The following is a 55,014-nucleotide window of genomic DNA, read 5'->3' as shown; positions in this document are numbered from 1 at the left end:
GGTTTGGATAGGAAGCCCCCACTTCGATTAAGTGGTGGGTAGTTCACATAGGAAGCTTAAACGGAATATGTTTGAGTCAAATGACTGCTAAAGGAATCATCCTCTTATATGAGAATGATTCCTTTTTACTTTTATGAACATTTGTTTGTAGGTTTTGAGTTTAGTCAATCAATTGAATACTATAGGGTTTTCGTGTATACTTTTAAGTGGTGATATAATGGTAGACATTGATAAATATTTCAAGCCTGATTTATCCAAGGCAAGAAAGAGAACAAAAGAAGATACTGAATACGTTTCTTATGAATTAGATCCTAAATATCAAAAGATTGGTATTGGGAAAACCTATAAAATCCAAACATACGGTTGCCAAGGAAATGAAGCCGATAGTGAAACTATGGCAGGTATCCTTAACAGTATGGGTTATATAAGCACGGATAATGAAAAAGAAGCAGATGTTATATTAATAAATACGTGCGCGATAAGAGAAAATGCTGAAAACAGAATCTGGGGAGAACTCGGAAGGTTAAAACCACTAAAAAGAAAGAATCCAGACCTTTTATTAGGTTTATGCGGTTGTATGGCTCAAGAAGAGAAAGTGGTAAATCGTATATTGGAAAAATATGATCAAGTAGACTTAGTATTTGGGACACATAACATTCACATGCTTCCAAACTACATTATGCAAGCTCACTTCAGCAAAGAACGTGTGATTGAAGTATTTTCTGAAGAAGGAAGCATCGTAGAAAACTTACCAAAAGTACGAGAACATAAGTTTAAAGCTTGGGTAAATATCATGTATGGGTGTGACGAATTTTGTACATACTGTATTGTTCCTTATACAAGGGGAAAAGAAAGATCTAGAAACAAAGATGAGATTATTGCAGAGGTTAAAGAACTTGTTCAAGAGGGGTATCAAGAAATTACGCTTTTGGGACAAAACGTCAACGCATACGGCAAAGATTTTAAAGACATTGATTATACTTTTGGCAATCTATTAATGGATTTAGATAAACTCGGAATCCCAAGAATTCGCTTTACAACAAGCCATCCACGAGATATCGATATGAGAACCATCGAAGCATTTAAGATATGTAAGTCTGTAATGCCACACCTACATCTACCTGTTCAATCAGGAAGCAATAGTGTGTTAAAGAAGATGAATCGTCACTATACCAAAGAGCGTTACCTTGAAGTTATTAAGGCACTGAAAGAAGCACGCCCTGATATTTCATTAACAACAGACTTAATTGTTGCGTTTCCTTCTGAAACAGAAGAAGATTTTCTTCAAACACTAGAATTGGTTAAACAAGTTGGCTTTGAAGGTGCTTATACATTTATATTCTCAAAACGTGCTGGAACACCAGCTGCAAGTTTTGAAGATGTTATTCCTGAAACCGAAAAAAAAGAACGACTAAGAAGATTAAACAAAGTTGTTAACGATGGTTATCTAGAATCAAGCACTAAGTATGTGGGCAAAATCATCAAAGTATTAGTTGATGGGGTATCCAAGCATGATGAAAATATTTTGGCTGGATATTCAGAACATAATAAACTGGTTAACTTTAAAGGTGATAAATCTCTAATTGGTAAAATCGTTGATGTTAAAGTAACAATCGCAAGAACTTGGTTCTTAATAGGAGAAGCCCTTGAATAGAAAAGATGAACTAATAAAACTAGTAAGTGAGATTGAAGAGATTAAAACTTACCAAAAATTTGAACAAGCAATTAACTCAAACAAGGACTTGAAAAAACGTTTTGCCGAACTAAAATCAATTCAAAAACAACTGGTAAACGCGAAGGCAATCCAAAAATCAAATGCCATCAAACAGTTTGAAGATACATACAGTGAGTTAAGAAATGAATTCGAATCAGAACCTTTGATTGAGACGTATTTAGATTTACAAAATGAGATTAATCAACTTTTAATTGAAGTAAAAGAGATTATAGAAACCGAGATAAATAAGGCATTATCAAATGATATTTTCAAAAGCGAAAACTAGTGGAAAAACCCTAGTATTCGCTTTTTTTGATTAGTCGGGATACTTGCTAAATAAGAGGTTTTGATGTATGATTATAATAGATTAACACTAACGGAGGGATTATTATGACAATTTTGTCCATGAACAGCGAAGTTAAGATGGGGGATCAACAAGTTAAAGTTGATAGTGTAATTCAAACACTAATGTTTTTTCCTGCAGAAAAAGTTGTTCGATTTTTTGAATCAATCGGACTAACCGTTCCAAGAAGGGTACGTATGAATGCACTTCGAAAAGAACTGGATAGTTATGTGACATCTAGACAAATTGTTCAACAAACTCTATCCGACGAAGTGAACTATCGTTTGTCTTGGTATGACAATTTTAGTGAGTCACAACTCATTAATTTAATTCCACAGTTTAGATCTTCTGATTTAGAGAAAAAAACATTGGAATCGTTATGGCTTAGCTTGTTAACTTATCTAATTGATAGAAAAGTACCTTCTAAAGAACTGTTATCATTCGTCAATGAAACTAGAGCACATTATGCCAATGTCGGTCCATTATCAGAAGATTTACTTGTTTATCATGGAAAATTAAACTCAATATTTTTCGATGATGAAAACCAAATTGATGGATTATCTCCAGAATTATTCAGACCAGTTTTATTTAAGAGTTCTACTTTAGTTGAACTTCGTGAAATCGGGCTTAAGTACGGGGTGGATGTTCCAAGAAGACTAAAGAAGAATGAATTGGTTGATATCATTATCCGTGAGCTCAAAAATCAAAACCAATACAAGCCTGATATTGAAGAAAAAGTCAAAAAAATGGCAGTAATTCAACTTCAACGTTTCGCGATCGAAAATAATATTAAGGCATCCATTGAACTGAAAAAAGAAGAAATTATTGAGTATATTCTAGCGAACGCAAAAGAAACTAAAGAGAAATACTATGTACCAATTAATCCAGGCGTTTATGAAGAGATTAAACCAACTGAACGTGTTTATATGGATGATATTAAGCAACCAATGACAGAAATTGAGTTTGAAGAAGAAATTGAGGCATTTGTAGATGCAAGAGCTCCAAAAGAAGAAATCGAGTCAGTCGTTGGTGTCATTGCTAAAGAACCTCAAGAAAAAGTGGTTCCTAAAGAAGTGAAATTCATAGAAGAGAAAATTCCTGAACCAAAAATAGAGAAAGAGATTGTTAAAGTGATTGAAAAACAAGTTGTCACAGATCAAGTATCATCCGAAACCATTAAATTATTGGTTGATGAACTTAAAGCACTACGTATGGATATTAATCAATATCACCAATTAATGCTAGATAAAGCTTATGAGAAAGCTCATAAACCTATTTTAAAACCAACCATTTTATCTGCTTATGAAACAACGCTTGATTCTAAAGAATGGAGCAAAGTTCAAAAAGAAGAAACAAAAGCCATTGAAGAATCTGAAAATGGATTTGTTGAAGAAAAGCATGATAAAGAGGTTCCAGTAGAAGCTAAGAAAGACGAAGTACAAAAGAAAGAAAAGAAAAAACACCCAGTACGTCGTTTCATTTTATGGACACTATTTATTGTGATAGTATTGGCAGCCGTTTACTTAACCATTGGATTGCTTAGAACTTATGGTGTTATTAATATTGGTTCTTATAAATCAGGTAAATTGCTAGATAAGATTCTTGATCCAGGATTTGAATTTGCTGAACATACAAGACATTATTTGGAAAACAATCTAAAATACATGTTCAATTGGGAAGCATTTATGAATTGGGTAAGAAACATATTTTAATGGGCTTATATGAAGTAGAAAGGTGATTGTATGGCTAAAAAAGAAACAACATACACTCCTATGATGCAACAGTATCTTGAAATTAAAAAGGACTACGCGGATGCGATAGTCTTTTTTAGATTAGGGGATTTTTATGAAATGTTTTTTGAAGATGCAATAATCGCTTCAAAGACATTAGAAATTGCGTTAACAGGTAGAGATGCAGGTGCAGAGGAACGAGTGCCAATGTGTGGTGTACCTCATCACGCTGTTATCCCATATGCACAAAAATTGATTCAAAACGGGTTTAAAATCGCGATAGTTGAACAAGTGACTGAACCAGGAAATGGTCTAGTAAAACGTGAAGTTGTCAAGTTGATTACACCAGGTATGATTATGGACGAAGGGATTTTGAATGCACGCACATTTAATTACATCGGAGGTATTGTTCGCGATGAAGCCCACTTTAACCTTGCATATGCAGACCTATCCACAGGGGATTTAAGTGTACTTCTTGAGTTAGGCGAAGACGAACTTATACAAGAAATTGTGCGTTTGGATCTAAAAGAAGTAGTCTTAGAATCCCATGAAAACCGCTTGATGGCCAAATTAGATAAACTCGTATTGCTTTCAAGCACCGATCATATTCTAAAACACGCACTTAATGAGTCTCTAAACCCAAAAGCCCAAAAAGCATCGGGTTTATTATTGAACTATTTAAAAGAAACACAAAGAAACGATTTAGAACAGTTTAACGAGATTAAAGTACTTGAGAAAAATTCTTATTTGAAACTAGATAGTCATTCTCGCTTAAGTTTGGAACTTACAGACACCTATAGTCATCACAAAGGTAGCACGCTAATTGAGGTCTTAGACCACTGTGTGACTGCGCTTGGTTCAAGACTTATAAGAAAGTTCATGGACGAACCAAGTAAAGAACAAAACGTCATCGAAAAAAGGTTTGATGTCATTGAAGCGATGCAGTCGTCAATGGTATCGTTACATCAACTTAAAGAAGCCTTAAAAGGCGTATATGACTTAAGAAGAATCACAACCAGAATAGCAACCAAAAATGCCAATGGTAAAGACCTGGCACAACTGAGACAAACTCTATCAAGGGTGCCAGAGATAAAACATGCCCTTTCACAGTTTAATCACCCACTACTAGATACCTATAATGATGAAATCTATGACTTAAATGACTTATATACTCTACTAGAGTCTGCCATCGAAGCTGAACCACCTCTAACTTTAAAAGAAGGTGGTCTAATTAAACTGGGCTATGACGCTTATTTAGATGAACTTAAGAATGCCAGCAGCGATGGTAAGGCATGGATGGTTCAATTTGAATCAAAAGAAAAAGAAAGAACAGGAATTAAAAATCTAAAAATAGGATATAACCGTGTATTTGGTTATTATATCGAAGTTACAAAAGGTAGCTTAGATTTAGTTAAAGAAGAATTTGGTTACCAAAGAAAACAAACCCTATCAGGGGCAGAACGATTCATTACGGAAGAGTTAAAAGAAAAAGAAACATTTATCTTAAGTGCTGGTGAAAAAGAAGTCGCGCTTGAGTATGAACTGTTTTTGAGAATTAGAGATATGGTTTCAAAAGAGACTAAGAATCTTCAAATATTATCAGACCAAATTGCATTTATTGATGCAATGTCAAATCTAGCCTTAGTTTCTAAGAAAAACAGGTATGTTAGACCTACATTTACGAATACCCGTAGTGTCTCTATCAAAAATGGTAGACACCCTGTTGTTGAACAATCGATTAAAGGCGATTTTGTCCAAAATGACATCGTGATTGATGATAAAGGGATTTTACTGATCACTGGTCCTAACATGAGTGGTAAATCTACTTATATGAGAATGTTTGCCCAACATGTTGTCATGGCTCAAATGGGATCATTCATTCCAGCAGACAGTGCAGAATTACCATTATTCGATCAAATCTTCACACGAATTGGAGCTTCTGATGACTTAAGTTTAGGTCAATCCACATTTATGGTTGAAATGCTCGAAACCAATGATGCCATTAAGCATGCGACTGATCAATCATTATTAATATTTGATGAAATTGGTCGAGGAACTGCCACATACGATGGTATGGCCTTGGCTCAAGCAATCATCGAATATGTCCATGAAAAAATCAAGTGCATTACGTTGTTTTCAACACATTATCATGAACTTACCGTTTTAGAGACCTCTCTTAAACGTTTAAAAAACATTCACGTTATGGCAGCTGAAGAAAAAAGAACCATTGTTTTCTTACACAAAATCAAAGAAGGTCCAACTGATAAATCGTATGGGATTAATGTTGCTGAACTTGCAAAACTTCCGAAACCTCTCATTAGAAGAGCAGAAGAGATTCTTAATCATTTGGAAAAAGACAAAAAACAAACTGCGCTGCTTAACTTATTCAATTTCGATGAAGTCGATGACTTAACTTATGTTTCTTTGAAAGAAGAAACCGTTCTAAATGAGCTTAAAGATCTAAATATCAATGAACTTAGTCCAATTGAAGCACTGTTACTATTGAAGAAGCTTCAAGAAGATTTAAAATAACTAGGAGGGAATTTCTTTGGCAAAAATCATAAAACTAGATGACAGATTATCCAACATGATTGCTGCTGGAGAAGTTGTCACGAGACCTGCAAGCGCACTAAAAGAATTGCTTGAGAATGCGATTGATGCGAAATCAAGCCAAATTGAGATTCATTTAAAAGGCAATGGCCTTGATGAGATTAAAGTCATCGATAATGGCGTTGGAATGGATAAAGAAGACATTCATTTAGCTTTTTTACGCCATGCGACTTCAAAAATCAAAAACGAGTATGACTTATCTCATATCAAAAGTCTAGGATTTAGAGGTGAAGCCATTCCCGCTATCGCATCTGTATCCAAAATGACGATTGCATCAAAAACGATAGACTCACTCCCATATGAAGTGACCTATGAAGGTGGAAAGCTTTCTAGCGAGCACCCAAGTCCAATCAATATTGGAACCGCAGTAACAGTCAGCGAACTCTTCTACAATGTTCCTGCAAGATTGAAATACATCAAGAGCCCACAACTTGAACTATCCTATATGTTAGAGGTTTGTGATGAAATGATGTTATCAAACCCTAATATAGCTTTCCTTGTGACCCATGATGGGAAAACCCTTAGACAATCTTATGGAGATTCTAACTATGAACACCTTTTTTCATCTGTCTATGGAACAGAGGTTGCCCAAAATCTCATATCTTATGAATCAAAACAAGAGGATATAAAAATAACCTCATATTTGATTAAACCTGTGATCACTAGATCAAAGAAGAATGATATTGTGATATTGGTTAATAATCGTACAATCAAAAACTACTTGTTAATCAATAGTGTCATTGAAGGGTATCACACCCATTTAATGGTTTCAAGATATCCGATCGCACTCATCAGAATTGAACTAGATACTAGTCTAGTAGATGTCAATGTGCACCCACAAAAGCGCGAGATAAAGTTTTCCAACGAATACTTAATCGCCAACCTAATTAGAGACAACATTAGAAATGCATTTTCCAGTAAACCACTAACCATCCCAGATGTCTTAAAGAGTGAAGAAAAATACGTAAAAGTATCTGGATTTGAATACTTGATGGAAACGGTGAATGAACCCACATTACCACTATTTGAAGAGTCCTATGAACCTTCAAAACCGCAAACTCAAAAACTTGAAGAAATGGATTACATCGGTAGTTATGCTGGAACATACTTGTTATTTCAAAACACAAATGGCTTATATTTAATAGATCAACATGCTGCGGCAGAACGCATTCGGTATGAAAAAATCTATAAGCGATTAGGCGATTTAAAAATTGATAAAAAGCAATTATTAACACCTATTTCTTATCAATTCAAGCCTTCAGAAGCGACGATTTTAGGTCAAAATTTAAGTCTTATTGAATCATATGGATTAACTTTTGAGATGTTTGGAGACTACATTTTCTTACTTAGAACCCTCCCGAGTTGGCTTGAAGAAAAAGACCTTGACTACATGGTTTATGGCTTAATAGAGCAATTAAGAGACTATCAAAAGATTGATTTATCTAAACTTAGAGATCAACTTGCAAAAGACATTAGTTGCAAAGGTGCAATCAAAGCAAATAAAGCACTATCACTGGATGAAGTTAACCACTTATTCCTAGGATTACAGGATTGTGAAAACCCTTATTATTGTCCACATGGACGCCCTGTAGTCATTAAGTTTACTCAATACGAAATTGAGAAACTCTTTAAGAGGATTGTATGAGAAAAGTCGTTGTAATATGCGGTCCAACCGCTGTTGGCAAAACAAGTCTCTCAATCGAGTTAGCTAAAAAGTATCAAGCTGAAATCATTAGCGGGGATTCTGTTCAAGTATATAAGGGTCTTGACATCGGATCAGCTAAAATCAAGGAATCAGAAAAACAAGGGGTAGTTCATCACCTAATCGACGTGTATGAACCAAGTGATTTATATGATGTAGCAACCTTTCAAAAAGAAGTTAGGAAGAAAATCGATGAAATCGAAAAACCATTCCTTGTGGGTGGCACTGGTCTATACATTAAAGCAGCTCTTTATAACTATGAGTTTGATACCCCTAAAAGAGACATTGAAGAAGAAAAAAAATATGATTTGCTTTCGAATGATGAATTATTTGAAATGCTCGTTAAACTCGATTATGATGCGTCGTTATTGATTCATAAAAATAACCGAAGACGTGTCTTACGTGCAATCGCGATGGCGAATGATAAAAAAAGAAGTTCTCTACAACAAAAAGATGAACCTCTATATGATGCCCTAATTCTCTACTTGACTATGCCAAGAGAACAACTTTATAACCGTATAAATGAACGCGTAGATATAATGGTAGAAGAAGGCTTACTAGATGAAGTTAATTCACTCAAAGAAAAAGGACATACGTTCAATATCCTTGGGTATCGTGAATTAAATGATTACTTAGATGGACTCATTAATTATGAGGATGCTATCGATTTAATTAAACAAAACACCCGTCATTTAGCTAAAAGGCAAGAAACCTGGTTTAGAAACCAAATGAAGGCGTTAATTGTGGATGTAACAAATAAGGAAGATGCACTAATCAAGCTTGATGAAGCGATTAAGTCATTTTACAAGAGGTAATATGAATATCTATTTAATCGGTATGCCCGGAACTGGAAAAACAACCATTGGTAAATTATTGGCTAAGAAGCTATCTTATGAATTTGTTGACCTTGATCATCAAATTGAGAAGGAATCTTTAATGTTTATTGATGTAATTTTTGAACAATATGGTGAAAAAATCTTTAGAGAACTTGAGACAAAAGCATTGAAAGAAGTCTCAACAGGAACCAATAAAATCATTTCAACTGGTGGTGGGATCGTCACCATTAAGGAAAACAAAAACTACATGGATGGATTGGTGATATTCATTGATACAGAACTCGATATTATCGAAGAACGCATCCAAAATGACTTTCCGCGTCCATTATTAAAAACGAAAACGTTAAGCACACTTAAAGATGAAAGAATGCTTAAATATATTTTTTTTGCCGATGTTATTGTCTCGAACGATTCTGATCCTGATAAAACAGTCACAGAAATCCTGAAGGCACTGGAAAACCATCATGCTTAAAGGGGTAATCGTGAATGGCCCTAACTTAAACATGTTGGGCAAAAGAAACAAGGACCATTACGGGTCATTAACACTGGCTGATATTAACCATCTAATTACAGAGGCGTATCCAGCAATTCAATTTAGTTTTTACCAGTCTAATCACGAAGGACAACTCATCGATTTCTTACAAGGATTAGAAGGAATTGATTTCATCGTTATGAATCCTGGAGGATTAGCTCACTATTCAGTAGCACTTAGAGATGCATTCGAATTGGTTCATGCAAAAAAGGCAATTGTTCATTTATCGGACATAGAACAAAGAGAATCTTTTAGACATATAGATTTATTTAAAGAGATTTCAGATGTATACTATAAAGGCTTAAAAGCGTATAGCTATATCTTCGCAATCAAAGAATTGCTCGAAAAACATTTACAATCATCAAATGTATGATATAATAAGTAAGGTATTTTTTATGGAGGTAACAATATGATTAGCACAAGCGATTTTAAAACGGGATTAACCATTAGCTTTGATGGTAACATCTTTCAAATTATTGAATTTATGCACGTAAAACCTGGAAAAGGTGCGGCATTTGTTCGTTCTAAATTAAGAAATTTAAGAACTGGCGCAGTTATTGACTATACATTCAGTGCAAGTGAAAAAATGGAAAAAGCCCAAATTGACAAAACTAAGATGCAATATTTATACGCAGCAGGCGATACTTTTGTATTTATGAATATGGAAACATATGAACAAATCGAATTATCTCAAGTTCAAGTAGAAAATGAAATCAAATATATCTATGAAGGTATGGAAGTTGATGTCATGTTCTATGAAGAAAGAGAAGTATTAGGGATTATCTTACCAGACAAAGTCACTCTACAAGTAGTTGAGACTGTACCTGGTGTTAAAGGTGATACTAAGACCAATGCACTTAAAGACGCAATTCTTCAAACTGGTTTACTTGTGAAAGTACCAATGTTCATTGAAGAAGGCGAAAAAATTATCGTAAGTACACAAGACGGCTCATACGTTTCAAGAGAAAAGTAATTGAAAAAACTTAAGGGTGAAATTAGCCCTTTTTTTCTTGAAATGGGTAATGTTATGCTATAATAACAATGAATTGCGAGGAACCTATATGAGATTACAAAAAAGATTAGCTGAGGCAGGAATTGCTTCAAGAAGAGGTGCTGTTTCTGTTATTGAATCCGGCAGAGTAAAAGTGAATGGACAAATCATTACTGAACCAGGATTTCCAGTTAATCCCAAAGATATGGTAACCGTAGATGACAAAATGATTGAAAAAGAAATCCATGTTTATTATTTACTTAATAAACCTACCGGTTATGTAACAACCGTAAAGGATGACAAAAACAGAAAAACAGTTATGGATTTATTTGATGAAGTCGATCGTAGTCATCGTATTTTCCCTGTAGGAAGACTTGATTTTGATACAGCTGGATTACTACTTTTCACCAATGATGGTGATTTAGCCTATTACTTGACACGTCCAGAATTTGAAGTAAAGAAAACGTATCTTGCTAGGGTTGAAGGTATGCTTACAAAAGTAGCCATCAAAACTCTTAAAACTGGGGTAGTAATTGAGAATAATTACACCACTAGACCTGCCCAAGTTAGAGCAGTTGAATATGATAAAAGAAACATGACCACCTTGGTTGAAATCATCATTCATGAGGGGAAGAATCAACAAGTTAGACAGATGTTTGACAAAGTTGGATTCCCAGTAAAAAACTTAACAAGAGTCGGGTATGCTGATTTAACCTTAGAGGGTGTTGAACGTGGAAGCTATAGACCACTCAAAATTCATGAGGTCAAAAAACTCTACGGAGAAATTAAAAAATAGTATTAGATATAGAATTTGCACATATATAGTGATATAATTAAGGGGTGTGGAGGTTAATCATGCCGGGATTTAAAGTTGCAATCGATGGACCAGCTGGAAGCGGTAAATCAACCATTAGCAAAAGAGTTGCTAAACAATTAAATTTGACACATATCGACACTGGTGCGATGTACCGTGCGATTACTTATATGGCATTGGAAAAGAAAATAAATTTAGACGATGAAGAAAGTTATAAATTTATGGAAGATGTCAAAGTGAGATATGAAAAAGAAAGAATCTACGTTAATGACCTAGATGTAACAAGTCTTATTCGTTCAGACTTGGTGACCAGAAATGTATCTAAAGTTTCTTCATTCCCATATGTAAGGAAAATCTTAGTACATATTCAAAAACAAGCTGCTGAAAACATCGATGTAATTATGGATGGAAGAGACATTGGGACCGTTGTGTTGCCAAATGCAGATTTGAAAATTTTCTTAACAGCTGCGGTTAAGGAAAGGGCAAAACGACGTCAAAAGGACAAAGAAGAATTAGGTATCAAACAAGATATCGATTCATTAGAGTCTGAAATTATTGAACGCGATTTAAAGGATTCCACAAGAAAAGAATCCCCGCTCGTATGCGCAGATGATGCTATCGTGATTGATACGACCCACTACACAATAGAGGACACAACCAATCGTATCATAGAAGAAATATTGAAAAAGGAGAAATACCATGGAAGAACTACAAATGAAGGACGTTAATCTTGTATCACTGAAGGTAAATGACAGAGTTGAGGGAACAGTTTTCAAAGTTGAAGACAAAGTGATTACACTAACCCTTGAAAACCATGAAGAGGCTAGAATGTTCGTTGAGTTTTATGACGGGGTTATTACTTCATTCATCGGAACTGTTAAGGAAGGGGACAAAGTAACTGCGATCATCAAGAAAATTAATGATGACCCTAGTTTTATTTTGCTGTCAAGAATTCCATTACTGAAAGAAGAAAAGTATGCTCAAATTGAATTGGCATACAAAGAAAACAAGACAATTCTTGCTAAAATTAGCAAAGTTGATGACAAAGGCCTACATTTAAAGTACCTTGGTTTCGATATATTTTTACCATTTGGCCTTTTGGACCGCGAACTTGTTGATCAAAAAGCATCCCTTAAGGGTCAAAACCTAGAAGTAAACCTAATTGAAGTAAAAGGCTCTGTTAACAGACCACGATTGATTGCTTCAAGAAAACAAATTTTCGAAGCAAAACGTCAACAAGAATTAGAAACAAGACAACAAGCTAGAAAAGAAGAAATCGACAACATCAAAACAGGCGACGTATTAGTAGGCACAGTTGAAAGACTAGACCCACATGCTGCAACCGTTCGTTTTGAACATGTTGCAGGTTTATTGAGAATTTCTCAAATTTCTCATCAACGCATTGAAAACATCGCTGATGTATTAGAACTTGGACAACAAATCGAAGTTAAGATTATCAAAAAAGAAGGTATGAGACTAGACTTATCTCGTAAGGTTTTATTACCTACTCCATTTGAAGTCTTTGCTGAAAACCATAAAAAAGGCTCAACTGTTACTGGTGAAGTCGTTCAAAAGCTACCATTCGGTATTATCATTGAGTTTGAAGACGGCGTTAGAGGATTATTACACGCTAGCGAATACTCATGGAATCCAAATGATAACTTTGCAAACTTCGTAAAAATTGGTGACAAAGTAGAATCTGCTATTTTAAGCATCGATGTTAAAAAGAGCAAGATTAGCTTATCAAGAAAAGCCATGGTAGATAACCCATGGAAAGATGTAACTTTCAAAAAAGGTGAAGACGTAACTGCGAAAGTTGTTGAAATCATCACGGATAAAGGTATGAATGTTGAAGCCAAAGGCGTTATTGGATTCATCCCTGTATCAGAATTATCAGTGGACAGAGTTCATAAGATTGAAGATTTATTTGCAATTAATGATGAAGTCACTGCAAGAGTAATTGAAGTCAATCCGAAAGAATGGCATTTAAAGCTTTCAATTAGACAAGTAACTGAAGAACATATTCGTAGCGAGTACGAACCATTCCTAAATGATCAAGAAGAGGCTACAACAACCTTAGGTGATCTTTTCGGAAACGTACTTAAAGACAAAAAGACAAAATAAATGAGGTGATGGCTTTGCCATTTAAAGTAGCTATTGTAGGTCGTCCTAACGTTGGAAAATCGAGCCTGTTTAATCGCTTAATAGGTTCAAGATTGTCCATAACTAATGATGCTCCTGGTGTAACGCGTGACCGCATTTATGCCAAAACAGAATGGTTAACAAAAAGTTTCGCAGTGATTGATACTGGGGGCATCGAAATTAGCGATGCCCCTTTTTTAGAACAAATCAAACAACAAGCAGAAGTCGCGATTCAAGAAGCTGATCTGATTGTTTTTGTTGTTGACTCTAGACAAGGGTTAACAGATGATGATTTATACATCGCTAAACGTTTATATCCAACGGATAAAGATGTTATTGTTGCAGTTAACAAAGTCGATAACCTAGATTTAAAACAATCGATTTATGAATTCTATGCATTAGGATTTGGCGATCCAATCGCAATCTCCGCCAACCACGGTATTGGGGTTGGTGAATTAATGGATGCGATTGTTGCCAAAATGCCTGAGGATAACATTGAAGTTGAAGATGACTCAATAAAGTTGGCTGTTATTGGATACCCTAATGTTGGTAAATCTAGTTTGACCAATGCAATTCTTGGACAAGAAAGAACCATCGTCAGCGAAGTTGCAGGGACAACTAGAGATGCAGTTGATACACCATTTACAAAAGATGATGTCAAATACACAATCATTGATACTGCCGGTATTAAGAAACGTGGACAAGTATATGAAAGTACTGAAAAGTACTCAGTCCTAAGAGCACTTCAAGCCATCGAAAGATGCGATGTTGCACTAATAGTTGTCGATGGTTCTAGAGACATAATCGCTCAAGACATGCACGTTGCCGGTTATGTCCAAGACTATGCCAAAGCAAGTGTTGTCGTTGTTAATAAATGGGATATCGTCAATAAAGATGAAAAAACTATGAATAAGATGACTCAATCCATCTATGATACATTCAAATTCTTGAGCTATGCTGAAGTAGTTTTTGTCTCAGCAAAAGAATCTAAACGTATCGATACAATTTATCCAGCAATTAATAAGGCATTTGAAAACTACAACAAACGTATTCCAACCAATGTTATCAATGACATATTGGTAGATAGCGTTGCGATGAATCCACCTGCTATTTTTAATAGAGGAAAGGCAAAGTTCTCTTATGTTACACAAGTTTCGACTAAACCCCCAACATTTGTTATATTTGTGAATGACCCAGATTTCGTTCACTTCTCCTATCAACGATATTTAGAAAACCAATTTAGAAAAGCGTTTGATTTTACAGGAACACCAATCAAACTCATATTTAGAAAGAAGGACTAAAGATGAAGTTAGCTATTCTCGGTGGTGGCGCATGGGGTGCAACCCTAGGGCAACTTTTAATTGATAATGGTCATGATGTAATGATCTATGACATCAATCAATCGTTTGTTGACGTCATCAATGAAAAACACATACACCCTTTCTTTGATTTGCCTCTTCAAGAGTCACTGGTAGCAACCAATGACTTATCGGTGGCACTCAATTATTCAGATTATATCGTATTAGCAGTACCAACAAAGGTAATGCGTGGTTTGTTGACAACCATTAACAATTTGTTAGATAAACCTAAGTATTTCATTAACGTATCCAAAGGGATCGAACCTGACACACAAAAACGTGTCTCAGAAATAGTTTTTGAAGTTGTTTCTTCAAAAAATCTAAAAGGATTTGCAGTGTTGACTGGACCATCTCATGCAGAAGAAGTCATAAAACGTAAACTAACGTTGCTGACAGTCGCTTCAAGCGATGAAGAACTTGCTACTGAACTGCAAACGGTTTTCTCGAATGAAACGTATATGAGAGTCTACCGTTCAACCGATTTAATTGGATGCGAAGTAGGTGGCGCAGTTAAAAACGCAATCGCTGTTGTATCGGGGATTGCGACAGGTTTAGACATGGGTGAAAATGCAAGAGCAGCATTAATCACACGTGGTATCCTTGAAATGGTTCGCGTGATTGAATCCTATGGTGGAACAAAAGAAAGTGCATTTGGGTTAACTGGTATTGGTGACTTAATTGTTACAGCTACGAGTGAACACTCAAGAAACTTTAAAGCAGGTAAAGAAATTGGTAAAGGTAAGAGCCTTGATCAAATCTATGCTGAACAAAAACAAACGATTGAAGGAGTTAGATCAATTCTAGCTTTACATCAACTAGCGAAGCATAAAGGTTTATCACTTCCGATTATTGAGGTTGCCTATAAAGTAATTTATGAAGACATGTCCGTTGATAGCGCTATCACGCAATTATTAACGCGTACACTGAAAAGTGAGAAAATTGAGTAAAAAATGAGTGCCGAAAGGCACTTTTTCGCACTATTATCAATAAAATAGTTAACAAATTGCATAATTTTTATTGCATATCAAAAACAAGCGTGATATAATGGCGATATAAAGACAAGAGGAGGTTCAATATGAACAAAACAGAATTAATCGCTGTAGTAGCAGAAAAATCACAAGTAACAAAAAAAGTTGCTGAAGAAGTTTTAAATGCATTTGTTGAAAGTGTTGCTGAAAGTCTTGGCAAACATGGCGAAAAAGTAGTACTAACTGGTTTTGGAACATTTGAAGTTCGTAATCGTGCTCAAAGAGAAGGCCGTGACCCACGTTCTGGTGAAACGATTCATATCCCTGCACAAAAAACTCCTGCTTTCAAAGCTGGTAAAGTTTTAAAAGACGCTGTAAAATAATCAAGTGAAAGTCTCTTATAAGGGGACTTTTTTTCTTTTGTAGATAGACTAGTTTCTTTATTGTGGACTTTTTTTAGTCCACTTTTTTCTTATTTAATGAATTACTAATAAAACCAATAAACATGGGCTAAAGTAGCCCGTTTATTATGTTATAATAATTCTGGTGATACTATGACGGAAGCTTTCATGAAAGCATTAACTAATGATGTTTTTTATTTTTTTAATAATCCTGTAAACTTAAATCAACAAGATGAACGAGGACAAAGCTTATTGCATTATGCAGTCAGAACCAGCTCTGTTCAAGTGATCAGTTATTTACTAGACAATGATATCGATGTTAACTTAGTGGATTCTAATGGAGAATCTGCCCTTTTTGATTGTGCAAAAAAAGGTAAGATGACCATTGCAAAGCAACTGATTAAAAAATATGCTAACGTGAATATTCAAAATAAAAAAGGTGAAATGCCAATCCATTTAGCGGCTTTGAGAGCAGATACAGATATGATTAAGTTATTAATGGAAAGTGGCTCTAAAACGGATTTAAAGACCAATGAAGGACATTCTTTAGTTCATTATGCAATCAAAAGTGGAAGCATCACATTTTTTGAGTTTATTCTCAAGAACTTAACATGTAAATCTAAAGATCCTGATCAAAACAGAAACACATTACTTCATATTGCTTCTGAATTAGGTAATGTCGATGTCGTTTCTTACCTTTTAAAAGACAAGTATAATCCATATCTGAAAAATAACTCAAAAGAAACGCCACTCTTCTGTGCCATTAGAAGTGGTAAAGTGGATGTGTTGAATCTTCTGTTAGAAGAAGGGTCTTATGTGGATATCCAAAATAGATTTGGAGAAACCCCACTGGAGTATGCTCAAAAAATAGGGCATTTCGATATGGCAGATATTTTAGAAACCTATTCAAACAGCTCAGTCTATCAACGTCATATAAAGAAAAATCCCCTTAGGTACGCTGTACTCAAAGAGGATTATCTACTACTGAATGAAGTTTTACTCAAAGGGATTAAAGATCAAAAAGATGCTTATAATCTTTATGCAGTTGACTATGCGTCTAAAGAAAAACTCGTCGTATTCGTCAAAAAAATTAAAGAATCATAATCAGAACAGCCACAAAGTTGTATAAAGCATGAACCATGATGCTGGACCAAACGTTGTGGTTGTTTTTTATATAAATATAGCCTAGTGCTAATCCGCTCGCACTATAGGTAATCCAGTTTGTAACAAATCCCAAAACGGATGTTTCAGCGACAACATGGATTAACCCAAATAGCAATGATGAAACAACAATCGCGATCTTCGGATTTTTAATCAATGAAAATAATGATTTTCTAAAAATGAGTTCTTCGATTACCGGGGCAAATATTACGGTAACAGCTAGAATCAAAATCCCATACTGAGATTTAAATGATGACTCAATCGCCTGCTGATTCAAGGCTTGTTCTGGCAAGTATTTAAAGCCATTACTAATAATCGTTACGATAATGTTTGCAAAAAAAGCTACAAGAATCATTGTTAAGTAACCATAACCAAGATCTTTTGCAATGTTTTCTCTTGGGAAATGTTGTTTAAATTCTTCGACCAGTGATTTTTTCGTAATTGGGATTAGACTCGCAGCTAACATCACATAAATTATGAAGTTTAGTACTGCGTTTGCGTTGTTAGTAAAGTAAGTGGCTTCTTTAGGATAGTAATAGGTTCCATCTGACAAGTCTATTTCAAATGCTTCAAGAAAAGCACTGTTATCATCGCCTAAGAACCGTTTGATGGACATATGATAGCCATCTTTAATCGGCCATTTCGGATTAATATCCTCATAGATTGAAGTGATTTGATTTGCTTCATAAGACTCTGATAAAAATCGATTGCCTTTGTTCGCAAACACGACAAACGCCTCTGTTTCGTATAGTACTTCGATGTTCTCATAGTCAGCTTTATAAAGCTCATAAGATGCTTTGGATAAGTAACCAATGCTATATGTAGAAGCCTCAACGTTTTCAAACATACTTTGGGTCTCATTAATGGTTTTTGTTCCTAATGCTAAAGATAACATCCCGAGTTGAACTAATCCAGCTAGAACCATTGTAACCAAGAAATAGATTACAAGTAGTAAAGCTGCTTTTGGTTTCTCGTAGCGATTAACCATCACTACATTAACCGGTTTTTCTTCAACGAATAATTCATCAAAGTTTATAATTTTGTCTTCGTCGTCAATTTTCATATATGAATCCTCCTAAATAAACTATTACTATTATACTATAGTTCTTTGAATTTTTTTGATATATTCCAGAAATTGTGATAATATGTTATCGGATGTGATAATATGAAAAAAACCTATTTAGTCATAGGTCTAGACACATTTGGAATAGCCTTATGTGAAGAATTAACCAGCCTGGGTGCTGACGTAATCGCTTTAGATAGAAAAGAAGAAGCTATAAGTAGAGTTACTTCGTTTGTTGAGAATGCGGTAATTGGAGATTCAACTGATATCAACGTATTAAGAGAAATTGGTGCTCAGCATGCTGACCATGCGATTGTCTCAATCCCGGGTAACGTTGAAAATAGTATTTTAACAACCATGATTCTTGCGGATTTAAAAGTAGATAAAATCACTGTCAAAGTTGACAATGACTATCATGCAAAAGTAGCAGAAAAAGTTGGAGCAACCGAAGTAATATCCTCAGAGAAATCTGCAGGTAAACGTTTAGCGAGAAGACTATTGTCTGATAACGTATTAGACTACTATAATATTACAGATGATTATGGTGTCTATGAAATATTCATCAGCGAAACGTTTAAGAGTACTAAGGTCGTTGATCTTGATGTTAGAAATCGCTTTGATGTAAACATTCTACTAATAAAGAGAGGTAAGAATGTAATTTTACCTAAAGCCGATAGTGAACTTCGCAGTAAAGACATTGTCATCGTGCTTGGAAAACATGATCGTATTTCAAAATTCCAAAGTATCTTACACTAAATCAGTTTCTAACTGATTTTTTTCTTTTCAATTTGTGATATAATAAAAAACAAAAAGGGGCGTTCTTATGCGATTGTTAGTTGCCACACAAAACGAGTTTAAGAAAAAAGAAATCGAAGCGATTTTAAAGGATTCTTTTGATATCATCTCTTTAAAAGACCTTAAAGATTTTGATGATGTCAAAGAGACTGGAGACACATTCTTTGAAAATGCACTGTTAAAAGCCAGTTATTTCGCAAAGAAACATAACATGCTTACTTTAGCAGATGATACAGGACTATGCGTCACTTCCTTAAATGGTGCACCAGGGGTATTTTCTCAAAGATATTCAGGTTTAGGCGATGAAGCGAATATTGATCTACTTTTAGACGAATTAAATGGGTCTAAGTTTAGAGATGCTTACTTTATGACGGTCATTGTGATTTACAACCCTGAGGACCAAAGCTATCAAAGTTTCAAAGGCCGTTTAGATGGATTGATTACAACGTCAAGGCGAGGCACAAACGGATTTGGATATGATTCAGTATTCTATATTCCCGGAATGGATAAGACTTTAGCAGAACTGGATACGAAAACCAAAAATACGATATCTCATAGAGCACTTGCGCTAGATTTGGTTAAGGAGTCATTCAAGTGAAAATCCTAATCACATCTGATGCCCACGGTAGATTTGATCGTTTATCAATGATTCAAAATCTACACTCAGATAGAGACCTTCATCTAGATGCAGGTGATTTAGTGATTACTCAAAGAGAGTACGACCAATTGCATATTGAAGCCGTTAGTGGAAATGCTGATCGGTTTTTAGAATTGCCGATTCACATTGTAAAAACCATTGACCACAAACGCTTTTTGGTACTACATGGACATACTGAAAACGTTAAGTATGGTTTGGATAAATTGATTGATCTCGCTTTAAACCTCAAAGTGGATTACGTCATTTATGGTCACACACATGTTCAAAAAATAACAAATTATAAAAATATCATATTGATTAATCCAGGCGCAATATCCAACATTATTCCTGAATATGCGATTTATGAAGATGGTCAAATTGTTTTAAAAAAAGGAGTATAAAATGGAAACGTTAATTATTGAAAAAGCAAGTCAAATACTGAACAAAGAAGTGTGTATTGTTCATAGACTTTTAGGTGGGATGAGTAATTATACTTATGTCATCGAGGCAGATGGTGCAAAATACACATTCAGATTACCTGGTGAAAAGGCAGAAAACTTTGTCGATCGTGGTATTGAGCTTAAAAATATCGAACTGGTTGAACCACTGGGGATAACGAATCATACTGTTTATTTAGATTTGGTCTCTGGGATTAAAGTCGCACAGTATGTGGAAGGTGAAATTTTATCGACACTCGATAGACATAATCACTTAGAAGCTGTATCAAACACACTAAAAGTAATTCACAGATCTGGATTAAAAGCGTTGAATGATTACGATATGATTGGCAGACTAAAGAAGTATGAGAAGTTGAATCATACTCATAATGATAACTATTTTGTATTAAAAGACCATTGGTTAAAGTTATATGAACTTTATAAGAATGATCCTTTAGTACTTTGTCACGGAGATGCACAACCATCTAATTTCATTATTACTGACAAACGTGCCCTAGTAGTAGACTTTGAATTCACAGGAAATAACGATCCTTATTATGATATAGCATGTTTTGGAAACATGGATTTTAGTGATGCTAAAGCATTATTGGATGTTTATTTGGGTAGAAAACCAACCAAAGAAGAAATGAAGAAACTGATTTTCTACCGTATGTTTCAAACCTTACAATGGCATCAAGTAGCAACCTTCAAACATGAAATCGGTCTATCTGAAAAATTGCATATTCCGTTTGATGTGGTTGCTTTAAAATACTTAGAAAAAGCTACACAACTGGAAAAAGAATACCACGAGGTATAACAAATGAACATTAAAGCCCTATTGAAACTACCGAAAACTGAAGAGAGTTTTAAAGAAATAGAGGCTTTTCTAGCCGAAACACACGACTTAAATGAGATTCTCTTAGTAGAATCTTTTTATGCTGATATATTGATTGAATATGGCAACTCAGATACTGCTATACAACTATTGACGCATATTATGACATCTTTAAAAAACCGACAAGACGATCCTCTTTATGAAAAAGCACTAAGACAAACCGTCGATGCATATATTGAAAAGAAAGACTATGATAATGCGATTGAAGCCATTAATCAACGCAGAAAGACGTTGCCTATTCTTAAGCACTATTTGTATTATTTAGACTTAATCAAGCTCCATAAAGCACTTAATATGCCTTATTTTGAGTTAATTGATCAAGCACTAGAAGAAGTGTTGCCTGATGAAATTAAATCGAATTTCTTAATTGAAAAAGTCGATAAGTACATAGGCAATCATGAATTTGATTTAGCACTTTTAAGCATTAACTCACTTAAAAATACTAAACTTGACCCACAAACCAGATTTAGACTAGAAAAAATAGAGTTAGACATCTATGTTGAAAAAGCTGATGTCGTAATGCTTGAAAAACTTCTTGAAGGTAAAACGGATGCTAGCTTTGACTACTATTATTTAAAACTCTATGTTCTTTCTGATAAGTATCGTCAGGCTTCTTTGTACGAAGTTGAACATGAGCATCGTTTTGAACAATTAGACTATGAAACACAAAAAAAGATTTATGAATTATTAATCGATGTTTATAAGAGGCAAAATGATAAATTATCCTTAGAAAACTATTCAAAAAAACTGAAGTCTCTTAAAAAACAAGAACCTAAAATCGACACCCCTGTTAAACCTAAACAGATTAAAAAAGAAGAATTAGAATCAGAACCATTTAAAATAGAAATCAAAGAAAAAATCATTGAAGTCAATAAAGTTAAACAGTCTGAAGCATTTGATTACATCCGTTCACTATTAAATAAGGATATCGAAATCTATCAAATAAAAGGGTTAAGAGAGAAAATACGTCAATTATTGATGATTGCTGAAAAGAAATACCCATTTAAAGAAGCTGTAATATACGTTGATCCTAACAAACTATACCATTATAAAATGGGAAGACTATATGAAAAACCCCTGTTAAAAGAACATTTTTTTAAGAGTGTTTTGCATGTAGCCTTTGATAGACAGGAAGACATCATTGAATCACGTACCCTCGTAAGATGGCCAATTGATGTCCTCACTGGAAAACCTTATGAAGATCATATCAATCAACTTTATACTTATCATGATTCAACAGGGTCAATCGTATTTTATCAAACTGAAACAAAGAATGTATTTATTGAAGATGATTTCTTCAACATGCTATCTGTATTGGTATTTAACGTAATCAAAAAAGATATTGTTCTTCATTCTTTAGAACTTGAAAAAGACCTATTTAAAGCCATATATCAAAGTGATTTGACAGCCTATCGCGTAGTCGAAGACGACTTAATGCGATTTAATAAACAAGCACTTATACTATTTGATTTTCCAAAGTATGCGCCAATATCAGCATTTAATCAGCAACTACGAGGCGAAGATCAAATTCGATATAAAAACTTCTTATCCACCCTTACGGGGAAATCGACGATTAACTATCAGTATCAAGATAAGGATATTGAAGAAACATCCACGCTTATCATCGTCGATAATAAACGCATCATCCTAAGCAAGTTTAAAGATATTACCTCACAAAAGAACTACGAAGATAACTTACTAAAAACAGCTTTAATTGACCAAAAGAACAACGTGGCCAATCGATTTGCATTTGAGGAGAAATTGTCTTTTTTTACCAATCAAAAAACAACTTTCATATTAACAGAGTTAAATGGCCTTGAAAACATTCAAGCCCTATATGGATTATCCAAAGTCGATAGTTTCTTTAAACACTTTATTGAAGCACATCTTAACCACTTTAAACAAGATGTTTACCTGATTGATAACAACAAGTTACTAATCGTATTGCCGATTAATGATGTTAGAGCAGTTGAAAAAGCGATGAGGGACTACGGCGAAGCACTTATCGCCCATTCTGATGGCATTAATGAACACTTCAGTTTCAATTCAGGGGTCATTAGGTATCCGATTAATACAACAGAAACCAAATCTGAGAAACTATATAGCTTCTTGGGTCTAGCCCTGGAAAGAGCTAAAAGACGTGGCCAAAAATCGTTCTATCATTATTTTGATTTTGAAGATTACAAAGAAGAACATTTTGAACTCTCGATTATTGAACAAATGAACATGGGCATTATGAATGAGTCCTTAGAAATTCAATTCTCGCCAATTATTCATCTTAAATCCAATAAAGTGTTTGGATACTCAGTTTATCCCTGCGTTCCTAATTTAATGGTGGATTCTAACTATTACAGTCTAATTGCTAAAAAACGCTCAATCATCGAAAGATTTGACCGATATATTTTGAAAACCAGTGCTAAGTTTCTTCAAAAACTCGAAAAAGAAACCGGTAAGTACATTAGGCTCTCAATTGATATTGATGAAGAAACGGTTAGATCCAAAGAGTTTAATCCTTTTTTCATCGGATTGTTGAAACAGCATGATTTGCCTTATACATTATATGAGCTTAGAATTAAATCTGACCGTCTATCTGACCTAGATTTTCTAAGGTTGAAAGAACTGTCTGATTTAGGTATTCATATTGGTGTTGAGTCATTTAATTATATGATTAAAGACATTCACTTTGTGCATTTGACAGACCGTTTTAAACTCGATGACAGCAAAGTCTTTGATTATCTATTTGCTCAAAAAGAATATGCTGAGCATCATGGCATAGGACTGGTTTTCGACAGATTAGAAGATAAGGATTTACATAAGTTGAAGCAGTACTCACCAATCTATCAATTGGATTCAAGAAAGAAGATGAATGAGTTATCTATGATTAATAAAATCAAAGGAGTGGTAGTGTGAGCATTGAACTACTCGATAAAATCAAATCGATGAATGGGTTTGAGAAAGACACTCAAAATTACTACAAACTGATCGCTTGTATACAGGCACTGAAGCAATCCGAACACATCAATAATGCTTTTTTAGACCAGTTAACCGAAAAAAATACGCCCAAATTATTAATAAATATCTTTGGATTACTTCAAAACTTGTTTGTCTCAATTGACGCGTTATACGATATGACTCGAATTACGATGAGCCATAAATACTCAATTAACATCAACATGAACAAAAACCTGCATGAACTTAAGTATATTAGAAATGATATTGTCGGTCATCCAACCCACCGAACCTATCAAACTGGTGGAGTCGGGTTTTCAACCATGTCTTTAGATCAGACAAGTATGAAAATGATTGTCTACGAAACACACTTTTTCAACAAGAAAATGCATGAAGTTAGATACCGCAAAATAGATACATTGGATTTAATTGATGACTATCGTAGTGAAGCTAGTGTCATCATTAATGAAGTTTATTCGCATCTATCGAAAGATATCATCTTTAGTGAATTATCGAATATGTCATTACAATTTTATGAAACCCTACTATTAGACACCTTTGATTATGGATTACTACAAAAGATAAAGGATAACTATTCTAAGGACTTAAACATAAAAAAAGAGAGTCACAACAGAGTATTATGGCGTATATCCTTACTTGAAATGCTTGATAATTGGAAAGAAGTCGATCCAGAAAAAAAAGAGTTCGTTCGCTATATGAAACTCCAACAAGCAAATAAACTCTATGAAATGACTTCTATTATTGAGAATAAAGCGCCAATGTTATTAACTCAACCAACGCCTGAACTTCTAAAAGCATTTTTTAGATTCATCAAAGAAGATGAAAATAGGGCGACACACATTAAGACTTTAAAAGACTATGATCATCCTTATTATGAGTCAAATTTACTACATATGATTAGCTTAACTAAAAGTAATTCAAAAGCAAGAAAACTTCTAAACTGGCTTAAGAGTCAAACAAGCGAATATAAGGTATACACCATTGGTAATGCCCTTGAAAAATATAAAAACGTTCAGGCATGAACGTTTTTTTCTTTGTCTTTAGGTTCTTTTTTCTTCTTTTCTTTCACAGGTTCTGGATTTGTCCCGCTAATAATCACATGAGCGATGTACGACTTGATAGAAGCATCCACAGCAAGTGATAATGCAATCTCTGTTAAATCGAGCTCAGAGCTATGGTTTACCCATGGTCCAGCAGACTCAATGTCTTTGATGACAGTTTCAAGTTGTTTTTGGTATATTGCATATAGATTTTCTGTAAACCCATCTTTTTGTTGGAAGATTTGTTTGATATCAGAAATCGGTAAAACCCTCTTTAGGTTCGCTACCATGATTAGAAGAGCTATTGCATCTTTGTCATACTTTTTATCCTTAGGATTTTTAATGACGTTGTCTTTAACATAGTTGTTAATCATAGAACCAGTCAAAATCTCTTTATCTTGAGGTTTAACTGGTGGAAGTTGTTTTTTGATATAGGTCAACACTTGATCCATATACAACTCAATATCAGGTATCTTATCGTAGCTAGGTGTCTTAAACATTTCGAGTAATTCGAATAATGACTTTATTTCATTCATAGTATCACCAAAAATATTATAACATGATTACTAAAAAAACAATAAAAAAGTATCATTCTCTTGAAATAGTCTTTGTTATGTTGTATACTAGTATTGAAAACTAGATGATATAAATATAAAGGAGATGAGCTTGTGAGTAAAATTATAGTTATTGGTGATTCATTGTTAAAAGGTGTTATCTATGATGAAAAAGAAAAGAAACACATGTTATTAAAGAACTCTGGAATCAATCAATTGATTGAACATGGATATACACTAGAAAATTATGCCAAGTTTGGATTAACCATTGAAAAAGCAAAACGAATCATTGAACAAGACACGCTTGAAACCAACAGTAAAATCATTCTAGAAATTGGTGGAAATGACTGTGATTACAATTGGGATGAAGTTAGTCGAAATCCATATGGGATTCATCAAACCAAAACACCTCTAGATATCTTTGAAGTAGAACTAAGTGGCCTAATCGAGCGTTTGATAACTCAAGGTATTACGCCTGTATTGGTTAGCATCCCACCATTAGATCATAATTTATTTTATAACTTTATCTCTGAAAATCGTGACAAAGATAGCATTTTGAGTTTTCTCGGGACAAAGAGAAAAATCTATGAACATCAAAAAGCTTATAATGAAGTGATACTTAAACTCGCAAATGCCTATCAGGTTGAGGTTATTCCTCTAAGAGAAGCCGTCGAACAACAAGGCGATGTCGAAAGTTTATATTGCTTAGATGGTATGCATCTAAACGAAAAGGGTCAAGGTTTGATTTATGAAACATTCAAGTCTCATTTAGATAAAACAACCAATCGCAATTTCTAATAAAAAACCTCCTGTAATGAGCCATTACAGGAGGCTTTTGTTATAGTAAGTGAGAGAAGGCAACTAAAACCATTTGGTATAGTCTGTAGATTACGCCTCGTTTGTTTAAATCACTTTGGGTTAAGAGTACAGAGGCTTTCATGGACTCAACAAGGTACTGTTTCATATCGATGAGTGCATCTGATTTGTATAGCCACACAGAGTTTTCAAAGTGTAAGTATAAGCTTCTAAAGTCAAAGTTGGTCGTTCCGATAACTGCGACCTCATCATCAACATACAAGATTTTGGAATGGATGAATCCTTTTTTATATTTATGGATATACACATTTGGTAATCCGATTAACAGTTGATAATAGTGTTCGGAAACAACAGCAACATACTTTTTATCAGGAATGCCTGGAACAATTATATCGACTCTAACACCAGATAATGCAGCCAGTTTCAGCGCTGTCTGTAGTTCTTGGTCAATAATGAAATAGGGTGTTGTGATGATGATTTGCTTTTTGGCAAACTGAATCATTTGCATGTATGTATGTTTTGTAATAGGGTTTTTATCTAAAGGAGAATCAGCAAATGCGATTACATAGCCATTATCAAGAACAGAATGTTTGGTTTGATATAGACTAAAATCCACATTTTTTTGGTATATTCGATAAGTTTGTAAGAATATTTGAGTTAGAGTGTGAACTGCTTCACCTTCGAGCAATATTGCTGCATCTTGCCAATGACCGAATCGTTCTTTTAGATTCATATATTCATCCGCAATGTTCATGCCACCAGTAAGCCCATATTTGCCATCAACCACGACTATTTTTCTGTGGTCACGGTAATTCATCATCAGGTTAAGTCTAGGTTTCATCGGATTGAATTTAATGACATCTATATTATGCTTTCTCAAGTCTCTATCAAAACGATTGGGAAGATTAAGGGAACTACCAAAATCATCATAGATTAAGACAACCTTCACACCTAGTTTCGTCTTTTCTTTAAGCACTTCATAGATGTCATTCCATACTTGTCCAGTATTGACAATGAAATACTCCATAAAAATATAGTGTTCAGCTTTTCTTAGTATGTCTAATAAATGAATAAGCTTTTGATCTCCAGAAGCGATAAATGTTGCTTTCGTATTTTGATATAAAGGCCAGTGATCATTTAGAAGATGAACAACTTGTTTATTGATGAGTGGATCTGACATTGATAACAGTTCAGATTGATTAGGGAGTATTTCTTTTCTTACAGAGTCAATCTTAATGAATAGACTTCGAACTTTTCTTGAGAGTTTATGCTGTTTAAAGAGAATGTAGAAGAACCCACCAAATATTGGCGCAACCAATATTGGGATGATCCAACCTATTTTATAATTTGGAGATTCATCTGAGATTATGACAAAAAAAACAACCACGTAACTTAGAACTTCTAACGTGTAAAGCACAGGTTTTGCATATCTAGATGCGGATAATACTAAATATCCAAACACAAATAGTTGTATAAGGATTAAAATACCAACAATGGTTATTCTATGTGTTAAGAAGCGTATTAATTTTTCCACTATAATCACCTAGTCTAATTATAACCTAAATGGCGCTTGTAGGGTAAATCTTTTGTCTTTTATGTTTGGATTCACTATAATTAATATAGGAGGTAATTATGCATATCGATATTTGGCTAGACTTCAGCTGTCCTTTTTGTTACATCGGAAAGAAACGCTTTGAAGATGCCCTTAAAAAACTAAAAAAAGATTCTCATGTTACCATTTCTTATAAAAGCTATCTATTACAACCTTATATCACGGCAGAAGAAACTCAATCAAGCGCAGAGGTATTAGCAAGGCACAAAGACATTAGTGTAGAAGAAGCAACTAGTATTCAAAACAGACTGGCACAAATGGCCTTTGAAGATGGGATTAAAATGAATTTTGAAGATTTGATTCCAACAACTACCCTTTTTGCACATAAGATACTAAAAGAAATTCACGGTCAAGATCAACAAACTCTGTTCATTAATGCAATCTATCAATCCCATTTTGAACTTGGTGAGAACATTGGATCCTTAGAAGTATTAATTAAGTACGGTTTATTAGCTGGACTCACTAAGGAAAGAATTATTGAATGCTATCATTCTGTAGCACACAATGATGCAATCCAAGAAGACATCATCGAAGCAGAAAAAATCGGTGTTAATGGCGTTCCTTTCTTTGTAGCAAATCACAAATACGGACTACCTGGAGCGCAACCTACTTATGTATTTTTAGAGATGCTTGAAGACCTATATTATGAGGAAAGACCAAAGAATCACTCCAAGACAGAATATTGTGTTGGTGACAACTGTAATCGCAAATAATGAAAACACTTTTTTCGTACGAAAGAAGTGTTTTTTGATATAATAGACCTAAAGCGGAGGGATACAGTGAGAAATTTATCCATGTTAATTGATTTCTATGAGATAACAATGGCAAATAGCTATTTTGCTCATAATAAAAACGAAGAAGCAGTATTTGATTTATTCTTTAGATCGGTTCCAGATGAAGGTGGTTATGCCATTATGGCAGGTCTTGAACAAGCAATCCAGTATATTCAAGAATTGTCATTTACCGAGAAAGACATTACTTATTTAAGATCAAGAAATTTATTTGATGAAGGCTTTTTAGACTACTTGAGACACTTTAAATTTACTTGTGACGTGTATGCAGTTAAAGAAGGGACACCAATTTTTCCTAATGAACCAGTCTTAACTGTAAGAGGGCCAATCATTGAATGCCAATTGATTGAAACCATGTTATTACTAACGATTAACCATCAAAGCTTAATCGCAACCAAAACATCTAGAATTGTATCGGCAGCCAAAGGCAGAGCTGTATTAGAGTTTGGTTCTAGAAGAGCACAGGGCTATGATGCGGCAACCTTTGGTGCCCGTGCCGCTTACATTGCAGGTGCAGCCGGAAGTTCAAATACGATTACGGACAGAGACTTCTCCATCCCTGCATTAGGGACAATGGCGCATTCTTATGTTCAAAGCTTTGATTCTGAATATGAAGCATTCTTAGCCTATGCACATACTTATCCAAATGATACAGTGTTATTAGTGGATACTTACTCGACCCTTAATTCAGGGGTTCCAAATGCCATCAAAGTATATCAAGACTATTTAAAACCAAATGGGTATCCATTAAAAGGCATTCGTATCGACAGTGGAGACCTTGCCTATTTGTCAATTAAAGCTAGAGAAATGCTTGATCAAGCAGGTTTGACAGATACAAAAATCACGGTATCTAACTCACTAGATGAATACTCAATTAGTAATTTAGTTGAACAAGGTGCAGCGATTGATGCTTTTGGTGTAGGTGAACGTTTAATTACTTCTAAAAGTGATTCTGTATTTGGTGGTGTATATAAGCTTGCAGCACTAAACCATAATGGCAAACTCATTCCAAAGATGAAACTTTCAGACAACGTTGTCAAAACGACGAATCCAGGTTCTAAGAAACTATACCGTTTATTTGATAATGAATCGAAAATGGCTATCGCAGACGTGGTTACCTTAGAAGATGAAATCATCGATAATAAGAAACCATACTTACTATTTGATCCAAACTTCCCATGGAAGAAGAAAATGGTCTCAAACTTTACAGCGGTTTCATTACTAGAACCAATCTTTATTAAAGGTAAACTTGTCTATGATAAGCCAACACTAAAAGAGATTAAAGCCCACTATGAAGTCCAAATCAACACATTATGGGCAGAAGTTAAACGTTTTGAAAAACCACATCCATATTATGTGGACCTTTCAAGAAAGCTTTGGGATTTAAAACAAGACTTAATTGAACAGTATTCTAAAAAACAATAGAGAAAAAACATCATTTGGAGGGATAATCCCCAGATGATGTTTTTTTAATTATTCTCTAATTTTTTTGACTTCGGTATATGCCATGATGTAAGGGCCAACGCCTTTTGCATCATTCTCTACAATAGGTTCTGATAAATAATAAGGGATGCTGCCATCTCTTCTTAAATTATTGTCTGGTCCTAAACCAGCTACTAGGCAAATGCCACCCATGTTTAGATCACCATTTTTATTGGTGATATAGGTTTTTGTAATTCCGTCAAATATTTCCAGGCCCTTTTCGATATATGATTTAGGTAATGCCCCTAATCTCACGCCTTTTAAAATGGCATAAGCAATTAAGGAAGACCCAGAGGATTCTAAATAGTTTTGAGGTTCATTCGGATGGTTAATGACTTGATAGAAGAGCTTAGATTTTTGGTCTTGATAAGACAAAAGCCCATCAATCGCTTCTTTTAAGAGTGGAAAGAAGTAGGATTGTCTAGGTTCATATGACGGATCCAAATAGCCGATAACATCGGTGATAGCTACTACATACCAACCAGTAGCACGTAACCAAAAGTTTTGTGACAATCCAGTAGTTTTGTCTGCCCAAAATGCAGTTCTTGACGCATCATAACCATGATAGTATAACTGATGGTTTTCATCAAACAAATTGTTTCTTGCGACCTTAAATTGGTTTAAAATATCTTCGTAGTTTCTTTGATTGTTACGTAAAGATTCATAGCGCGTATAAAAAGGTTGAGCCATAAATAGTCCATCTAGCCATACTTGATGTGGGTAGATTAATTTATGCCAAAAACTGCCTTCTTTTGTTCTTGGTTGTCTTAAGACATGTCTATAGGTAAGTTCAATTGCTTTTGAGTATTTTTCTTTTTTGGTTCTTTCGAACAAATCAAATAAAACTCTAGATTCACAAATATCGTCTAGGTTATAGGTATGTTGTTCATAGCCTCTTAATGAGCCATCTTCAAATACATAGTAATCGACAAAATTCTCGACAAACTCATAATATTTTTCATCTTTTGTTTGGTCATATAAGGACAGAAGTGATGTCATCATACACCCATCCACATAGTTCCAAGCTGGTGTTTTACCATGCCTAATGGCTTCAATGTTCCAAAGCGGTTTATCTGGGGTGGAACCGGCCATTAATTTATCAATATAATCATCAATTAGTTTCATAATAAAGCCTCACTTTCATACCTATTATAGCCTAAAAAAACTAATTAAGAAAGGCTTAATGACGATATTTATCTTAATTAGAGAATCGTTTGTAGTAATAGACGATTTAGTTAGAATATTAATATAAATTAAACAATTTGATAATCGAAAAAGAATATTTCCCATATATAAATATATATGATTGAATCGACGTCACTAATTATGTATAATGAATATGTTATTTAAAGAGGGTATGGAAATGCAAAACGAAAAACAAGACCGAAAACATTTGATATTACATGATTCTAAGATCCTAAAAGGTCTAATAATACTGGCATTGCCACTTTTTTTCAGCAACATGCTCAAGTCACTTCATGATATTGTAGACTCCTATTTCCTTGCGAGAATGGATACCTCAGAAGAAGTGATTGCATCTACTTTAGCAGCGATTAACATTCACTGGCCAATTTATAACATATTTAACGCACTAGGGGTTGGATTAGGAATTGCTGGTATTGGAATCATAAGTCAATACATCGGTTCAGGTAAAGACAACCTAGCTAGGACTTATGGTGGTAAGTTGATTAGTTATAGTGTGGTTCTTGGATTAGTAGTTAACGCTTTATTATTCTTTGGCGCCCCTTTGATTGCAAGCTGGATGGGTGCGAAAGGCGATACACTTGAGTTTGCGATTGTTTATTTTAGATACCGATCTATCGAGTTTGTTTTCGTTTATGTGTTTTTAGCTTATCAAGCCATTAGACAAGCAAGTGGGGACACATTATCTCCAGTGATATTATCTGTGGTTGCTATCTTACTAAATATTGTATTAACCTGGTTTTTCATTGGTGTGTTAAATATGGGCATACATGGTGCAGGTTTATCTACTTTAATTAGCCAGATTGTGATTGTACCCTTTGCGATATATGACTTATTCTTTAGTAAAAAACATTCAAGACTTACGATTAAAGATCTTGGATTTGATTTACCTATCATTAAAGAAATTTCAAAATATGCAATGCCATCGGCTGCTGCACAAGCCTTCAGTTCATTAGGGTTTGCGGTGATTCAGTCGATGATTCTAAGTTATGGTGATGTGGTTTCATCAGGTTTTTCAACCGGGAATAGAATCTCGTCTTTACTACTAAACCCAGTTATGGCAATTGGCTCTGTAGCTACCGCATATATCGGCCAAAATATCGGAAATAATAACCCTACTAGGGCTAGAGAATCTTATAAACTGGCAAGAAACTTATCCGTAATCTTAATGCTTATTGGTGTCTTACTGATCATTCCGGTTTCAAAACCAATTGCTGAGTTCATCGTAGGTTCAAAAAACAAAGCGATTGTGGATGTAACCGTTGAATACTCTATTTGGATTTTGGGGACTCAGCCATTAATGTCTTTATTCCAAACCTACTTATCTGTCTTCAATGGTTCAGGCAATAATAAATATGCTTTTGCGATGACATTCACTCGATTATGGATCCTTAGGGTGCCACTAGTCTTATTCTTTATGTATGCTACCGAAGTTGGTTATGCGGGTATTTGGTATGCGATGGTTTTATCTAATATAATCATTTTATTTGTCGGTCACTATTTCTATACTAAGATTGATTTTGAGAGAAAGGTGCATTTAGATGACATTAGAAGCACTTAAACAAAGATTAAGTGAATCCTTTGATCTATTTGGTTTGATTGATAAGGAAACCTATCAGTCTGCACTTAAAAAGAAAGGAAAAGACTCTTTGGATATTCCTTATGACACGATTGCTGTTGTTGGGTTGTCCTATCCAAGAAGGACCATTAAACATTCCTTATCCCATTTAGTTCCTTCTTTTTATACATTTGGACAAGACTACCACGAGGTTTTGTCAAAACGTGTTAAACAAGTATTTAAAGACTCTCCTATCAACTATAGTTATGGAATAGATAATCACCCACATGATGAAAGACTAGCTGCAGTCTTAGCGGGGTTAGGGTTCTTTGGAAAGAATCAATTAATTATTAATGATACGTATGGCTCTTACATCTTCTTAGGGATGATCTTCATTGATATGAAGTTAAGTAATCCTTTTGTGTTAGAGGTTTTGGATGATTGTGGGGACTGTCATATCTGCATCGATGCATGTCCTACTGGCGCAATCAAGGAGTCTGGGTATGAGATGTCTAAATGTATTAGTCATTTTAACCAAACCAAACGTCCACTGACCGAGTTTGAAATGTCTAAAAACTATGCACTATTTGGCTGTGATATTTGCCAAATGGTTTGTCCGAAAAACATTAATAAAGGAAAAAAAATCCATCCAGAGTTTGAGTTGTCAGGGAAAGAAGCAGTATCGGTTATTGACCTATTCACACTTTCAGACAAAGCATTCAAGCTAAAGTATCGAAATATGGCATACCTTTGGAAGGGTAAAACACTTTTAATGAGAAATGCCCTATTAGTCTTAAACAAAACAAAAAATACATTATACAATGAACTGATTGAAGCTTCATTGATGAAATACGATATGCCGTGGTATCAAGACACGGCACAAAAGGTTTTAAAAAACCTAAAAGGAGTATAATATGGATTTAAACATCGTCTTATTTGAACCGGAAATCCCACAAAATACTGGCAATATCATGCGTACTTGTGTTGGTATCAATGCCAAACTGCACTTAATCAAACCACTTGGGTTTTCTCTTGATGAAAAGTATCTAAAAAGAAGTGCACTAGACTATATTGTTCATCTTGACTATACACTCTATGAGAACTATCACGACTTTCAATCCAAAAATCCAGGCAATTATTTTTTCTTAACCAGATATGGGCATAAAACCTATAGTGACTTCGATTTCACAAAACTTGAAGGTCCGGTTTATCTCATTTTTGGCAAGGAATCCACTGGTGTTGATAGAACCATACTAGCTGAGCATATTGATACGTGTTTTAGAATTCCAACCACTGACAAGATTAGAAGTCTTAATTTATCAAACTGTGTTGCATTGGTATCATTTGAAGTCTTAAGACAAACTGGGTTTGAAGGATTATTTAAAGAAGAACCAGCGACTTTAAAAGGAAAGGACTTCTTGGATCAGTTTAAATGACATTGATTACTGCATTTGAACCGTTTGATAATAGACCTACAAATCAGTCAGAAGAGATTTTGGAAAAGTTAAATCAACATTATTCTAAGATAGTTTTACCAGTATCTGTACGTGAGGCCACTAAAGCACTTGACGAAATTAACTTAGAGTCATATGACTGGATAATTATGTTGGGTGAGGCCAATAGAGAGTTTGTAACAGCGGAGAAATATGCCTATAACGAACTCAATATGCGCATTCCGGATAATAGAAATATCCAAATTAAGAATACGGTCATTATTGAAGATGGAATTATACTGAAAACCTCTTTGGCTTTAGAATCTATTCTAAAACCGGAAGAGATCTCTGTTGATCCAGGTAGGTATTTATGTAATTACGTTTATTACAAGGTTTTACTTAAAAACCCCAATACACTTTTCATTCACGTTCCGATTATGGAATCTGAACATACGCTAACGAAAGTAGAGGAGATCATTTATGCAATTGAAAAAGACTCAAACATTAGGTGAGGAAATCGCCAATGCGATTAGCCATGGAATTGGCGCGATACTAGGAATTATTGCCTTAGTATTGATGTTATTAAAATCAACAAATGGCTATGAGGTATTTGGTAGTCTAGTATTTGGATTATCGATTATTACGCTTTATTCCATGAGTACCCTTTATCACGCATTTAGAAACGATTCAAAAGTTAAACGCGTATTCAAACGTTTTGACCATATATCCATTTATGTGTTAATCGGTGGAACATTCGCGCCGATATTCATTATGGTTGTCGATAAACCGCTTGGTTGGTATTATTTAGTTGGTCAATGGGTTTTAATCCTTTTAGGGATCATCTTTAAAGCGATAAAAATTAATAAATTTAAAGTGCCACATTTAATGCTTTACTTGTTATTAGGATGGAGTGGTTTATCACTATTTGGACCATTATACACCTTTTCATCTAGCGCATTTTATTACATTTTAGCTGGTGGCATTGCCTATACGATTGGCGTAATATTCTATGCACTCTCTAGGGTATTTAAGTATAGTCACTTTGTATGGCATATATTCGTTTTTTTAGGAACTTTATTACATTTTATTGCAATTTATGGGTATTTGATGTAAAAAGTTAGATTCGTTAACTAGGTGAATAAATATTCATAATTTATGTTTATTCACTTGCAATAAAGTTAAATTTATATTAAGATTAATGTGAGAATAGAAGGAGAATGACTAATATGAAAGTAATGGCAGTCAATGCGGGCAGTTCATCCATTAAATTTCAATTACTCGATATGCCAAGTGAAACACAAATCACTTCGGGTATCGTGGAAAGAATTGGATCAGAAAATGCATTATTCACCATCAAATACAACGGTGAAAAACATGTAGTTGAAACAAGTATTTTGGATCATGGTGTTGGGGTAAACTTAATACTAGAAGGTCTAATCAAACATCACGTAATTAAAGACATCAACGAAATCGAAGGCGTTGGACATAGAGTTGTTCAAGGCGGAGAAGTGTTTAAAGATTCCGTACTAATCGATGAAAAAGTATTACAACAAATCGTTGATTTAGGCGAAATGGCACCTCTTCATAACCCAGCAAACGCAACAGGCATTAAAGCTTTTAAAGCGGTATTACCAAATGTACCTCAAGTAGCAGTATTTGACACAACATTCCATCAAACTATGGACAAAGACGCTTATTTATATGGAACACCTTATGAATGGTATACAAAATATGGCATTCGTAAATATGGTTTCCATGGAACAAGCCATCAATATGTATCTGAAAAAGCAAACCAACTAATGGGAACCACAGATACTAAAGTTGTCGTTTGTCACATTGGTAACGGTGCTTCATTATCAGCAGTTAAGGATGGTCATTGCGTCGATACATCAATGGGATTCACACCACTTGAAGGCTTCCCAATGGGGACAAGATCTGGTTCAATCGATCCAGCTATCACATCTTATATGGCTAATAAGTTAAATGCATCTGCTCAAGAAATCACAGACATCCTAAACAAGAAGTCTGGGTACCTTGGTATCTCAGGTATTTCTAATGATGCCAGAGACATCGAACAAGCCATCGTAGAAGGCAATGAACGTGCTAGACTTGCATTCGATGTTCAAGCTAAACAAATCGCTGATTACATCGGTTCTTACCACATCTACATGGGTGGATTAGACGCTATTTGCTTCACAGCAGGTATCGGTGAAAACTCCTCTGTATTAAGACAAATGATTATTGATCGCTTAGCAGTATTAGGGGTAAAACTAGACGCTGAACTCAATAAACTCAGAGGCGAAAGACTAATCTCAACAGCTGACTCTAAAGTCAAGGTTTTCATCATTCCAACCGATGAAGAAGTCATGATTGCAAGAGACACTATCAGAATTTCACACAAATAACCCATATAAACGGATGATGACTTCATCCGTTTTTTTCTAGTTTGTGGGTTAGATATTCTATTCGCGTGGTATAATTGAATCGGTGATATAAAATGGAAAATAGACTTAGACCAGGAACAATAATAGATTTAGAAATTAAAAGACTAGGGATCAATGGAGAAGGTATTGGATATCACGAGAAAAAGGCAGTATTTGTAGACTTTGCCTTACCATTAGAAACCATAACTGCGGAAATATTAGAAGATAATAACACTTACTATAAAGCTAAACTTGTCGATATTAAAACAAGAAATCCAAAACGTGTTGATCCGTTTTGCCCAGTTTACCATGAATGTGGTGGATGCCAACTTCAACACTTAGATTATAAAGAAACACTCGTATTGAAGAGGGATTTAATCATTCAGGCTTTAAAACGTTACTACAAAAACCCGTTTGACTTAAGATCGATTAAACAAGCGGTAGCATCTCCAGACAAGACTCATTATCGTAACAAAGCTTCTTTACCTTTACAATACAAACAAGGTAAAAACATCATTGGTATGTATAAACCAAACTCAAATCATTTAGTAGAAATCAATGATTGTCCAGTTCAAGAAGAAGACATCAATAAGTTTTACACATTAATCCTAAATCAAATGGATAAGCGTAAAATGCTTGCCTATAACAACACTTCAAAAACAGGAACTGTTCGCTTTATTATCATCAGAAAAGCACTTGCTACGGGTGAAGTACAAGTAACGTTTATCTTAAAAGAAAAAGACGAAGAAGTCACTAAGTTAGGGGCATATTTAGTAGAAAAAATTAAAGAAATCGTATCTGTATATGCAGTCATTAATGATGACTTGAAATCAAGAGAATTCTTCACCAAAGATACACACCTTATTGCAGGTAAAGAAACAATTAATGAAGTCTTAAATGATGTTGTATTCTCACTTAAACCAGATGCTTTCTTCCAATTAAACCCTAGACAAGCCAATCAACTCTACAATAAGATTACTGAGTTAGGAAACTTCAAGAAAACTGATGTGGTTGTTGATGCCTATAGCGGTATCGCTCCAATTGCACAGTATATCGCACCACATGTGAAACGCGTATACGCTATTGAATCTGTTGATGCATCCTACCAAAGTGCAAAAGAAACCATCATTCAAAACGTCAATAAGAACATCGACTTACTTAAAGGAGATGTAGCAGTTTTACTCAAGCAAAAGAAGGTTTCTCCAGATATCATTGTCTTTGACCCACCTAGAACAGGTTTAGGAGAAAGTCTATGTGAGTTCTTAATCAAACAAAAGACGAAAAAGATTATCTATGTATCTTGTAACCCATCTACACTCGCTAAGGATTTAAACATGTTATCAAAAGTGTACAACATCGAATCAATCACACCATTTGACATGTTCCCTTTCACTGCACAAGTTGAGAGCGTAACATTGCTTTCATTGAAATAAACTAGATAAAACCACAAATTTATTTAAAAATCAAAGTTGTGGTTTTTTTTATCTCGAAAAAAATGTAAAGTGTGCTTGACATTACAAAAAGTTAGATTTATAATGAGAATGTAAAGTTCGTTTTACATTGGAGTGATAACTTGAAGAACATATTAGAAGAACTTCGCAAAGATAAGATGATTAGCCAAGAAGATTTAGCGAATGCGTTAAGTGTGTCTAGACAAACCATCATATCACTGGAGAAGGGTAAGTATAACCCTTCAATATTATTGGCATTTAAGATTGCTAGATATTTTGATAAAGCAATCGAAGAAATTTTCATGGTTGAAGAAGGAGAGATTTAAATGAGATCATTTAGTGTAAAGAAGTATTTAAATTTAATGTTGATTATTGGTATAATATCATTACTGCTTTTTAGCATCGATTTTATCAGACCGTTTCTAACAGATTATCTGAAAGGATTCTTTATGTCTTTTGGGTTATCGTTAATACTTGTTTCTTTAGTAATGGGTAAGAATAAAAAGTATTTAGCGAAAAGTGAGTTAGAAGCTAAAGATGAACGTATGGTTATGATTAGAGAAAAAACATATACCGCTGGGTATTATTTCCACATGATTCTAACTGTTTTTGGAATCATTGGTTTTGGGTTCTTTGAAGAAACGATGGTCGTTTCTACAATTCTTGCAGGCTTATTTTTGATAGAAACCATTTTCAATTCGATCATTGGTTCCGTATACATGAAAAAATATTAAAAGGAGATACTTATGAGTGCATTGTTAGAAGTAAAAGATTTGGTGAAGACATTTAGTCTATCCAAGAAACAACAACGTCTTCAAAAGACGAAAGATAAACGTAAAACAGCTGTTGATCATTTATCATTTAGAGCTTATAAAGGCGAGATTTATGGGCTATTAGGGCCAAATGGTGCTGGTAAGACAACAACACTAAGAATCATTTCTGCTTTAATTAAACCGGATGAAGGGGAAGCGATTGTGGATGGTGTATCTGTATCAAAAGATCCAGATATGGTACACAGTAAAATAGGCTTCTTAACCAGTGAATTGAAACTAGAGGACTTTTTCACCCCGAATTATCTATATGATTACTTCAGTGAACTTCACCATGTGGATAAAGAAGTTGCGAAAGTGAGAAAAGAAGCACTATTCAAAAAGTTTGGGATTGACGAATTTAGAGAAGTTAAGGTTTCAGAATTATCGACTGGTATGAAGCAAAAGGTTTCTTTAGTCATCTCAATTGTTCATAACCCTAACATCATCATCTTTGATGAACCTACCAACGGGTTAGATATTATCACTGCGAAGATTGTTACAGATTTTTTATTGGATTTAAAGAAAGAAGGCAAAACCTTGATTCTTTCAACACATATTTTCTCACTTGTTGAAAAACTATGTGATAGAGTTGGTATCATCATTGACGGAAAAATGGCTTATGAAGGCTATGTCAATGATATTATGAAAAATAGCTCATTAGAAGATTTATTCTTCAATTTATATGAGGCATCTAGAGGTGATTTAAATGAGTAAGAATGTTTTTACCATGATTAAAAAAGAACTGACAAGGTTCTTTACAGATAAACGTATGTTGGTTTCATTAATCCTTCCTGGGTTATTGATCTATGTACTATATTCCTTTATGGGGAATATGACTTCACAAATGTTTGAAGTGGATGAAAATCATGTTTACAGTGTTTATGTTACCAATGAGCCGACGGAACTAGAATCCATTCGAAATAATCCACTGTTCAATGTTAGTTTGATTACAGAAACCTATTCAAAAGATGAATTGATGGAGAAACTTGAACAAAAAGAAATTGATTTAGTCATTTTCTACGAAGAAGACTTTTACACGAAGATGGTAAATTATACCGTTGGCAATGGATTAGCACCAGAAGTAGAAATCTACTATAACTCGACTAAATCTGAATCCGGATTGTTATTCGACCACTATGTGAGAGAATTATCCATCCTAGAGTCAACGTTATCTAATAAATTCGATATTAATCGTTCAAGTGAGAAATACGATATGGCCTCAGAAGATGATGTGTCCATTCAAATCATTACCTCGTTACTCCCTTTCCTACTATTAACGTTCTTATTCTCAGGCGCTATGAGCGTAGCGAGTGAGTCCATCGCTGGTGAAAAAGAAAGAGGCACTTTCGCCACACTTCTAATTACCCCAACTAAAAAAAGCGAAATCGCTATTGGTAAGATTGTCTCTCTAAGTATCATTACACTTGTGAGTGCAGCGTCAAGTTTTACAGGATTAATGCTTTCCTTACCTAAATTGATGGAAGGCGCTGATTTCTCAATCAATATGTATGGCGCTGGTACATATATCCTACTATTCGCAGTCATTATCTCAACTGTCTTGATATATGTTGTGTTACTTGCACTCGTATCTGCCTATGCGAAATCCATCAAAGAAGCAGGAACCTATGCAGTACCATTAATGATTCTAAACATGTTAGTCGGGATTTCATCCATGATTGGAGCAAGCACTTCTAAACCAGTCTTATATGCAATTCCAGTATATAACTCTGTTCAAAGCATTATTAGCATACTCAGCTTAGAAGTAGATATGCTTAATCTCGCGATAACGATTGTGGTTAATCTACTCGTAGTCCTATTAGGGGTTATTGGATTAACAAGAATGTTTAATTCAGAGAAAATCATGTTTAACAAATAAAGAAATCAACCATCCTCATTAATCGAGTGATGGTTCCTCTTAAGACTATACAAAAAAAACTGCAAATTTTGCAGTTTTTATTTTGAGTACTTGTGAGCAATTGAGCTTGCAGCAGCAGAAGCAATCGCGCCAACAATATCATCTAAGAATGTATTGCAGCGACCTTCTTCTTTACCAGCATTGTCAATTTCGCCAATGATACCAGGTTTTAATTTATCAACATAACCGAAGTTAGTTAATCCAATAGAACCATAAACGTTAACAATAGATAAAGCTAAGATTTCATCAATTCCAAATAGGCCATAATCGCCTAGTAACATACTTAATAGTGGTTCAGATAATTTCTTTTCTTCAGCTAATACGTCAAGTTCAATCCCAACTAGAACGGCGTGTTGAACTTCTCTTTTTAATACAACACGATCAATGTGTTCTAAGCATATCTCTAAAGTGAGTTCTGGGACATAAGGTTTTTGTAAATCGTAAGTTAATCTTGCCATATCAATTAACTCGATACCTCTTTGACTTAAGCGTTCTTTAATGATGTCGTATTTTTTTGTATCATTTAAACGATTGTATTCTTTTTTACTTAATAAATGATCAGACATATATGTTTCATCTCCTTTTCTTGTAGTGTGTGATGGAAATTAATTATAACACTTTAAATTAAAAAGTCAACAATTTAATCTATCAAAAACAAGGATATTTTTTTTGGCTGTTTCGTTTGGCTTTTGGTATAATGTAGGTAAGTAAGAAAAGAGGATTTAATGTGAAAATACTGAAAAAAATCGTCATTGTACTGTTTAGTCTTGTAGTTTTAGTCGGGATTTTATTAGGGTATCTTACAATTGTTGAATATCGACCTAAACAACAAAGCACTACTAGTGTAAAAAATAATCAAACAGAAGTGTTAAAATTAAACGAAACTTATAAGAGCTTAACCTTTAACATTGGTTACGCTTCATTGGGTAAAGATGAAGACTTTGTAATGGATGGGGGTTCTAAGGGGAGAACCGACAGTAAATCCGTTATGCAAGGGTATTTAGAAGGCATTCAAAACATTCTTTTAGGTTCGAATTCAGATTTCTACTTACTTCAAGAAGTCGATCAAAAATCTAGAAGAAGCTATAACGAAAACCAAGTATTGAGCAATGCAGAAGCGCTAGGAGATTCATACGCTTACACATTTGCCTATAACTTTAAAGCTCAATTTGTACCATTTCCAGTATCATTTACCGATTATATTGGGTATGTTGAAAGCGGACTTCAAACATTCAGTAAGTTCAAAATGGATGAAGCAGTAAGACACCAGTTTCCAGGTGAATTCTCATGGCCACTTAGAATAGCTAACTTGAAACGTGCGATGGTTGTACATGAATATAGTATTGAAGGGTCAGACAAGAAGTTTATATTAGTTAACTTACATATGTCAGCTTACGATGGGGATGGAACCCTTCGTGAACAAGAAATGGCCTATTTAAAGGCCTTTCTAAATGAACAAAAGACATTAGGTAACTATGTAATGGTTGGTGGAGACTTTAATCAAACATTCCCCGAAGCAATTGGAATCTATCCGCCTACTCAAGATATTTGGGTAGCTTATGATATGGAAACAGATTTTTTACCCGAAGGATACAGTTTTGAATTGGATTTGACACACCCTAGTTGCCGCCTTTTGAATCAACCATATGATCCATTAGATTCAAATACACAGTATTATATCATTGACGGTTTTATTGTTTCTGATAATATTTCAGTTACGGATGTAGTAAATCTAAATCACGGATTCTTGTATTCAGATCATAATCCGATTGAGATTACATTTAAATTAAACTAAGAAAAAAACCGCAATTGCGGTTTTTCTCATTGTTAAGCCGTTATACTAATAGTTTTGCTAAAGCGATTGAGGCATATTTAGTCATTATGCCGTCTGCCCTTGAAGTCACGACAATCGGAGCACTAGCGCCATAGACAACGCTTGCGCTTTTTGAATTGGATAAGAACATCAAGCTTTTATATAATATATTGCCAGCATCAATGGTTGGTACTAATAGAAAATCTACATCACCTGCTATGGGAGATGTGACGCCCTTATGGACTGCAGCTTCCTTACTTAAAGCATTGTCAAGGGCAAACGGGCCATCCACAATGCAATTAGCGATTATGCCATCTTCATTCATTTTCTTAAGTAAGATTGCATCTATAGTTGCGGGCATTTTAGGGTTTTCTTTTTCAATTGCTGCAAGTATACCAACATTGGGTTTCATAATGCCTAATCTATGTAAGACATCAACGCCATTAAGGATGATGTCTTTTTTTATTAACACATCTGGATACATGTTCATTGCCGCGTCACTAATCATGAACAGTTTTGGATAATGGCTATTTTCTATCAACGATATATGTGACAAACGTTTCTCTGTTTTAAGTCCATAGGTTTTATCAAGTACGGCTTTTAAAAGGATAGAAGTATCCACAAGGCCTTTCATCAAAATATGTGCGTATCCACTATGTACAAGCTTAGCAGCTTCGATACACGCTTGAGCTTTGTCTTTAATATCCATGATTTCATAGGGATGAAATACTTTGGATTCTAAAAGAAGTTCACGTATCTCTTGTTCATCCCCGATTAACGTTACATTAAGGGTTAATGTTTCAAAGGCTAGTTTAACAGCGTCTAAGACATAAGGATCCTGAGCAACAGCTACAACCAATCTTTGTTTTGGACAAGCTTTGGATCGATGAATGATTTCATCGATAGAGTTTAGGTAGTTATTCATATAGTTTCACCTGTTCTTCATGGTTTAATATACGTAATGCGCCTTCATTTAAAGCACTCATCTCATCTTCACCTGGATAAACATGAACGGTTGAAATCCAACTAACACTTTCAGTGATATAACGAGTGATATAAGGGTTGTGTGCCAATCCTCCTGTTAATACAATCGCATCTACTCTACCTTTTAAGACAGTGGAGATTGCGCCAATTTCTTTGGAAATTTGATAGCACATCGCATCCATTATCAGTTTTGCATAGGAATCATTATTATCGATCATTTTTAAGACCTCTTTAGCATTACTCGTTCCTAGGTAGGAAACCAAGCCGCCTGCCCCATAATTTTTACGCTTAATGTCTTTTAATGAGTACTCGTTTGAAAAACACATCGTATAAAGTGGCCCAAGTGGGACTGTTCCACTACGTTCGGGACTCATTGGGCCATCACCGTCAAGTGCATTATTAACGTCGATGACTCGACCTTTTCCATGTGCAGCAACACTAACTCCACCGCCAAGATGTGCGATGATTAGGTTCAAGTCTTGATATGGACGTCCTAATTTTTCTGATACGACTCTAGCAACTGCCTTATGGTTTAGTGCATGAAAGATGGAAGTCCTTTCAATTTCTTTCATCCCAGATATTCTAGCTATATCATTCATTTCATCGACAACAACTGGATCCACGATGAATGCTGGAATGTTTAGGGGGTCAGATATTCTTTTTGCCATCAAAGCGCCTAAGTTAGAAGCATGTTCGCCTCTTTTTGCCTCCAACAGATCTTCAATAACGCGATCATTGATCAGATAGGTGCCACTTTCAATTGATTTCAACATGCCACCGCGTCCGACAACTGCTCTAAGACTAGATAGATTTAAACCATATGATTCGATTGCATCATTAAGCATGGACATCCGATAATCCAATTGATCAATGATTTTGTTATACTTGATGAGCTCCTTTGAATCGTGTTGAATACTGGTAGTAGAGAGCATCTCTTTATCTTTAAACAAAGCGACCTTAGTTGATGTAGAACCTGGATTGATTACAAGAATTAAGTTTTTTTCCATAAAATACCCACCTTCATACTTCCATTATATCGAATTAATCGGTTAACTTATTATTTTATTTGAAAATAAAAAGGAGAATGTTTTAAACATACTCCTTAATAGAATTAAAGTGATTCGATTTTCTTTAAAAATTCTTCAATAGGTTGATTGCCCAAAAGTTCTAATGAATCATTAATGATGATTTTTGGAACGCCAGAAACGTTAAACTTATTGGATAAATCATAGAAGGTTTGGGCTTCAATCATTTGTCCTTTTACGTTTGGATTAAGCATTGCGATACGATGAGCGGTTTGAACTGCACCTGGGCAATGTGGACAAGATAGGGTAACGAACACCTTTATATCGACCGGTTTGTTGATTTTTTCGATACGTTTTAAAACGTCATTACTTAATTCATATGTCACACCAGACATTTCCATAATAGCGGATAAGAATGAGTTGATTTCATGTCCAGCAGGAATACCGTTAAACTTAACCCCACGGTAGTTTAAATCAGCATCTAGGAAAACAAAGCTTGGAGTCATCTCAATATTATAAGTGACTAGATCGTCTGAAGCATCACTCACTTCTTGAGTGATCAAAGTAATTTTATCCGATAACTCTGCGGTTTCGGTTAATAGTTGCTTGGTTTCTTGACATGTATCACAATCGCCATCTACAAATAGTTTTATTGTAATAGGATTAATCATTCCGTCAAGAATGGATTTAATTTGTGCACTAACTTCTGCGTTAAATAATTTATTCATAATATCTCCTTATTTATTGATATATTTAGCAGCTTCTAAAGCGGCTTTAGCCCCTTCAGCAGCAGCAATAATCACTTGTTTGTGTGGGTTTATGGTTGCATCTCCTGCAGCATATAAACCCTCAATGTTGGTTTTTTGGTATTCATCTACAATAATCTCACCTGAAGGTGATAAACTAACAAGGTCCTTTATCAAGGACGTATTAGGTATAGACCCAATTTCTACAAATAACCCATCTGTTTTAAATAGGTGTTCTTGATTAGTTTTCTTATCTAATATCGTAAGTGTTTCAAGGTTCTTATTGCCATTAATAGACATAATTTGTGTTTCAAGCATGACTGAGACGTTATCAAAACTGAGCAATTTATCGATACTCTTTTGATCAGCTCTAAACTGGCTTCTATGAATAATGGTTACTTTCTTAGCGAGTCTAGCTAAGTCGATAGCAGCGTCCACTGCGCTGTTTCCACCACCAGCAACCACAACCTCTTTTTGTTTAAAGAATGGTGCATCGCATGTCACACAGTATGAAACGCCTTTGCTAGATAATATGTCTTCTCCAGGAACACCAAGTTTTCTAGGTGACCCTCCTAAAGCGTATAAGACCGTTTTTGTTTTGAATACTTGGCCATTAGTCAAAGAAATTGTAAAATGTTCATCTTTGGTAATCTCATTAATATAAACACCGGACAGTATTGGAATCTCTAGGGCTTTTACATGATCAAGAAACTTATTGATTAGCGTTTCGGCATCTACAAGTCCGAAACCTAAGTAGTTGTCAACGTCGGATGTGTTTTTGAGTTGTCCACCAATTTCATTGCCAATAATCAATGTTTTTAGACCTTTTCTCTGAGCATATAGCGCAGCATTTAATCCAGCTGGGCCTGCACCAAGAGCGATAAAGTCATATAAGATATCATTAGCGATTGGTTTGGTTTGTTCAATCGAAAAGTTAAACATCAAATCATTCCTTTCTCCACCTATCATTATAAGGGGACAGAAGTTGAATTGCAAAAACTATGCTTTGTCTTTAAGAATTTTACTTACCATAGAAGGTGATAGCTCAAACTTCTTGGCAATCTCTTTCAACGTACAACCAGTATCTTGATACAATTTCTTAATACAGGTGTTTCTTAAACTGATATCTGAATGGATCTTTGACTCGTCACACCCATTAGTTTCAATATATGATGAGATGACTTCTTCAAAAGACGCCTTTCTGACCTCAAAGTCTAACTCTGTGGTTTCATTCGAGAAGAAGTCAATTACTTTATAAGAATCATCCTTCATACCGATAAAGTGACATAAAGACTGCTCACCAAGTTCTTCATTGATGTTTTCTAAAGCTAGACTGACTTCTTTTGGACTGTATAGTGGAATGCTTTGATACCTTCTTGGAAATAGTGTAGTCTGATTTTGATAGTATTTGGCATAAGATATTAATATACTCTGCATAATTTTTGAAATTGATTGATATTTCACATGGATAATGAGTTCAAACTTATCATCTAAACAACAAGAAAAACCGTAACAGTTAAACTGAAAGAGGGCTTTTGCCTCTTTTAAGATCTCAATGAAAGCCTTTCGGTCTTTGACATTTCTAAACAGTTGTACGGGACTTTTTTGAATGATATGGTATAAAGTTGTTTGGTAATTACTTCTAGCGATTCTTGGCATTTATCTCACCTATTTTCGTTATACCATACTAAAAAAGGAAAGAGAAGAAAATCGCGTCTAATCGTTCAAAAAAGATTATAAAAAAACGATTGATATAACCCGGATATTAAACTATAATAATTACATGAAAGGAAGTGTATTATTATGGAAACAGTATTAATTATTATTGGCATAGTGCTTGTTTTACTCGCTATTTTGTTTGTGTCCTCATATGTTAAGGTCCGTCCAGATAAAGCAGTAATCATCACTGGTCCGAAAGGATCAAGAGTTGTCACAGGGAAGGCAACCATCAGAATTCCGTTCTTCCAAAGAATTGACCTTTTGCCACTTGACCTTATTCAAGTAGACATCCGTACAAGTTCAGCAGTGCCAACAAACGAATTTATCAATATTTTCGTCGATGGGGTTGCAAACATCAAAATTCAATCTGATGAAGCTTCTATTCGTCTGGCTGGTGAAATCTTTTTAACGCGTTCACTGGATGATGTTAAGCAAATTGCGAAAGAAGTCCTAGAAGGTAACATGCGTGAAATCATCGGACAAATGAAATTACGTGAGTTAGTTCAAAACAGAGATAAGTTTGCAGAACAAGTTAAACTATCAGCTCTAGCAGACATGAAGAAAATGGGGTTAGACATCGTCAACATTACCATTCAAAACTTCGCGGATAAAAACGGCGTTATTGATGACCTTGGGGTAGACAATATTGCTCAAATCCGTAAGGATGCAAGTATCGCAAGAGCTAACTCTGAAAAAGAAGTTGAAATTGCTACTTCAAAGGCTAAGGAACTTGCCAACGATGCAAGAATTAAAGCTGAACTAGAAATTGAGCAACAAAACAACTTACTTGCCTTAAGACAAGCAGAACTTAAACAAAAAGCAGATATTGCTAAGGCGACAGCAGATGCTTCTTATGAAATTCAATATGCCAATGAAGCAAAAACCATCAATATTTCTAAGCAAAATGCGGAAATTGCTCGTAGAGAAAAGGAAATTGAACTAAGAACTAAAGAAGTAGAAGTCGAAGAAAAAACCCTTGAAGCGAACATCAAGAAAGCTGCTGAAGCAGACAGATACGCTCAAGAACAAAGAGCGGATGCTGATCTTTATGTAAGAACCAAAGAAGCAGAAGCAAAACTTGCTGAAGAAGAAAGACGTGCACAAGCAATCAAACTTGCTGCTGAAGCAGACAGATTTGCTCAAGAACAACGCGCAATCGGTATTCAAGCTGTAGGTATTGCTGAAGCTGAAGCTATCGAAAAGAAAGCACTAGCGATGAAGAAGATGGAAAGTGCAGCCGTTCTAGAATTAGTCTTGAACTCAAATGTGTTACCAAATATTGTAAAAGCGGCTTCAGAACCTCTTTCTAAAGTCGACAAGATCACAATGTATGGTGATGGAAACAATACAAAACTTGTGGGAGATATTGTCAACACTTCAACGAAAGTATTAGAATCCATCAAAGAATCTACAGGCATTGATTTAGCATCATTACTTGCTGGATATGCAACTGGAAAAGTTGTAAAAGAAAAAGAATAAAGCTTAAACGAGTTTGTTAATTCAAACTCGTTTTATTATTTTAAATACAAAAAGATTATTAATTATTTAATAGATTAGTGTTATAATATTTTTGGAGGATAAATAAATGAAAAAAATAATGTTTTTAGTTGTTTTTATGTCTTTATTGGTTGGATTAGTAGGTTGTGGAAAGGCTGAAAAAACTTTCACAGGAGCAGGTGTGACAATTACACTGACAGAAGCGTTCGTCGAAAAAGAAGTGGTTCAAGCACCTTTGTACTTAGAATCTCCTACACAAATATTTATGGCATTAAGAGAAACCAAAAGTTCATTGGCTGGTTATGGGATTTCGACACTTGATGATTATATTGAGGCAGTATTAAATAACCATGGGAAAAATTCAACAGTTAAATCCAAAGAAGAAGGCGATTTAGTTTATAAGTATGCTTATTATGAATCAGAGGTCAATGATCAAACGTTTGGTTATATGTTATTGACTTTTGAAGGTAAAGATCATTTTTATTCAATGAATTTTGGTTGTTTAGCTAACAAGTTAGAAGATTTTAAAGAAAAGTTCTTCGACTATGCTAAAACGATCAAAGTAGAGTAAAAACGTTTTCATTTTTTAATGTCTTGAAATTAGACCCATTGTATTTATAATAGAACTTGCGATGAACAAGAGTAGTAAGTAACACTGTTTTTCAAAGAGAGCTAATGGTTGGTGTAAATTAGCAGAAACAATTACTGAACGTGCTTGGGAGCTTTTAAATCGAAGTTTGAGGTTTGAACGTATGCCTGCGTTAAAGGTATAAGTGCTAGGTATTTTACCTAGAACTAAGGTGGTACCACGGGTAATCTCGTCCTTAGCTATTATAGCTAGGGACTTTTTTTATTTAAGGTACATTTCAAACATGAGGTTTAAACGTAAGTAGGCGTTAACTATTATTAAGCCCTTTTTTAGTATTGGGAAAAACAAGGTGGTACCGCGGTTAATTCGCCCTTGGCATTTAATAATGCCAGGGGCTTTTTATATATAAAAGGAGAAAAAATATGAAAAAGATCGTAGCAGTAGTTATGTTAGTTATGAGTTTAGTCGTTTTACAAGGATGTGGTCAATCAAACTTGCATACATTTACATTGGATGAATCCTATGATGGGTTCATTACATTAGGGACATCAGCAGATTATGCACCTTATGAGTGGATTAAGAAAGTAGATGGCAAATCCGAATTGGTTGGAATCGACATTGAAATCGCGAAAGAAATTGCGCATGCCATGAAGAAGAACTTAAAGGTTGTAAACAAAGGCTTTGATTTTCTTTTAGAAGATTTAAAGCAAGGTAAGGTGGATTTTGTCTTGGCGGGTATGACACCAACAGATAAGCGTAAAGAAGAAGTAGACTTCTCAAAAGTATACTATGAAGCCATCCAAGTCATCTTAATCAATGAGAAAAACAAAGACACGTTGATTGATTTTGAATCCCTAAACCAAGCATCTGTTAGAATCGGGGCACAATTAGGGTCTATTCAACAAGAACTTGCTGAGGATTTTACAAACGCACAAAAACAATACATTCAAGCCATTCCAGACTTAATGATGCGTTTAGGCGATAACCAAATTGATGCTGTCATTGTTGAAAAACCTGTTGCTGATGGGTATGTAGCAAATCAAAAAGGTTTAGTCATTGCTGATATTGTAATCGGAGATCCAGATGGCGGTTCAGCAGTCGCAGTTAAAAAAGGAGACCAAGCGTTCCTAGATGTCATCAACTCAGTCATTGATTCATTAATCACCTCTGGTAAACTAGAAGAAATCGTTGTTGAAATGATTTCATTAAACAAATAATGGATTTTTCGTTTGTTTTTGAAGCATATTACTTAGAAATACTGTTTAAAGGGTTGTTGATGACGCTCCTTTTAGCAGTTATCTCCGTCGTACTTGGATCATTGCTTGGGTTAATACCAGCATTCTTTAGATTATCTAAACATAAAGTGCTAAGATTTCTTGGCTCAGCTTATGTAGAAATCATCAGAGGTACCCCGTTGCTTGTTCAAGTATTGTTAATATATTCATTTGTCAAATTAAAAGTGACTATGGTTATGGGGATTGATCTATCCAGTTTCATTCCAGGGATGCTTGCATTACTCATTAATTCAAGTGCGTATGTCTCTGAAGTGATTAGAGGGGGCATTCTCTCTGTCGACAAAGGCCAAAAAGAAGCTGCATTGAGTTTAGGATTAAAAGAGTCCACCGTCATGTATAAAATCATTCTGCCTCAAGCAGTTAAAAATATCATTCCAGCTCTAGGTAATGAATTTGTGACAATGATTAAAGAAACATCCATATTCATGTACTTAGGGATTGCTGAACTTATGTACAGCGCAATGATGATTAGAAGTGAGACATATCGAGTAAAAGAAACCTATATTGTGGTGGCATTAATGTATTTCTTACTAACTTTCCCAACATCCAAATGGATGGGTTATATTGAAAGGAGACTGAAAGCGAATGAACAAAAATAAAACCATCGATGTCATCCATCTATCCAAATCATTCAAAGATGGCACAAAAGCGCTTGATGACTGTTCAGTCTCTTTTCTATATGGTAAAGTCAGCGTGATTATTGGGCCTTCTGGTTCAGGTAAATCGACTTTATTACGTTCGTTAAATCTGCTAGAAACACCTACAAAAGGCGAAATCTTATTTGATGGAAAATCGATTCTTAGTGAGTCAAATGATTTGAGACACCACCGTGAATCGACTGGAATGGTATTTCAAAGCTTTAATTTGTTCCCACATTTGAAAGTCATCGATAACATCAACCTTGCTCAACAAAGCGTCAAGAAAAAAACCTTGAAAGAAGCTACCGAAAACTCTCTAATGCTTTTATCGCAAGTTGGATTGCTGCACAAAAAAGACAATTATCCTAATCAACTATCTGGTGGTGAAAAACAAAGAATCGCGATTGCAAGGGCGCTTGCATTAAACCCAGAAGTTATGTTATTTGATGAACCGACTTCTGCACTAGATCCAGAAATGATCAAAGAGGTACTGATGGTTATGAAAAAACTGGCGGAAAGTGGAATGACGATGATCGTAGTCACCCATGAGATGGGATTCGCTAGACACTTTGCGGACCATATCGTTGTCATGGATAAAGGTAGAATCATCGAAGAAGGCACTTCTGAACAAGTATTTACTAACCCAAAACATCCAAGAACGATTGCATTCTTAGATAGCGTATTAAACAAATAACGAAGTTTCATGTATAATGGATTTTGGTGATATGATGAAAATACTATTTGCTCCAGCAAAAACATTTAACTTAAAACTAGATGAAAAGCCTCTAAACTATAGATTTGTGAAAGAATCGAATTCACTTCAAGAAATGCTTAAGTCATATAAAGAAGAAGAACTCATAAAACATTATTCGATTAGCGATAAGCTCTTGTCAGAAGTGAAAAACTATATTCATGGGTTTGATAAAGAACAAGGGTTTGAAGCAATCTCTATGTTTAAAGGCGAAGCATATAAAGCCTTGAAGGTTGAGTCTCTTTCGAATGAAAATAGAAGTTTTCTTCAAGAAAATGTATATATTGTTGATGCACTATATGGTTTATTAAAGCCTAACGACGTCATTAGGCCGTATCGATTAGATTTTTTATTCAAGGGATTTGACCTAAGATCATTTTGGAAGGATAAAATCAATAAAGCTTTATTAAAAGAAACAAATACTGTATTGAGTTTGGCTTCAAAAGAGTTCTCCAGTTTAATAGATCGAGAACACATAAACCTTTATGAAGTTACCTTCTATAATCTTATAAATGGATCCTATAAAGCAGTCAGTATGTATAATAAACATCACCGGGGGGAACTGCTTAGATTCATTATTGAACACGAGATTAAAGACATTCAAGCGTTGCCTAAATCTTTTTTTGGGTATCGTCTAGAAATGAAACTAAACCAAATTGAGTACTACAAAGATTAATGCATATTTGCGTTAATCTTTTTTGCTTATGTCGGGTATAACGCAAAAGAAGTGAACCAAAGTGATTAATTTGGTATAATCACACTAATCGGTACATAGGAGGATAATCATGTTACCTTTAGTCTATCAAATGCAGTTGAAAAAGAAGTTTGTCTTCTCATTTGTCCTTTATTCAGGACTGTTTCTATTTATTTACTTTCTATTAGATAACCTCAATGGGGGATTTTCTAAAATGAAAGCAGATTATGGTATATATTTAGTCATAATTAATATCAGTTTAAATGTTGTTATGAGTTTGTTTTCTGCTCATATGTTTAATCTATCCAGTGCTTTAGTCTCTTTAACAAAAAAAGAAGGAAAGGGCACATTTATGACCATGTTCTCAGTGCTCTTCGGTGTCCTAACTTATGGCTGTACATCATGCGTTATTGCTTTTTTTGCAGTAATCGGGATTACATTTTCTGTTGCTGTCCTACCTTTAGCGGGACTGCCATACAAACTGGTTTCTCTAGCATTATTAATTATTGGCTATTTTTGGCTCCTAAAAGAGATAAAAACAACGCAATGTAAAATCAAATAGTGATATAATGAATTTATACAGGGGGGGATATCATGCAATTAATTCATCATGTTGATATCAATTTCTTGACTGCTTTCATTCTATCATTAGTATCCATAATTGCTTTTATTAGGTTAAATCACAGAGACAAATTATCAAAAGCATATTTAGTGATGTCAGCGATTATCATTATTCAGTTAATCCTAGAAGCATTCTCAGTTATTTTAGATAAACAAACCACTTTTAACATGATTTGGTTGAGATTTTCAATCAGTTTTGTCATTTTTATCATTGGACCATTTTTAGCTATGATGTGGTTTAAGCTAATCAAGAAAATGTTTGTTCCAAAAATGACTGTTAAACCAATAACAAAGCTTATAGTTTACCTTCCACAAATCATAAATGTCATTTTAGTAATATCGACTATTTTTTTCGACACGGTCTTTTATATAGATGAATTTGGCGTCTATCATCGAGGCGATTTATTCTTTTTAACGATGATACTAACGTATTACTACATTGTACTTACATTCGTTTTGATACTGTCTAATCGGAAAAAAGTGGTCAAAGAAGACTTGCTGTTATTGGCTGTAGCTACGGCATTGCCAGTGCTTGGAGGTATCCTTCAAGGGCTATTCTATGGGTTATTATTAATATGGCCAAGTGTAGGATTTTCTTTAATCATTTTATATCTCTTTTTACAACAAAGAGTCATTCATCATGATTATTTGACAAATGCTTGGTCGAGAGAATCCTTTTTCCAATTCATTAGTTTTAACATGGAGTCGTCTAAAAAACCATTCGGAGTGATATATTTCGATTTGGATAACTTAAAAACAATCAATGACCAGTACGGGCATGAACAAGGGGATTTCGCTCTTAAGAAAACCGTTGAGATTGTTAAGAAGAGCCTTCCAGAAAGCAATGTCGTTGCCCGCCTAGGTGGGGATGAATTTATAGGAATATTCAGTGCTACTACTCAAAAAGAAGTGGTTAACGTGGTCACTAGAATCAGGTATAATATAAACCAATATAACGAAGAAAAGCGACATAATTACCCGATAAGCATTTCTATTGGCTATGGATTGTTTGATCAACCACATGATCAGTTTGAGGCTTTCATCACTAAGTTAGATCAGGATATGTATGCGGATAAAAAATCAAAAGAAGACGAATTGAACAGCCTCTTGTCAAGTAGACACGGTAAATAATATAAAATTAGATGGCCATATACCTATATTCTAAAGGTGTATGGCTTTTTAATTTACGTTGTATTCTTTCTTGATTATAGAACTTAATGTAATCTTTAATTGCTTTTGTGAGTTTTTCTGATGAATCAAACGTTTCTAAATAATACATTTCAGATTTGATGATGCCCCATAAGTTCTCGATTGGTCCATTATCAATACACTTACCTACTCTAGACATACTTTGCACCATATTGTGTTTATCTAATAGATTTTTAAATGATCTGCTCGTGTATTGAAATCCCCTGTCACTATGAAACATTGGTTGAGCACCAGGATTCTTTTT

The 55,014-nt window shown here is 34.7% G+C and carries 56 protein-coding genes and 1 other annotated feature; of the genes, 45 read left to right on the top strand and 11 right to left on the bottom strand.

What is annotated here, in order from left to right; translation table 11 throughout:
- The first annotated feature begins 217 nt into the window (after positions 1-217).
- From miaB to JN09_RS05500, 16 genes are all read left to right on the top strand, one after another.
- Entirely contained in the window at positions 218-1,654 is a 1,437-nt protein-coding gene (miaB, locus tag JN09_RS05575) for a tRNA (N6-isopentenyl adenosine(37)-C2)-methylthiotransferase MiaB (RefSeq protein ID WP_204433605.1), read from the top strand.
- The gene (locus JN09_RS05570; protein ID WP_204433600.1) at positions 1,647-2,000 is read left to right on the top strand and encodes a YlbF family regulator; all 354 of its coding nucleotides are present in this window, start codon (positions 1,647-1,649) and stop codon (positions 1,998-2,000) included. Before miaB ends, JN09_RS05570 begins: the two co-directional genes overlap by 8 nt.
- A gap of 104 nt (positions 2,001-2,104) precedes the next feature.
- The gene (locus JN09_RS05565; protein WP_204433598.1) at positions 2,105-3,769 is read left to right on the top strand and encodes a hypothetical protein; all 1,665 of its coding nucleotides are present in this window, start codon (positions 2,105-2,107) and stop codon (positions 3,767-3,769) included.
- Positions 3,770-3,799: 30 nt separating this feature from the next.
- A complete protein-coding gene (gene mutS, locus JN09_RS05560) occupies positions 3,800-6,319 on the top strand; it encodes a DNA mismatch repair protein MutS (RefSeq protein WP_204433596.1) in 2,520 nt (839 codons plus the stop codon).
- A 16-nt stretch (positions 6,320-6,335) separates the two neighbouring features.
- Positions 6,336-8,042 (top strand): DNA mismatch repair endonuclease MutL, encoded by a 1,707-nt coding sequence (gene mutL, locus JN09_RS05555; RefSeq protein ID WP_204433590.1) that lies wholly within the window; start codon positions 6,336-6,338, stop codon positions 8,040-8,042.
- Positions 8,039-8,914, top strand: a complete 876-nt coding sequence (miaA, locus tag JN09_RS05550) for a tRNA (adenosine(37)-N6)-dimethylallyltransferase MiaA (protein WP_204433587.1) — start codon at positions 8,039-8,041, stop codon at positions 8,912-8,914. The genes mutL and miaA overlap by 4 nt, the downstream gene beginning before the upstream one ends.
- A gap of 1 nt (position 8,915) precedes the next feature.
- Entirely contained in the window at positions 8,916-9,407 is a 492-nt protein-coding gene (locus JN09_RS05545) for a shikimate kinase (RefSeq protein ID WP_204433585.1), read from the top strand.
- Positions 9,400-9,840 carry a type II 3-dehydroquinate dehydratase gene (locus JN09_RS05540; protein ID WP_204433584.1) on the top strand — a complete coding sequence of 147 codons (441 nt, stop codon included), beginning with the start codon at positions 9,400-9,402 and terminating at the stop codon, positions 9,838-9,840. The genes JN09_RS05545 and JN09_RS05540 overlap by 8 nt, the downstream gene beginning before the upstream one ends.
- Before the next feature lie 36 nt (positions 9,841-9,876).
- Positions 9,877-10,440: an elongation factor P gene (gene efp, locus JN09_RS05535; RefSeq protein WP_204433582.1), complete on the top strand. Its 564-nt coding sequence runs from the start codon at positions 9,877-9,879 to the stop codon at positions 10,438-10,440.
- Between the two features lie 88 nt (positions 10,441-10,528).
- A complete protein-coding gene (locus tag JN09_RS05530; protein WP_204433580.1) occupies positions 10,529-11,254 on the top strand; it encodes a pseudouridine synthase in 726 nt (241 codons plus the stop codon).
- 56 nt (positions 11,255-11,310) lie between these two features.
- The gene (gene cmk / locus JN09_RS05525; protein ID WP_373422800.1) at positions 11,311-12,000 is read left to right on the top strand and encodes a (d)CMP kinase; all 690 of its coding nucleotides are present in this window, start codon (positions 11,311-11,313) and stop codon (positions 11,998-12,000) included.
- Positions 11,972-13,396 (top strand): S1 RNA-binding domain-containing protein, encoded by a 1,425-nt coding sequence (locus tag JN09_RS05520; protein ID WP_204433572.1) that lies wholly within the window; start codon positions 11,972-11,974, stop codon positions 13,394-13,396. Before cmk ends, JN09_RS05520 begins: the two co-directional genes overlap by 29 nt.
- Positions 13,397-13,404: 8 nt before the next feature.
- Entirely contained in the window at positions 13,405-14,715 is a 1,311-nt protein-coding gene (der, locus tag JN09_RS05515; protein ID WP_204433570.1) for a ribosome biogenesis GTPase Der, read from the top strand.
- Between the two features lie 2 nt (positions 14,716-14,717).
- Positions 14,718-15,719 carry an NAD(P)H-dependent glycerol-3-phosphate dehydrogenase gene (locus JN09_RS05510; protein WP_204433568.1) on the top strand — a complete coding sequence of 334 codons (1,002 nt, stop codon included), beginning with the start codon at positions 14,718-14,720 and terminating at the stop codon, positions 15,717-15,719.
- A 128-nt stretch (positions 15,720-15,847) separates the two neighbouring features.
- Positions 15,848-16,123 (top strand): HU family DNA-binding protein, encoded by a 276-nt coding sequence (locus JN09_RS05505; protein WP_204433567.1) that lies wholly within the window; start codon positions 15,848-15,850, stop codon positions 16,121-16,123.
- Positions 16,124-16,309: 186 nt separating this feature from the next.
- Positions 16,310-17,245: an ankyrin repeat domain-containing protein gene (locus JN09_RS05500; RefSeq protein ID WP_204433566.1), complete on the top strand. Its 936-nt coding sequence runs from the start codon at positions 16,310-16,312 to the stop codon at positions 17,243-17,245.
- On the opposite strand, the gene JN09_RS05495 is transcribed toward JN09_RS05500, so the two are convergent.
- Positions 17,232-18,365, bottom strand: coding sequence for a CPBP family intramembrane glutamic endopeptidase (locus JN09_RS05495; RefSeq protein ID WP_204433565.1), 1,134 nt, complete (start codon positions 18,363-18,365; stop codon positions 17,232-17,234). The two genes, JN09_RS05500 and JN09_RS05495, sit on opposite strands and share 14 nt — an antisense overlap.
- A gap of 102 nt (positions 18,366-18,467) precedes the next feature.
- Between JN09_RS05495 and JN09_RS05490 the strand changes: the two genes are divergently transcribed.
- The 6 genes from JN09_RS05490 to JN09_RS05465 all read left to right on the top strand — a co-directional run bounded on the left by JN09_RS05490 (position 18,468) and on the right by JN09_RS05465 (position 25,121).
- The gene (locus JN09_RS05490; protein ID WP_204433564.1) at positions 18,468-19,121 is read left to right on the top strand and encodes a potassium channel family protein; all 654 of its coding nucleotides are present in this window, start codon (positions 18,468-18,470) and stop codon (positions 19,119-19,121) included.
- A 67-nt stretch (positions 19,122-19,188) separates the two neighbouring features.
- Positions 19,189-19,758, top strand: a complete 570-nt coding sequence (rdgB, locus tag JN09_RS05485; RefSeq protein ID WP_204433563.1) for an RdgB/HAM1 family non-canonical purine NTP pyrophosphatase — start codon at positions 19,189-19,191, stop codon at positions 19,756-19,758.
- Positions 19,755-20,198 (top strand): metallophosphoesterase family protein, encoded by a 444-nt coding sequence (locus JN09_RS05480; protein WP_204433558.1) that lies wholly within the window; start codon positions 19,755-19,757, stop codon positions 20,196-20,198. Before rdgB ends, JN09_RS05480 begins: the two co-directional genes overlap by 4 nt.
- A gap of 1 nt (position 20,199) precedes the next feature.
- Positions 20,200-21,051 carry a choline/ethanolamine kinase family protein gene (locus JN09_RS05475; RefSeq protein WP_204433557.1) on the top strand — a complete coding sequence of 284 codons (852 nt, stop codon included), beginning with the start codon at positions 20,200-20,202 and terminating at the stop codon, positions 21,049-21,051.
- Positions 21,052-21,054: 3 nt separating this feature from the next.
- Positions 21,055-24,039: an EAL domain-containing protein gene (locus tag JN09_RS05470; protein ID WP_204433556.1), complete on the top strand. Its 2,985-nt coding sequence runs from the start codon at positions 21,055-21,057 to the stop codon at positions 24,037-24,039.
- The gene (locus JN09_RS05465) at positions 24,036-25,121 is read left to right on the top strand and encodes a hypothetical protein (protein WP_204433554.1); all 1,086 of its coding nucleotides are present in this window, start codon (positions 24,036-24,038) and stop codon (positions 25,119-25,121) included. Before JN09_RS05470 ends, JN09_RS05465 begins: the two co-directional genes overlap by 4 nt.
- On the opposite strand, the gene JN09_RS05460 is transcribed toward JN09_RS05465, so the two are convergent.
- On the bottom strand, positions 25,112-25,675 hold the full coding sequence (locus tag JN09_RS05460; RefSeq protein ID WP_204433552.1) for a DUF1836 domain-containing protein: 564 nt from the start codon (positions 25,673-25,675) through the stop codon (positions 25,112-25,114). The two genes, JN09_RS05465 and JN09_RS05460, sit on opposite strands and share 10 nt — an antisense overlap.
- Positions 25,676-25,807: 132 nt before the next feature.
- Between JN09_RS05460 and JN09_RS05455 the strand changes: the two genes are divergently transcribed.
- Positions 25,808-26,491, top strand: a complete 684-nt coding sequence (locus tag JN09_RS05455; RefSeq protein WP_204433551.1) for an SGNH/GDSL hydrolase family protein — start codon at positions 25,808-25,810, stop codon at positions 26,489-26,491.
- Positions 26,492-26,531: 40 nt separating this feature from the next.
- Here the strand turns inward: JN09_RS05455 and cls are convergent, their stop codons facing one another.
- Complete coding sequence (gene cls, locus JN09_RS05450) at positions 26,532-28,043, bottom strand: cardiolipin synthase (RefSeq protein WP_204433550.1); 1,512 nt, start codon at positions 28,041-28,043, stop codon at positions 26,532-26,534.
- 98 nt (positions 28,044-28,141) lie between these two features.
- Here cls and JN09_RS05445 point away from each other — a divergent pair, with 98 nt between their 5' ends.
- Both JN09_RS05445 and JN09_RS05440 read left to right on the top strand, forming a co-directional pair.
- Positions 28,142-28,834 carry a DsbA family oxidoreductase gene (locus JN09_RS05445; protein WP_204433549.1) on the top strand — a complete coding sequence of 231 codons (693 nt, stop codon included), beginning with the start codon at positions 28,142-28,144 and terminating at the stop codon, positions 28,832-28,834.
- 81 nt (positions 28,835-28,915) lie between these two features.
- Positions 28,916-30,337: a nicotinate phosphoribosyltransferase gene (locus tag JN09_RS05440; RefSeq protein WP_204433610.1), complete on the top strand. Its 1,422-nt coding sequence runs from the start codon at positions 28,916-28,918 to the stop codon at positions 30,335-30,337.
- Positions 30,338-30,385: 48 nt separating this feature from the next.
- On the opposite strand, the gene JN09_RS05435 is transcribed toward JN09_RS05440, so the two are convergent.
- Complete coding sequence (locus tag JN09_RS05435) at positions 30,386-31,519, bottom strand: glycoside hydrolase family 88/105 protein (RefSeq protein WP_204433548.1); 1,134 nt, start codon at positions 31,517-31,519, stop codon at positions 30,386-30,388.
- A 238-nt stretch (positions 31,520-31,757) separates the two neighbouring features.
- Between JN09_RS05435 and JN09_RS05430 the strand changes: the two genes are divergently transcribed.
- The 11 genes from JN09_RS05430 to JN09_RS05380 all read left to right on the top strand — a co-directional run bounded on the left by JN09_RS05430 (position 31,758) and on the right by JN09_RS05380 (position 41,150).
- Complete coding sequence (locus tag JN09_RS05430) at positions 31,758-33,158, top strand: MATE family efflux transporter (RefSeq protein WP_204433547.1); 1,401 nt, start codon at positions 31,758-31,760, stop codon at positions 33,156-33,158.
- Positions 33,139-34,068 (top strand): epoxyqueuosine reductase, encoded by a 930-nt coding sequence (locus JN09_RS05425; protein ID WP_204433545.1) that lies wholly within the window; start codon positions 33,139-33,141, stop codon positions 34,066-34,068. Before JN09_RS05430 ends, JN09_RS05425 begins: the two co-directional genes overlap by 20 nt.
- Position 34,069: 1 nt before the next feature.
- Entirely contained in the window at positions 34,070-34,591 is a 522-nt protein-coding gene (locus JN09_RS05420; RefSeq protein ID WP_204433544.1) for a tRNA (cytidine(34)-2'-O)-methyltransferase, read from the top strand.
- Positions 34,588-35,100: a pyroglutamyl-peptidase I family protein gene (locus JN09_RS05415; protein WP_204433543.1), complete on the top strand. Its 513-nt coding sequence runs from the start codon at positions 34,588-34,590 to the stop codon at positions 35,098-35,100. Before JN09_RS05420 ends, JN09_RS05415 begins: the two co-directional genes overlap by 4 nt.
- Entirely contained in the window at positions 35,069-35,701 is a 633-nt protein-coding gene (gene trhA / locus JN09_RS05410) for a PAQR family membrane homeostasis protein TrhA (RefSeq protein ID WP_204433542.1), read from the top strand. Before JN09_RS05415 ends, trhA begins: the two co-directional genes overlap by 32 nt.
- A 113-nt stretch (positions 35,702-35,814) precedes the next feature.
- Entirely contained in the window at positions 35,815-36,993 is a 1,179-nt protein-coding gene (locus JN09_RS05405; RefSeq protein WP_204433540.1) for an acetate kinase, read from the top strand.
- A 92-nt stretch (positions 36,994-37,085) separates the two neighbouring features.
- On the top strand, positions 37,086-38,444 hold the full coding sequence (gene rlmD / locus JN09_RS05400; RefSeq protein WP_204433539.1) for a 23S rRNA (uracil(1939)-C(5))-methyltransferase RlmD: 1,359 nt from the start codon (positions 37,086-37,088) through the stop codon (positions 38,442-38,444).
- Between the two features lie 140 nt (positions 38,445-38,584).
- Positions 38,585-38,788 (top strand): helix-turn-helix transcriptional regulator, encoded by a 204-nt coding sequence (locus JN09_RS05395; protein ID WP_204433538.1) that lies wholly within the window; start codon positions 38,585-38,587, stop codon positions 38,786-38,788.
- Positions 38,789-39,196 carry a hypothetical protein gene (locus JN09_RS05390; protein ID WP_204433537.1) on the top strand — a complete coding sequence of 136 codons (408 nt, stop codon included), beginning with the start codon at positions 38,789-38,791 and terminating at the stop codon, positions 39,194-39,196.
- Positions 39,197-39,208: 12 nt separating this feature from the next.
- Positions 39,209-39,988 carry an ABC transporter ATP-binding protein gene (locus tag JN09_RS05385; protein WP_204433535.1) on the top strand — a complete coding sequence of 260 codons (780 nt, stop codon included), beginning with the start codon at positions 39,209-39,211 and terminating at the stop codon, positions 39,986-39,988.
- Entirely contained in the window at positions 39,981-41,150 is a 1,170-nt protein-coding gene (locus tag JN09_RS05380) for an ABC transporter permease (RefSeq protein WP_204433531.1), read from the top strand. Before JN09_RS05385 ends, JN09_RS05380 begins: the two co-directional genes overlap by 8 nt.
- A 77-nt stretch (positions 41,151-41,227) precedes the next feature.
- Here JN09_RS05380 and JN09_RS05375 read toward each other — a convergent pair whose 3' ends face one another.
- A complete protein-coding gene (locus JN09_RS05375) occupies positions 41,228-41,755 on the bottom strand; it encodes a phosphatidylglycerophosphatase A family protein (RefSeq protein WP_204433530.1) in 528 nt (175 codons plus the stop codon).
- 161 nt (positions 41,756-41,916) lie between these two features.
- Here JN09_RS05375 and JN09_RS05370 point away from each other — a divergent pair, with 161 nt between their 5' ends.
- The gene (locus JN09_RS05370; protein ID WP_204433529.1) at positions 41,917-42,984 is read left to right on the top strand and encodes an endonuclease/exonuclease/phosphatase family protein; all 1,068 of its coding nucleotides are present in this window, start codon (positions 41,917-41,919) and stop codon (positions 42,982-42,984) included.
- A 40-nt stretch (positions 42,985-43,024) separates the two neighbouring features.
- Here the strand turns inward: JN09_RS05370 and JN09_RS05365 are convergent, their stop codons facing one another.
- The 5 genes from JN09_RS05365 to JN09_RS05345 all read right to left on the bottom strand — a co-directional run bounded on the left by JN09_RS05365 (position 43,025) and on the right by JN09_RS05345 (position 47,416).
- Positions 43,025-43,927, bottom strand: coding sequence for a bifunctional enoyl-CoA hydratase/phosphate acetyltransferase (locus tag JN09_RS05365; protein ID WP_204433528.1), 903 nt, complete (start codon positions 43,925-43,927; stop codon positions 43,025-43,027).
- The gene (gene buk, locus JN09_RS05360) at positions 43,920-44,993 is read right to left on the bottom strand and encodes a butyrate kinase (RefSeq protein ID WP_204433527.1); all 1,074 of its coding nucleotides are present in this window, start codon (positions 44,991-44,993) and stop codon (positions 43,920-43,922) included. Before buk ends, JN09_RS05365 begins: the two co-directional genes overlap by 8 nt.
- 104 nt (positions 44,994-45,097) lie before the next feature.
- Positions 45,098-45,739 (bottom strand): protein disulfide oxidoreductase, encoded by a 642-nt coding sequence (gene pdo / locus JN09_RS05355; protein WP_204433525.1) that lies wholly within the window; start codon positions 45,737-45,739, stop codon positions 45,098-45,100.
- Between the two features lie 9 nt (positions 45,740-45,748).
- Positions 45,749-46,699, bottom strand: coding sequence for an NAD(P)/FAD-dependent oxidoreductase (locus tag JN09_RS05350; protein WP_204433608.1), 951 nt, complete (start codon positions 46,697-46,699; stop codon positions 45,749-45,751).
- Positions 46,700-46,756: 57 nt separating this feature from the next.
- Positions 46,757-47,416 (bottom strand): hypothetical protein, encoded by a 660-nt coding sequence (locus tag JN09_RS05345; protein ID WP_204433523.1) that lies wholly within the window; start codon positions 47,414-47,416, stop codon positions 46,757-46,759.
- A gap of 144 nt (positions 47,417-47,560) precedes the next feature.
- Here JN09_RS05345 and JN09_RS05340 point away from each other — a divergent pair, with 144 nt between their 5' ends.
- From JN09_RS05340 to JN09_RS05305, 8 genes are all read left to right on the top strand, one after another.
- Positions 47,561-48,955 (top strand): flotillin family protein, encoded by a 1,395-nt coding sequence (locus tag JN09_RS05340; protein WP_204433521.1) that lies wholly within the window; start codon positions 47,561-47,563, stop codon positions 48,953-48,955.
- Between the two features lie 106 nt (positions 48,956-49,061).
- Positions 49,062-49,544 carry an LptM family lipoprotein gene (locus JN09_RS05335; RefSeq protein WP_204433520.1) on the top strand — a complete coding sequence of 161 codons (483 nt, stop codon included), beginning with the start codon at positions 49,062-49,064 and terminating at the stop codon, positions 49,542-49,544.
- 52 nt (positions 49,545-49,596) lie between these two features.
- Positions 49,597-49,802 (top strand) — a binding site (T-box leader).
- A gap of 182 nt (positions 49,803-49,984) precedes the next feature.
- Positions 49,985-50,779, top strand: a complete 795-nt coding sequence (locus tag JN09_RS05330) for a transporter substrate-binding domain-containing protein (protein ID WP_204433519.1) — start codon at positions 49,985-49,987, stop codon at positions 50,777-50,779.
- A complete protein-coding gene (locus JN09_RS05325) occupies positions 50,779-51,456 on the top strand; it encodes an amino acid ABC transporter permease (RefSeq protein WP_204433518.1) in 678 nt (225 codons plus the stop codon). The genes JN09_RS05330 and JN09_RS05325 overlap by 1 nt, the downstream gene beginning before the upstream one ends.
- Positions 51,443-52,189: an amino acid ABC transporter ATP-binding protein gene (locus JN09_RS05320; RefSeq protein WP_204433517.1), complete on the top strand. Its 747-nt coding sequence runs from the start codon at positions 51,443-51,445 to the stop codon at positions 52,187-52,189. Before JN09_RS05325 ends, JN09_RS05320 begins: the two co-directional genes overlap by 14 nt.
- A 34-nt stretch (positions 52,190-52,223) precedes the next feature.
- Complete coding sequence (locus JN09_RS05315; protein WP_204433516.1) at positions 52,224-52,922, top strand: YaaA family protein; 699 nt, start codon at positions 52,224-52,226, stop codon at positions 52,920-52,922.
- A 109-nt stretch (positions 52,923-53,031) separates the two neighbouring features.
- Positions 53,032-53,502, top strand: coding sequence for a hypothetical protein (locus JN09_RS05310; RefSeq protein ID WP_204433515.1), 471 nt, complete (start codon positions 53,032-53,034; stop codon positions 53,500-53,502).
- Between the two features lie 32 nt (positions 53,503-53,534).
- Positions 53,535-54,692 (top strand): GGDEF domain-containing protein, encoded by a 1,158-nt coding sequence (locus JN09_RS05305; RefSeq protein ID WP_204433514.1) that lies wholly within the window; start codon positions 53,535-53,537, stop codon positions 54,690-54,692.
- 7 nt (positions 54,693-54,699) lie between these two features.
- On the opposite strand, the gene JN09_RS05300 is transcribed toward JN09_RS05305, so the two are convergent.
- Positions 54,700-55,014: IS3 family transposase (locus JN09_RS05300; protein ID WP_204433513.1), on the bottom strand; the 315-nt coding region annotated here is incomplete at its 5' end.

Origin of the sequence: Paracholeplasma morum, assembly GCF_016907055.1 — a bacterium.
GTDB lineage: Bacteria > Bacillota_I > Bacilli_A > Acholeplasmatales > UBA5453 > Paracholeplasma > Paracholeplasma morum.
The sequence above is the reverse complement of the archived record's forward strand: the minus strand, read 5'-3'. Positions and strand labels throughout refer to the sequence as shown.

Coding starts and splice junctions, on each gene's coding strand:
- miaB (WP_204433605.1), top strand. CDS start 218: ATGGTAGACATTGATAAATATTTCAAGCCTGATTTATCCAAGGCAAGA.
- JN09_RS05565 (WP_204433598.1), top strand. CDS start 2,105: ATGACAATTTTGTCCATGAACAGCGAAGTTAAGATGGGGGATCAACAA.
- mutS (WP_204433596.1), top strand. CDS start 3,800: ATGGCTAAAAAAGAAACAACATACACTCCTATGATGCAACAGTATCTT.
- miaA (WP_204433587.1), top strand. CDS start 8,039: ATGAGAAAAGTCGTTGTAATATGCGGTCCAACCGCTGTTGGCAAAACA.
- JN09_RS05545 (WP_204433585.1), top strand. CDS start 8,916: ATGAATATCTATTTAATCGGTATGCCCGGAACTGGAAAAACAACCATT.
- JN09_RS05540 (WP_204433584.1), top strand. CDS start 9,400: ATGCTTAAAGGGGTAATCGTGAATGGCCCTAACTTAAACATGTTGGGC.
- efp (WP_204433582.1), top strand. CDS start 9,877: ATGATTAGCACAAGCGATTTTAAAACGGGATTAACCATTAGCTTTGAT.
- JN09_RS05530 (WP_204433580.1), top strand. CDS start 10,529: ATGAGATTACAAAAAAGATTAGCTGAGGCAGGAATTGCTTCAAGAAGA.
- JN09_RS05520 (WP_204433572.1), top strand. CDS start 11,972: ATGGAAGAACTACAAATGAAGGACGTTAATCTTGTATCACTGAAGGTA.
- der (WP_204433570.1), top strand. CDS start 13,405: ATGGCTTTGCCATTTAAAGTAGCTATTGTAGGTCGTCCTAACGTTGGA.
- JN09_RS05510 (WP_204433568.1), top strand. CDS start 14,718: ATGAAGTTAGCTATTCTCGGTGGTGGCGCATGGGGTGCAACCCTAGGG.
- JN09_RS05505 (WP_204433567.1), top strand. CDS start 15,848: ATGAACAAAACAGAATTAATCGCTGTAGTAGCAGAAAAATCACAAGTA.
- JN09_RS05500 (WP_204433566.1), top strand. CDS start 16,310: ATGAAAGCATTAACTAATGATGTTTTTTATTTTTTTAATAATCCTGTA.
- JN09_RS05495 (WP_204433565.1), bottom strand. CDS start 18,365: ATGAAAATTGACGACGAAGACAAAATTATAAACTTTGATGAATTATTC.
- JN09_RS05490 (WP_204433564.1), top strand. CDS start 18,468: ATGAAAAAAACCTATTTAGTCATAGGTCTAGACACATTTGGAATAGCC.
- rdgB (WP_204433563.1), top strand. CDS start 19,189: ATGCGATTGTTAGTTGCCACACAAAACGAGTTTAAGAAAAAAGAAATC.
- JN09_RS05475 (WP_204433557.1), top strand. CDS start 20,200: ATGGAAACGTTAATTATTGAAAAAGCAAGTCAAATACTGAACAAAGAA.
- JN09_RS05470 (WP_204433556.1), top strand. CDS start 21,055: ATGAACATTAAAGCCCTATTGAAACTACCGAAAACTGAAGAGAGTTTT.
- JN09_RS05460 (WP_204433552.1), bottom strand. CDS start 25,675: ATGAATGAAATAAAGTCATTATTCGAATTACTCGAAATGTTTAAGACA.
- JN09_RS05445 (WP_204433549.1), top strand. CDS start 28,142: ATGCATATCGATATTTGGCTAGACTTCAGCTGTCCTTTTTGTTACATC.
- JN09_RS05440 (WP_204433610.1), top strand. CDS start 28,916: ATGTTAATTGATTTCTATGAGATAACAATGGCAAATAGCTATTTTGCT.
- JN09_RS05435 (WP_204433548.1), bottom strand. CDS start 31,519: ATGAAACTAATTGATGATTATATTGATAAATTAATGGCCGGTTCCACC.
- JN09_RS05430 (WP_204433547.1), top strand. CDS start 31,758: ATGCAAAACGAAAAACAAGACCGAAAACATTTGATATTACATGATTCT.
- JN09_RS05425 (WP_204433545.1), top strand. CDS start 33,139: ATGACATTAGAAGCACTTAAACAAAGATTAAGTGAATCCTTTGATCTA.
- JN09_RS05420 (WP_204433544.1), top strand. CDS start 34,070: ATGGATTTAAACATCGTCTTATTTGAACCGGAAATCCCACAAAATACT.
- JN09_RS05415 (WP_204433543.1), top strand. CDS start 34,588: ATGACATTGATTACTGCATTTGAACCGTTTGATAATAGACCTACAAAT.
- trhA (WP_204433542.1), top strand. CDS start 35,069: ATGCAATTGAAAAAGACTCAAACATTAGGTGAGGAAATCGCCAATGCG.
- JN09_RS05405 (WP_204433540.1), top strand. CDS start 35,815: ATGAAAGTAATGGCAGTCAATGCGGGCAGTTCATCCATTAAATTTCAA.
- rlmD (WP_204433539.1), top strand. CDS start 37,086: ATGGAAAATAGACTTAGACCAGGAACAATAATAGATTTAGAAATTAAA.
- JN09_RS05390 (WP_204433537.1), top strand. CDS start 38,789: ATGAGATCATTTAGTGTAAAGAAGTATTTAAATTTAATGTTGATTATT.
- JN09_RS05385 (WP_204433535.1), top strand. CDS start 39,209: ATGAGTGCATTGTTAGAAGTAAAAGATTTGGTGAAGACATTTAGTCTA.
- JN09_RS05380 (WP_204433531.1), top strand. CDS start 39,981: ATGAGTAAGAATGTTTTTACCATGATTAAAAAAGAACTGACAAGGTTC.
- JN09_RS05375 (WP_204433530.1), bottom strand. CDS start 41,755: ATGTCTGATCATTTATTAAGTAAAAAAGAATACAATCGTTTAAATGAT.
- JN09_RS05365 (WP_204433528.1), bottom strand. CDS start 43,927: ATGAATAACTACCTAAACTCTATCGATGAAATCATTCATCGATCCAAA.
- buk (WP_204433527.1), bottom strand. CDS start 44,993: ATGGAAAAAAACTTAATTCTTGTAATCAATCCAGGTTCTACATCAACT.
- pdo (WP_204433525.1), bottom strand. CDS start 45,739: ATGAATAAATTATTTAACGCAGAAGTTAGTGCACAAATTAAATCCATT.
- JN09_RS05350 (WP_204433608.1), bottom strand. CDS start 46,699: ATGTTTAACTTTTCGATTGAACAAACCAAACCAATCGCTAATGATATC.
- JN09_RS05345 (WP_204433523.1), bottom strand. CDS start 47,416: ATGCCAAGAATCGCTAGAAGTAATTACCAAACAACTTTATACCATATC.
- JN09_RS05340 (WP_204433521.1), top strand. CDS start 47,561: ATGGAAACAGTATTAATTATTATTGGCATAGTGCTTGTTTTACTCGCT.
- JN09_RS05335 (WP_204433520.1), top strand. CDS start 49,062: ATGAAAAAAATAATGTTTTTAGTTGTTTTTATGTCTTTATTGGTTGGA.
- JN09_RS05330 (WP_204433519.1), top strand. CDS start 49,985: ATGAAAAAGATCGTAGCAGTAGTTATGTTAGTTATGAGTTTAGTCGTT.
- JN09_RS05325 (WP_204433518.1), top strand. CDS start 50,779: ATGGATTTTTCGTTTGTTTTTGAAGCATATTACTTAGAAATACTGTTT.
- JN09_RS05320 (WP_204433517.1), top strand. CDS start 51,443: ATGAACAAAAATAAAACCATCGATGTCATCCATCTATCCAAATCATTC.
- JN09_RS05315 (WP_204433516.1), top strand. CDS start 52,224: ATGAAAATACTATTTGCTCCAGCAAAAACATTTAACTTAAAACTAGAT.
- JN09_RS05310 (WP_204433515.1), top strand. CDS start 53,032: ATGTTACCTTTAGTCTATCAAATGCAGTTGAAAAAGAAGTTTGTCTTC.
- JN09_RS05305 (WP_204433514.1), top strand. CDS start 53,535: ATGCAATTAATTCATCATGTTGATATCAATTTCTTGACTGCTTTCATT.